This is a genomic window from Phaeospirillum tilakii (assembly GCF_042683125.1).
In the GTDB taxonomy this organism is placed as follows: domain Bacteria; phylum Pseudomonadota; class Alphaproteobacteria; order Rhodospirillales; family Magnetospirillaceae; genus Phaeospirillum; species Phaeospirillum tilakii.
In genome coordinates, this window is record NZ_JBHUIY010000012.1 from 57,672 (window position 1) to 105,786 (window position 48,115).

The 48,115-nt window shown below is 70.4% G+C and carries 46 protein-coding genes and 1 riboswitch (1 of these 47 running past the window's edge); of the genes, 18 read left to right on the forward strand and 28 right to left on the reverse strand.

Annotated elements, in window-relative coordinates; all coding sequences use genetic code 11:
• Nucleotides 1–33, reverse strand: the start of a protein-coding gene (locus ACFSNB_RS07875) for a hypothetical protein (RefSeq protein WP_377315591.1). It extends 162 nt beyond the left edge of the window; the window shows 33 of its 195 coding nt (coding positions 1–33); it begins with the start codon at nt 31–33; the stop codon falls past the left edge of the window.
• A gap of 60 nt (nt 34–93) precedes the next feature.
• Here ACFSNB_RS07875 and ACFSNB_RS07880 point away from each other — a divergent pair, with 60 nt between their 5' ends.
• The 7 genes from ACFSNB_RS07880 (at nt 94) to ACFSNB_RS07910 (ending at nt 5,248) form a co-directional block, all read left to right on the forward strand.
• Nucleotides 94–1,680: a peptide chain release factor 3 gene (locus ACFSNB_RS07880; protein ID WP_377315592.1), complete on the forward strand. Its 1,587-nt coding sequence runs from the start codon at nt 94–96 to the stop codon at nt 1,678–1,680.
• A 99-nt stretch (nt 1,681–1,779) separates the two neighbouring features.
• Entirely contained in the window at nt 1,780–2,484 is a 705-nt protein-coding gene (locus ACFSNB_RS07885) for a DUF2076 domain-containing protein (protein WP_377315594.1), read from the forward strand.
• Nucleotides 2,485–2,713: 229 nt separating this feature from the next.
• Nucleotides 2,714–3,067 (forward strand): AtpZ/AtpI family protein, encoded by a 354-nt coding sequence (locus tag ACFSNB_RS07890; RefSeq protein ID WP_377315596.1) that lies wholly within the window; start codon nt 2,714–2,716, stop codon nt 3,065–3,067.
• Between the two features lie 12 nt (nt 3,068–3,079).
• Nucleotides 3,080–3,823, forward strand: coding sequence for a F0F1 ATP synthase subunit A (locus ACFSNB_RS07895; RefSeq protein ID WP_377315598.1), 744 nt, complete (start codon nt 3,080–3,082; stop codon nt 3,821–3,823).
• A gap of 55 nt (nt 3,824–3,878) precedes the next feature.
• Nucleotides 3,879–4,103, forward strand: coding sequence for an ATP synthase subunit C (locus ACFSNB_RS07900; protein WP_002730311.1), 225 nt, complete (start codon nt 3,879–3,881; stop codon nt 4,101–4,103).
• 120 nt (nt 4,104–4,223) lie between these two features.
• Nucleotides 4,224–4,718 (forward strand): F0F1 ATP synthase subunit B family protein, encoded by a 495-nt coding sequence (locus ACFSNB_RS07905; protein WP_377315599.1) that lies wholly within the window; start codon nt 4,224–4,226, stop codon nt 4,716–4,718.
• Nucleotides 4,715–5,248: a F0F1 ATP synthase subunit B family protein gene (locus ACFSNB_RS07910; protein ID WP_377315601.1), complete on the forward strand. Its 534-nt coding sequence runs from the start codon at nt 4,715–4,717 to the stop codon at nt 5,246–5,248. The genes ACFSNB_RS07905 and ACFSNB_RS07910 overlap by 4 nt, the downstream gene beginning before the upstream one ends.
• A 285-nt stretch (nt 5,249–5,533) precedes the next feature.
• On the opposite strand, the gene ACFSNB_RS07915 is transcribed toward ACFSNB_RS07910, so the two are convergent.
• The 4 genes from ACFSNB_RS07915 to ACFSNB_RS07930 are packed head-to-tail and all read right to left on the reverse strand — an operon-like array spanning nt 5,534 to nt 7,966.
• Nucleotides 5,534–6,322: an energy-coupling factor ABC transporter ATP-binding protein gene (locus ACFSNB_RS07915; RefSeq protein ID WP_377315602.1), complete on the reverse strand. Its 789-nt coding sequence runs from the start codon at nt 6,320–6,322 to the stop codon at nt 5,534–5,536.
• The gene (cbiQ, locus tag ACFSNB_RS07920; RefSeq protein WP_377315604.1) at nt 6,310–7,044 is read right to left on the reverse strand and encodes a cobalt ECF transporter T component CbiQ; all 735 of its coding nucleotides are present in this window, start codon (nt 7,042–7,044) and stop codon (nt 6,310–6,312) included. The genes ACFSNB_RS07915 and cbiQ overlap by 13 nt, the downstream gene beginning before the upstream one ends.
• Complete coding sequence (locus tag ACFSNB_RS07925; protein ID WP_377315605.1) at nt 7,041–7,316, reverse strand: energy-coupling factor ABC transporter substrate-binding protein; 276 nt, start codon at nt 7,314–7,316, stop codon at nt 7,041–7,043. Before ACFSNB_RS07925 ends, cbiQ begins: the two co-directional genes overlap by 4 nt.
• A complete protein-coding gene (locus ACFSNB_RS07930) occupies nt 7,313–7,966 on the reverse strand; it encodes an energy-coupling factor ABC transporter permease (protein ID WP_377315607.1) in 654 nt (217 codons plus the stop codon). Before ACFSNB_RS07930 ends, ACFSNB_RS07925 begins: the two co-directional genes overlap by 4 nt.
• Nucleotides 7,967–8,056: 90 nt before the next feature.
• Nucleotides 8,057–8,279: riboswitch (cobalamin riboswitch) on the reverse strand.
• 76 nt (nt 8,280–8,355) lie between these two features.
• Between ACFSNB_RS07930 and ACFSNB_RS07935 the strand changes: the two genes are divergently transcribed.
• Together ACFSNB_RS07935 and ACFSNB_RS07940 are read left to right on the forward strand one after the other, a co-directional pair.
• Nucleotides 8,356–9,054 (forward strand): response regulator transcription factor, encoded by a 699-nt coding sequence (locus ACFSNB_RS07935; protein ID WP_377315609.1) that lies wholly within the window; start codon nt 8,356–8,358, stop codon nt 9,052–9,054.
• A 3-nt stretch (nt 9,055–9,057) separates the two neighbouring features.
• On the forward strand, nt 9,058–10,698 hold the full coding sequence (locus tag ACFSNB_RS07940) for a stimulus-sensing domain-containing protein (RefSeq protein ID WP_377315611.1): 1,641 nt from the start codon (nt 9,058–9,060) through the stop codon (nt 10,696–10,698).
• A gap of 225 nt (nt 10,699–10,923) precedes the next feature.
• Here the strand turns inward: ACFSNB_RS07940 and ACFSNB_RS07945 are convergent, their stop codons facing one another.
• The 14 genes from ACFSNB_RS07945 to ACFSNB_RS08010 form a co-directional block, all read right to left on the reverse strand.
• Complete coding sequence (locus ACFSNB_RS07945; protein WP_377315613.1) at nt 10,924–12,438, reverse strand: YifB family Mg chelatase-like AAA ATPase; 1,515 nt, start codon at nt 12,436–12,438, stop codon at nt 10,924–10,926.
• Nucleotides 12,439–12,562: 124 nt separating this feature from the next.
• Nucleotides 12,563–13,198 (reverse strand): HAD hydrolase-like protein, encoded by a 636-nt coding sequence (locus ACFSNB_RS07950; RefSeq protein ID WP_377315615.1) that lies wholly within the window; start codon nt 13,196–13,198, stop codon nt 12,563–12,565.
• Between the two features lie 3 nt (nt 13,199–13,201).
• Nucleotides 13,202–13,633: a DUF2267 domain-containing protein gene (locus tag ACFSNB_RS07955; protein WP_377315616.1), complete on the reverse strand. Its 432-nt coding sequence runs from the start codon at nt 13,631–13,633 to the stop codon at nt 13,202–13,204.
• A 2-nt stretch (nt 13,634–13,635) separates the two neighbouring features.
• Nucleotides 13,636–14,289 (reverse strand): FMN-binding negative transcriptional regulator, encoded by a 654-nt coding sequence (locus ACFSNB_RS07960; protein ID WP_377315618.1) that lies wholly within the window; start codon nt 14,287–14,289, stop codon nt 13,636–13,638.
• A gap of 39 nt (nt 14,290–14,328) precedes the next feature.
• Entirely contained in the window at nt 14,329–15,279 is a 951-nt protein-coding gene (gene gshB / locus ACFSNB_RS07965; protein WP_377315620.1) for a glutathione synthase, read from the reverse strand.
• Between the two features lie 23 nt (nt 15,280–15,302).
• Complete coding sequence (locus tag ACFSNB_RS07970; protein ID WP_377315622.1) at nt 15,303–16,118, reverse strand: transglutaminase family protein; 816 nt, start codon at nt 16,116–16,118, stop codon at nt 15,303–15,305.
• 16 nt (nt 16,119–16,134) lie between these two features.
• Nucleotides 16,135–16,746: a BON domain-containing protein gene (locus ACFSNB_RS07975; protein WP_377315623.1), complete on the reverse strand. Its 612-nt coding sequence runs from the start codon at nt 16,744–16,746 to the stop codon at nt 16,135–16,137.
• 148 nt (nt 16,747–16,894) lie between these two features.
• The gene (locus ACFSNB_RS07980; RefSeq protein WP_377315625.1) at nt 16,895–17,539 is read right to left on the reverse strand and encodes a hypothetical protein; all 645 of its coding nucleotides are present in this window, start codon (nt 17,537–17,539) and stop codon (nt 16,895–16,897) included.
• 145 nt (nt 17,540–17,684) lie between these two features.
• A complete protein-coding gene (locus ACFSNB_RS07985; protein WP_377315626.1) occupies nt 17,685–18,299 on the reverse strand; it encodes a histidine phosphatase family protein in 615 nt (204 codons plus the stop codon).
• Entirely contained in the window at nt 18,296–20,692 is a 2,397-nt protein-coding gene (pheT, locus tag ACFSNB_RS07990; RefSeq protein ID WP_377315628.1) for a phenylalanine--tRNA ligase subunit beta, read from the reverse strand. Before pheT ends, ACFSNB_RS07985 begins: the two co-directional genes overlap by 4 nt.
• Nucleotides 20,689–21,765 carry a phenylalanine--tRNA ligase subunit alpha gene (gene pheS, locus ACFSNB_RS07995; protein ID WP_377315630.1) on the reverse strand — a complete coding sequence of 359 codons (1,077 nt, stop codon included), beginning with the start codon at nt 21,763–21,765 and terminating at the stop codon, nt 20,689–20,691. Before pheS ends, pheT begins: the two co-directional genes overlap by 4 nt.
• Nucleotides 21,766–21,918: 153 nt before the next feature.
• A complete protein-coding gene (gene rplT / locus ACFSNB_RS08000; protein ID WP_377315632.1) occupies nt 21,919–22,275 on the reverse strand; it encodes a 50S ribosomal protein L20 in 357 nt (118 codons plus the stop codon).
• A 3-nt stretch (nt 22,276–22,278) separates the two neighbouring features.
• A complete protein-coding gene (gene rpmI / locus ACFSNB_RS08005) occupies nt 22,279–22,482 on the reverse strand; it encodes a 50S ribosomal protein L35 (protein WP_377315633.1) in 204 nt (67 codons plus the stop codon).
• A 196-nt stretch (nt 22,483–22,678) separates the two neighbouring features.
• Nucleotides 22,679–23,164, reverse strand: coding sequence for a MarR family winged helix-turn-helix transcriptional regulator (locus tag ACFSNB_RS08010; protein WP_377315634.1), 486 nt, complete (start codon nt 23,162–23,164; stop codon nt 22,679–22,681).
• Nucleotides 23,165–23,330: 166 nt separating this feature from the next.
• Between ACFSNB_RS08010 and ACFSNB_RS08015 the strand changes: the two genes are divergently transcribed.
• Nucleotides 23,331–24,218 carry an EamA family transporter gene (locus tag ACFSNB_RS08015; RefSeq protein WP_377315635.1) on the forward strand — a complete coding sequence of 296 codons (888 nt, stop codon included), beginning with the start codon at nt 23,331–23,333 and terminating at the stop codon, nt 24,216–24,218.
• Between the two features lie 251 nt (nt 24,219–24,469).
• Here ACFSNB_RS08015 and ACFSNB_RS08020 read toward each other — a convergent pair whose 3' ends face one another.
• Entirely contained in the window at nt 24,470–27,949 is a 3,480-nt protein-coding gene (locus tag ACFSNB_RS08020) for a pyruvate carboxylase (RefSeq protein ID WP_377315636.1), read from the reverse strand.
• Between the two features lie 148 nt (nt 27,950–28,097).
• Here ACFSNB_RS08020 and ACFSNB_RS08025 point away from each other — a divergent pair, with 148 nt between their 5' ends.
• Together ACFSNB_RS08025 and ACFSNB_RS08030 are read left to right on the forward strand one after the other, a co-directional pair.
• On the forward strand, nt 28,098–28,856 hold the full coding sequence (locus ACFSNB_RS08025) for an FCD domain-containing protein (RefSeq protein WP_377315637.1): 759 nt from the start codon (nt 28,098–28,100) through the stop codon (nt 28,854–28,856).
• A 78-nt stretch (nt 28,857–28,934) separates the two neighbouring features.
• Complete coding sequence (locus tag ACFSNB_RS08030) at nt 28,935–29,549, forward strand: glutathione S-transferase family protein (protein ID WP_377315638.1); 615 nt, start codon at nt 28,935–28,937, stop codon at nt 29,547–29,549.
• An 11-nt stretch (nt 29,550–29,560) separates the two neighbouring features.
• Here ACFSNB_RS08030 and ACFSNB_RS08035 read toward each other — a convergent pair whose 3' ends face one another.
• Both ACFSNB_RS08035 and metH read right to left on the reverse strand, forming a co-directional pair.
• Nucleotides 29,561–30,469, reverse strand: coding sequence for a SphA family protein (locus ACFSNB_RS08035; RefSeq protein WP_377315639.1), 909 nt, complete (start codon nt 30,467–30,469; stop codon nt 29,561–29,563).
• 182 nt (nt 30,470–30,651) lie between these two features.
• On the reverse strand, nt 30,652–34,167 hold the full coding sequence (gene metH / locus ACFSNB_RS08040; protein WP_377315640.1) for a methionine synthase: 3,516 nt from the start codon (nt 34,165–34,167) through the stop codon (nt 30,652–30,654).
• Nucleotides 34,168–34,382: 215 nt separating this feature from the next.
• Here metH and ACFSNB_RS08045 point away from each other — a divergent pair, with 215 nt between their 5' ends.
• Nucleotides 34,383–35,552, forward strand: coding sequence for a hypothetical protein (locus ACFSNB_RS08045; protein WP_377315641.1), 1,170 nt, complete (start codon nt 34,383–34,385; stop codon nt 35,550–35,552).
• A gap of 300 nt (nt 35,553–35,852) precedes the next feature.
• Here the strand turns inward: ACFSNB_RS08045 and ACFSNB_RS08050 are convergent, their stop codons facing one another.
• Both ACFSNB_RS08050 and ACFSNB_RS08055 read right to left on the reverse strand, forming a co-directional pair.
• The gene (locus tag ACFSNB_RS08050) at nt 35,853–35,990 is read right to left on the reverse strand and encodes a hypothetical protein (RefSeq protein ID WP_377315642.1); all 138 of its coding nucleotides are present in this window, start codon (nt 35,988–35,990) and stop codon (nt 35,853–35,855) included.
• A gap of 171 nt (nt 35,991–36,161) precedes the next feature.
• Nucleotides 36,162–36,326, reverse strand: coding sequence for a hypothetical protein (locus ACFSNB_RS08055; RefSeq protein ID WP_377315643.1), 165 nt, complete (start codon nt 36,324–36,326; stop codon nt 36,162–36,164).
• A 152-nt stretch (nt 36,327–36,478) separates the two neighbouring features.
• On the opposite strand from ACFSNB_RS08055, the gene ACFSNB_RS08060 reads away from it, so the two are divergent.
• Nucleotides 36,479–36,715 (forward strand): TraR/DksA C4-type zinc finger protein, encoded by a 237-nt coding sequence (locus tag ACFSNB_RS08060; protein WP_377315644.1) that lies wholly within the window; start codon nt 36,479–36,481, stop codon nt 36,713–36,715.
• Between the two features lie 110 nt (nt 36,716–36,825).
• Here the strand turns inward: ACFSNB_RS08060 and ACFSNB_RS08065 are convergent, their stop codons facing one another.
• Both ACFSNB_RS08065 and ACFSNB_RS08070 read right to left on the reverse strand, forming a co-directional pair.
• Nucleotides 36,826–38,532, reverse strand: coding sequence for a methyl-accepting chemotaxis protein (locus tag ACFSNB_RS08065; protein WP_377315645.1), 1,707 nt, complete (start codon nt 38,530–38,532; stop codon nt 36,826–36,828).
• Nucleotides 38,533–38,688: 156 nt separating this feature from the next.
• On the reverse strand, nt 38,689–39,561 hold the full coding sequence (locus tag ACFSNB_RS08070) for a branched-chain amino acid aminotransferase (RefSeq protein WP_377315646.1): 873 nt from the start codon (nt 39,559–39,561) through the stop codon (nt 38,689–38,691).
• 96 nt (nt 39,562–39,657) lie between these two features.
• Here ACFSNB_RS08070 and ACFSNB_RS08075 point away from each other — a divergent pair, with 96 nt between their 5' ends.
• The 4 genes from ACFSNB_RS08075 to ACFSNB_RS08090 all read left to right on the forward strand — a co-directional run bounded on the left by ACFSNB_RS08075 (nt 39,658) and on the right by ACFSNB_RS08090 (nt 42,642).
• A complete protein-coding gene (locus tag ACFSNB_RS08075) occupies nt 39,658–40,155 on the forward strand; it encodes a MarR family winged helix-turn-helix transcriptional regulator (protein WP_377315647.1) in 498 nt (165 codons plus the stop codon).
• A 5-nt stretch (nt 40,156–40,160) separates the two neighbouring features.
• Nucleotides 40,161–40,847 carry a response regulator gene (locus tag ACFSNB_RS08080; RefSeq protein ID WP_377315652.1) on the forward strand — a complete coding sequence of 229 codons (687 nt, stop codon included), beginning with the start codon at nt 40,161–40,163 and terminating at the stop codon, nt 40,845–40,847.
• A 23-nt stretch (nt 40,848–40,870) separates the two neighbouring features.
• Nucleotides 40,871–42,199: an ATP-binding protein gene (locus tag ACFSNB_RS08085; protein WP_377315648.1), complete on the forward strand. Its 1,329-nt coding sequence runs from the start codon at nt 40,871–40,873 to the stop codon at nt 42,197–42,199.
• Nucleotides 42,200–42,267: 68 nt separating this feature from the next.
• A complete protein-coding gene (locus ACFSNB_RS08090) occupies nt 42,268–42,642 on the forward strand; it encodes a DUF4870 family protein (protein ID WP_377315649.1) in 375 nt (124 codons plus the stop codon).
• 20 nt (nt 42,643–42,662) lie between these two features.
• On the opposite strand, the gene ACFSNB_RS08095 is transcribed toward ACFSNB_RS08090, so the two are convergent.
• Together ACFSNB_RS08095 and ACFSNB_RS08100 are read right to left on the reverse strand one after the other, a co-directional pair.
• A complete protein-coding gene (locus tag ACFSNB_RS08095; protein WP_377315650.1) occupies nt 42,663–46,112 on the reverse strand; it encodes a PAS domain S-box protein in 3,450 nt (1,149 codons plus the stop codon).
• 139 nt (nt 46,113–46,251) lie between these two features.
• Nucleotides 46,252–47,634 carry a peptidoglycan DD-metalloendopeptidase family protein gene (locus tag ACFSNB_RS08100; protein WP_377315651.1) on the reverse strand — a complete coding sequence of 461 codons (1,383 nt, stop codon included), beginning with the start codon at nt 47,632–47,634 and terminating at the stop codon, nt 46,252–46,254.
• Nucleotides 47,635–48,115: the final 481 nt, after the last annotated feature.

The window sequence follows — 48,115 nt, forward strand, 5'->3', positions numbered from 1 at the left end:
GAACGCGAGGTCGGGATCGAGTTCGAGTCGCATGGCGGGCCTCCGTGCTATTTGGCTTGATTCTCGCATCCAATCCGACGAAAACCCAGCCCCATGAGCACGCTCTCGGACCAGATCGCGCTGCGGCGCACCTTCGCCATCATTTCCCACCCGGACGCCGGCAAGACGACGCTGACCGAGAAGCTGCTGCTGTTCGGCGGAGCGATCCAGATGGCCGGGGCGGTGCGCGCGCGCGGCGAGCAGCGGCGGACCCGGTCCGACTGGATGTCGATCGAGAAGGAGCGCGGCATCTCGGTGTCGGCCTCGGTGATGACGTTCGAGCATGAGGGGCTGACCTTCAACCTGCTCGACACGCCCGGCCACGAGGACTTTTCCGAGGACACCTACCGCACCCTGACCGCGGTCGATTCGGCGGTGATGGTGCTCGACGCCGCCAAGGGCATCGAGACCCAGACGCTGAAGCTGTTCGAGGTCTGCCGCCTGCGCGACATGCCGATCGTCACCTTCATCAACAAAGTCGATCGCGAGGGGCGCGATCCGTTCGATCTGCTCGACGAGGTCGAAAAGACCCTGGCGCTCGACGTCGCGCCGCTGACCTGGCCGATCGGGATGGGGCGCGACCTCAAGGGGGTCTACGACCTGACGCGCGACCGGGTGATCCTGTTCGATCCCGGCCGGGGCGACCACATCGCCGAGATCGGGCTCGACGCCAGCCTCGATTCGCCCGCGCTCGACGAGGCGGTCGGCGCGGCGGCGGCGGCCAAGCTGCGCGAGGAGGTCGAGCTGGTCCGGGCCGGCTTCCCCGAATTCGACGTCGAGGCGTTCCGCGCCGGCCATCTCACCCCGGTGTTCTTCGGCAGCGCGCTCAAGACCTTCGGCGTCGCCGAGCTGCTGCGCGGGGTCGGCCGGCTGGCCCCGCCGCCGCTGGCGCGCGCCACCCATGCCCGCCGGGTCGAGCCCGAGGAAGGCAAGGTCACCGGCTTCGTGTTCAAGGTCCAGGCCAACATGGACCCCAACCACCGCGACCGCATCGCCTTCTTCCGCATCTGCTCGGGGCGGTTCCAGCGCGGGATGAAGCTGCGCCATGTCCGCACCGGCAAGGTGATGGCGCTGGTCAATCCGGTGTTCTTCCTCGCCCGCGACCGGGAACTGGCCGAGGAAGCCTTCCCCGGCGACATCATGGGCATTCCCAACCACGGCCAGCTCCGCATCGGCGACACCCTGTCCGAGGCGGAGGATCTGCGCTTCCTCGGCATCCCGACCTTCGCCCCCGAGGTGCTGCGCCGGGTCCGGCTCGACGACCCGATGAAGGCCAAGCAGCTCAAGAAGGCGCTGGAGGACCTCGCCGAGGAGGGGGTCAGCCAGGTGTTCAAGCCGATCGACGGCTCGACCTGGATCGTCGGCGTGGTCGGTCCGCTCCAGTTCGACGTGCTGACCACCCGGATCGAGAGCGAATATTCGATCAAGGCCGGGTTCGAGGAGGCGCCGTTCGTCACCGCCCGCTGGGTCGCCGCCGACGACGAGGCGGAGATCAAGCGGTTCGGCGACGCCAACAAGTCGAACATGGCCGAGGACCGCGACGGCGGGCTGGTCTATCTCGCCCGCAATTCCTGGCAGCTCAACCGCGCCCAGCAGGACTTCCCCAAGGTCCGCTTCACCGCGACGCGCGAACAATCGTAACGGGAAGGCGGCGGCCGTCACCGGGGTGACACTGGACAAATCGGCTGCCGCCCCCAGATTATTCGACGTTTGTCACAACACTCGCGGAAGGTCACGACCATGACCCCCCAGGAACGGTCCCTGATTCAGAGCGTGTTCGACCGGCTGGCCCGCCTCGCCGGCGCGCCGAAGGATCCCGAGGCCGATGCGCTGATCCAGGCCTCGATGCGCCAGAACCCCGATGCCGGCTACCAGCTGGTCGAGGCGGTGGTGGTGCAGGAACAGGCGCTCAACGACGCCCAGGCCCGCATCGCCGACCTCGAACGCCAGATCGCGGCGCTCCAGGCCGCCCGTCAGCCGCAGGCCCCGGCCCCCTCGGGCGGGCTGTTCTCCGGCCTCAATCCGTTCGGCCGTTCGCGCGTGCCGCAGAGCCCGCCGCCGGCCTATCCCCAGCAGCAGGCCTATCCCCAGCAGCCGGGCTATCCGCCCCAGCCGGGCTACCCGGCCCAGCCGGGCTACGGCCAGCCGAGCCCGTGGGGCGCGCCCTCGGCCGGGGGCAGCTTCCTGCGTACCGCCGCCGGCACCGCCGTCGGCGTGGCGGGCGGCGTGCTGCTGGCCGAAGGGATCTCCAACATGTTCGGCGGCCATGCCGCCAACGCCGCCAACGTCGCCTCGGCGGCGGGGGCCGAACATCTCGGCGCCCCGGTGTCCTACGACACCCAGGTCGCCGATCAGGGCGGTTATGACCCGTCGGGCGATTTCGGCGTCGATGCCGGCGGCGACGTCGGTTATGATGACGGCGGTTTCGACGACAGCTCGTTCTGAGCCCGGCCCCGGCGGGCGGGGATGTGCCGGCCACCCCTTAGGGTTGGCCGGCCGTTGCCACCCCACCCGCCGCATGGCGGTCCGGTCACCGAAACGAAACCTTTTTCTCCTTTGAAAACAGCACGTTAGTCGGCGCGGTTTCCGCCCTTGACACGGGTGGGCCTACCCCTTATGGTGCCCGCGCTTTTGGCACCGTCGGGCCAGTGGGGGCTTTTCGAGGGCGCGCGACATGGCTGATCCCGATTCCACCCCGCCGCTGGACGATTTCGAAGCCCGTCTGCAACAGGCGCGTCAGCGCGAGGACAAGGCATCGGGTCGGGAGGCGGAGCGCAAGGGTGGCCCCACCAGCATGGGGCTGGGCTTTCGCATCGGCATCGAACTGATCGCCGGTCTGGTGTTGGGGGCGGGGCTTGGCTGGGTGTTGGACGCCTGGCTGGGGACGTCCCCCTGGTTGCTGGTGCCGTGCCTCTTTCTCGGAGGGGCGGCCGGTGTCATGAATGTGCTCCGCGTCATGCGCGGCCTGGATCAGACGGTCGGTTACGGCCAGGCGCAGCGGCGCGCCGGACAGGCGCAGGACCATTGAAAGAGGCGTGCTGTGAGTAATCCCATCGAACAGTTCCAGATCCTGCCGTTGATCCCGCTCAAGGTTGCCGGGGTGGACATCTCGTTCACCAATTCCTCGGCGATGATGGTGCTGGCGGTCGCGCTGTCCACCCTGTTCCTGACCCTGTCGGTCCGTTCGCGGGCGCTGGTGCCGGGCCGCTGGCAGTCGCTGGCGGAAATCTTCTACGAATTCATCGCCGGCATGTTGCGCAGCAACGTCGGCAGCGAGGGGCGGCGCTACTTCCCCTTCATCTTCACCCTGTTCATGTTCGTGCTGTTCGGCAACGTGCTCGGCCTGATGCCGATCCCGGCGATCGGCTTCACCTACACCAGCCACATCATCGTCACCTTCGCCCTGGCGGCGGTGGTGTTCGTCGGCGTGACGGTGATCGGGTTCTGGCGCCACGGGTTCCACTTCCTGCGGATGTTCTTCCCCGAGGGGGCGCCGCTGGCGACCGCCGTGGTGTTGGTGCCGATCGAGGTGATCTCGTACCTGTCGCGGCCGATCAGCCTGTCGGTCCGACTGTTCGCCAACATGACCGCCGGGCACATCATCCTGAAGATTCTGGGCGGGTTCGTCGTCACCCTCGGGTCGATGTACGTGCTGCCGGGGGTCTTCCCCTTCGCCTTCCTGTCGGCGGTGACGGTGCTGGAAATCGGTATCGCCCTGTTGCAGGCCTATGTCTTCACCGTGCTGACCTGCATTTATCTGCACGACGCCATCCACATGCATTGAGCCGGCGGCAGGGTCCCTTGGCTTGATTTTCTGTCCCTGAAGGAGCTTGAGGAACATGGATTACGAATCTGCGAAAGTCATCGGTGCCGGTCTGGCTGCCATCGGCGTGATTGGCTCGGGCGTCGGCGTCGGCTCGGTGTGGTCGTCGCTGATCGCCACCGTCGGCCGCAACCCGTCGGCCAAGTCGAACGTCGAGCTGTACGCCTGGATCGGCTTCGCGGTGACCGAGGCGATCGCGCTGTTCGCCCTGGTTATTTCGCTGATGATCCTCTTCAAGTAAGTCGACGGTTCTCCTCGGAGGACGGGACCGGCGCCGCGCGGGACCTCCCGGTCGCGGCCCACCCCGTCTTCGGGGGGAGGATTTTCCTTCGCCGTCCCTCACTGTCCAGGAGCTTCCGGGATGCCTCAGTTCGACCCGGCCTTGTTCACGCCGCAGCTGTTCTGGCTGCTGCTCACCTTCATCGCGCTGTACGCGCTGATGGCCCTGGTGGCCCTGCCCCGGATCGCCGCCGTTCTCGACGAACGCCAGCGCAAGATCGACGACAATCTCGAGAAGGCGGCGCAGCTCAAGGCCGAGGCCGACGCCGCCATCGCCGCCTATGAGAAGGCCCTGGCCGATTCCCGTGCCCAGGCCCAGAAAGTGATTCGCGAAGCCGCCGAACGGCTGGCCCGCGAGGCCGACGAGCGCAACCGCGCCCAGGCCGCCCGTCTGGCCGATCTGATCAAGACCGGCGAGGCCCGCATCGCCGCCGCCAAGACCGAGGCGCTCGCCAACGTCCGCACCGTGGCGGCCGAGGTCGCCGGCGCGGTGGTCGAACGCCTGATCGGCAAGCCGGCCCCGGCCGCCCGCCTTGAAGCTTCGGTCGCCGCCGCCTTCCAGGAGCAGGCCCGATGATCTCCTCCGCTTATGCCGCCACCGAGGCGGCCGCCCATGCCGGCCCGTTCTACACCGAAGCCCATTTCTGGGTGAATGTCGCCTTCCTGCTGGTGATCGGTCTGGCGTGGCGCCCGGTGGCCCGCGCCATCGCCGCCGCCCTCGACGCCCGCTCCGCCAAGATCAAGGCGCGGATCGACGAGGCGCTGCGCCTGCGCGAGGAGGCCCAGGAACTGCTGGCGACCTACCAGCGCAAGCAGCGCGACGCGATGCGCGAGGCCGAGGAAATCATCGCCCACGCCAAGGCCGAGGCCGAGCGCCTGTCCCGTCAGGCCGCTCAGGATCTCGAACAGCAGATGAAGCGGCGTGAGCAGATGGCGCTCGACCGCATCGCCCAGGCCGAGGCCCAGGCGCTGCGCGAGGTCCAGAACGCCGCCGTCGATGTCGCGATCGGCGCCGCCACCCGGGTGATCGGCGATACGCTGACCCCGGCCCAGCGCGGCAAGCTGGTCGATGAATCGATCAAGGTCCTGCCCGGCAAGCTGAACTGATTGCCGACGCTGCGATCGAACGATCAACGGCCCGTCCGCCAGGACGGGCCGTTTTCGTTTGCGGCGGCGTTACGCGGGCTCCCGCCCGCGCGCTTCGCGCGCATACCGTAACGTTACGCGGGCTCCCGCCCGCGCGCTTTGCGCGCATACCGTAACGTTACGCGGGCTCTCGCCCGCGGGCCCGGCCGGGGCGATGCCCCGGACCCCCTTTGTTTTCATCGATGAAAAAGGGAGGGGGTCGGGGAGCTCTGCTCCCCGAGCGGGGTGGTGGGGCGGCAGCCCCGCCTATTTCCCCCGTTGGGCCAGTGCCTCCTCGCGGCTGGCGAAGCCGAGTTCCAGCAGCAATGGCGGCTCCAGCCCGGCCTCGGCCAGCAACGGCCGGTCGGCCAGGATTTCCGCCGCCGCTCCCTGGCGCAGGGTCCGGCCCTTGACGAACAGCGCCACCTCGTCGGCCAGCATCCAGGCCAGATCGACGTCGTGGGTGGTCAGCACCAGGGTGGTGCCGGCGGCGGCCAGTCCGGCCAGCAGCCGGCGCAGGCGGGTGCCGCCGCCCGGATCGAGTCCGGCCAGCGGTTCGTCGAGCAGCAGCACTTCGGGCCGCATCGCCACCGCTCCGGCGATCGCCACCCGCTTCTTCTGCCCGAACGACAGGTGATGGGGGGGACGATCGGCCAGATCGGGGATGCCGAGCGCGGCCAACGCCTCGTCCACCCGTTCCGCCGCCGCCGCCGGGGGCAGGCCGAGATTGAGCGGACCGAACGAGACGTCCTCGGCAACGGTGGCGGCGAACAACTGGTCGTCGGGATCCTGTAACACCAGCCCGACCCGCCGCCGCCACCCCGCCAGCGCGGCGCGGTGATAACCGGCCGGGGCGCCGCCGAGGCGGACCTCGCCCGCCGCCGGCCGCAGGGTGCCGTTGAGATGCAGCAGCAGGGTGCTCTTGCCGGCGCCGTTGGGACCGAGGATCGCCAGGGTGCGGCCGCGCGCCACCCGGAGGTCGAGCCCGTCGAGGGCGCGGCCGCCGCCGGGCCAGCCGAACACCAGCCCGCGCGCCTCCAGGGTCAGTTCCACCATAGCCCGATTCCGGCGATGCCGGCCTCCAGCGTCAGGGTGGCGGCGATGAAGCCCCAGGACAGCGCCGCCGCCGGCCGCAGCACCGGCAGGCTGCCATCGAAGCCGCGCGCGGCGAGGCCGACCTCCAGCCGCCGCGCCCGTTCCATCGCCCGGGGCAGCAACAACGCGATCAGCAGGCCGAGCGAGCGCAGCGACCGGCGCCAGCCCTGCCAGCCCAGCCGGGCGGCCTGGGCGGTGCGGATCGCGGCGGCGGAGTCGAGCAGCAGCAGCAGGAAGCGCCAGATCAGCAGGGCGATCTCGACGATTTCGGCCGGCACGCCGAGCCGGCGCAGGCCGCGCACCAGATCGGGCGCCGGGCAGGTCACCGCCAGCAGCAGCAGGCAGGACAGCGCCGCGCTTGCCCGCAGCAAGGCGAGCAGGGCGGCGCGCCCGCCATCGGCGGCGAGGGCGATGCCGTTGGGGCCGATCTGCACCGCCAGCGCGGCGGTGGCGGTGAGGGCGAAGCCGAACGGCGCCGCCACCAGCCGCAGCCACGCCCCGGGCGGCACCCGGGCGCCAGCCAGCGCCGCCGTCCAGGCGATCGCCAGCACCAGCCCCGCCGCCGGCCAGGGCGGCAGGGCCAGCGTCAGCGCGAGCAGGCCGAGGGCGAGCAGACTCTTCTCCCCCAGCCCACGCTGGCGCCACCGGCTGGCGCTCGCCAGCCGGTCGATCGTCAGACTCACTTCGCGCGGCTTCCCTGGCGGCGGCCGATGGCATAGCCGACCAGCCCCGCGCCGATTGCCGCCTGCACGGCGAACAGCAGGCTTTCCATCTCCTTGCCCGGCGGCTCCCACAGCGGCTCGGCCCACGGGGTATAGGACGGGGCGACGGTGGCCACCGCGTCACGGGCGGCATCGTCGGTGCCGCTGTATTCGGTGCCGGGATGCAGCACCAGCGGGGCGGCGACGATCAGGGCGGCGAGGCCCAGCAGCAACAGATTGAGGCGCGCGCTCATGCCTTGTCTCCCACACCCGGCACCAGGCCGCGACCGGCCAGGGCATTGATCACCACCACCGTCACCAGCCCCTCGGCCACCGCCAGCGGCACCTGGGTCAGGGCGAAGATGCCGGCGAACTTGAGGTAGGCCCCGGCAAAGCCCGATACCGGGTCGGGGAAGGCCAGCGCCAACTGGGCCGAGGTGACCAGATAGGTGGCGAGGTCGCCCAGCGCGGCGGCCAGGGCGATCCCCACCGCCGCCGGCAGGCCGAGGGCGTTCGAGCCCTTCCACACCGCGAAGGCCACCCACGGCCCGGCCACCGCCATCGACATGATGTTGGCGCCGAGCGTGGTCAGGCCGCCATGGGCCAGCAGCAGGGCCTGGAACAGCAGGACGATGCCGCCCAGCACCGCCATCACCGACGGGCCGAACAGCACGGTGCCGAGCCCGGTGCCGGTCGGATGCGAGCAGGAGCCGGTGACGCTCGGCAGCTTCAGCGCCGACAGCACGAAGGCGAAGCCCCCGGCGGCGGCGAGTTGCAGCCGCGCCTCGGGGTGGTCGGTGACGATCCGCTTGAGCTTCCAGGCGCCGGCGGCGACGAAGGGCGCGGCGGCGGCGCTCCAGGCCAGCGCGTGCGGCGCCGGCAAAAAACCTTCCATGATATGCATTCGGGACGGACTCCGTTCGTCGAGAGGGCAAAATGCCGCCGCGAAACGGAATTCTGTTCGACCTCCCGGCACACCCCGTCCGGCAGGCTCACGGCGACTCTCGCGATGGCAGGTCTCCTGACTTGCGGGTCGTCGGCACCGGTCCGGCCTTCCCAGCCCCCCGCGCGGGGGCCAGTGGCTTGAGGGGGACCCGTGCCTCTCCGCCTACAGTTGCGGGGGCAGTCGCGGATTTGGCCCAGGCCGGGCCGCACCGCGTTCCCATTTTCACCCCGTCGGCGGCGGCCGGCGGGGAACCATCGTCCCCCAACTATAATTTCGCCACGATCCCGATGCAAACCTCGACCATCCTGCTATCCTGCCCGGCACGGCAGTGACGGAGTTTTCCCCCCTTGACCCATACCATCGCGATGGTCGATGACGACCGCAACATCCTGACCTCGGTGTCGATGGCGCTGGAAGCCGAGGGCTTCAAGGTGCGCACCTACACCGACGGGGCCGAGGCGTTGCGCGGGCTGACCGCCCAGCCGCCCGATCTCGCTTTGCTCGACATCAAGATGCCGCGGATGGATGGGATGGAGCTGTTGCAGCGGCTGCGCCGCCAATCGTCGCTGCCGGTGATCTTCCTCACTTCCAAGGACGACGAGATCGACGAACTGCTCGGCCTCAGGATGGGGGCCGACGATTACATCAAGAAGCCGTTCTCGCAAAAGCTGCTGATCGAACGGATCCGCGCCCTGATCCGCCGGATCGAGGCCAACGCCGCCGGCGGGGCCGAGGCGGTGAGCGAGGTGATCACCCGGGGGCCGCTGCTGCTCGATTCCGCCCGCCATGCCTGCACCTGGAACGGTCACGGCGTCGATCTGACCGTCACCGAGTTCCTGTTGCTGAAGGCGCTGGCGATCCGCCCCGGCCACGTCAAGAGCCGCGACCAGCTGATCGATGCCGCCTATGGCGAATCGATCTATGTCGACGACCGCACCATCGACAGCCACGTCAAACGGCTGCGCAAGAAGTTCCGCGAGGTCGACGAGTCGTTCGCCCAGATCGAAACCCTGTATGGGGTCGGCTATCGCTACCGCGAGGAATAGGGCGTGAAGACCGCGCCGGCCGTCGCCGGTCCGGCCGAGGGGCCGCCCCGCCGCCGCTGGCCGCGCTGGCGGCTGCTGGCCTCGCCGCTGACCCGCCGCATCCTCGCCGTCAACCTGCTGGCCCCGGTGGTGCTGGTGGGCGGACTGCTCTATCTCGACCGCTACAAGCAGGGGCTGATCCGCTCCGAACTCGACGGCCTCGCCACCCAGGCGCAGATGGTCGCCGCCGCCGTCGGCGAGGGCGCGCTGATCGAGGGCGAGGGCGAGGGCCTCGAATTCAATGCCGAGACCGCGCGGCAGATGGTGCGCCGGCTGGCCGAGCCGGCCCGGCTGCGGGTGCGGCTGTTCGGCGCCGGCGGCGAGCTGGTGGCGGATTCGCGCTTCCGCTTCGGCGCGGTCGGGCTGGTCCATGTCGAGCTGCTGCCGCCGCCGCATGATCCGCATTGGTTCGACACCCTGCGCATCGGCTGGGAACGGCTGGCCCACTGGATGCGGTTCGACCGCGCCTTGCCGCTCTATCTTGATCCGCCCCGGGCGCGGGCCAGCGATTTCATCGAGGTGGCGACCGCGCTGGAGGGCCGCAGCGGCGCCCAGGTCCGCACCCGCAAGGGCGGCGGGCTGGTGCTGTCGGTGGCGGTGCCGGTCCAACGCTACAAGCAGGTGCGCGGCGCGGTGCTGATCAGCGCCGAGGGCAACGGCATCGCCCGCTCGCTGTTCCAGATCCGCCTCGCCATCTTCCAGGCCTTCCTGCTGTCGCTGGCGCTGACGGTCGGGCTGTCGCTCTATCTCGCCGGCACCATCGCCCGCCCGGTGCGCCGCCTCGCCTTGGCGGCGGAGCGGGTGCGCCATGGCCAGGGCCGCGCCGCGCTGATCCCCGATCTGTCCCGGCGCGGCGACGAGATCGGCGAGCTGTCGGTGGCGCTGAAGGAGATGACCGAGGCGCTGTGGCGGCGGATGGACGCGATCGAGGCCTTCGCCGCCGATGTCGCCCACGAGATCAAGAATCCGCTGACCTCGCTGCGCTCGGCGGTCGAGACGGCGGCGCGGATCGAGGATCCCGACCGCCGCCGCCGGCTGATGGCGATCATCCAGGACGATGTCGGCCGGCTCGACCGGCTGATCAGCGACATTTCCGACGCCTCGCGCATCGACGCCGAGATGTCGCGCGCCGAGGCCGGCGCGGTGGCGGTGGCGGCGATGCTCGACACCCTGTTCGAGGTCTACCGCGTCACCGGGGCCGAATCCGGCCCGACCTTCACCCTCGACCGCCCGGCCAACGATCCGCTGGCGGTGTGGGGGATCGAATCCCGGCTGGTCCAGGTGCTGCGCAACCTGATCACCAACGCGATGTCGTTCAGCCCGCCCGGCGGGGTGATCCGGCTGGTCGCCGTCCGGGGCGGCGGCTGGGTGCGGGTGACGGTCGAGGATCAGGGGCCGGGGATCCCCCCCAACAAGCTCGATGCGATCTTCGACCGCTTTTATACCGAACGGCCGGAAGGCGAGAAGTTCGGTACCCATTCCGGCCTCGGCCTGTCGATCTCGCGCCAGATCGTCGAGGCCCATGGCGGCCGGATCCGCGCCGAAAACCGCGATGAAGGCGGCGCCCGCTTCATCGTCGAACTGCCGGATCGCGCCGGGGGGTAACACGTTACGCGGGCTCTGCCCGCCCCCGCCAAGGGCCGCAAGGCCCTTGGAACCCTTTCCTTGTCCTTCGCGCGGCAAACATCCGCGCCCAAGCTGACAGGCCGTTCCGCGCCCGACCCCCAATGGGATCCAAGGGCCTTGCGGCCCTTGGCGGGCGTGGGCGGAGCCCACATCCCCCCGAAAGCCGAGATGAGCCGGGGGCGGTTTGGAGGCGGCAGCCCCGTATCAGCGCCCCCGGCCCGGCATCATCCGGCGATAGGACAAGGCCTCGGCGATCTGGAGGCGGCCGATTCGCTCGGTGCCGGACAGGTCGGCCAAAGTGCGGGCGACGCGCAGGACGCGGTGCCAGCCGCGTGCCGACAGGTGCATCCGCTCCGCCGCCTCGGTCAGCAGGCGGCGGCCGGCCTCGTCGGGGGCGGCGACCCGTTCCAGCAGGTCGCCATCGGCCTCGGCGTTGGTGCGGATCGGCAGGCCGCGATAGCGTTCGGCCTGGATCGCGCGGGCGGCGGCGACCCGGGCGGCGATTTCGGCCGAGCCCTCGGCCGGCGGCGGCAAGGCCAGGTCGGCCGGGCTGACCCCCGGCACCTCGACATGCAGGTCGATGCGGTCGAACAGCGGGCCGGAAATGCGCGACTGGTAGTCCTGGGCGCATTTCGGCGCCTTGGCGCAGGCCAGGGCCGGATCGCCGAGATGGCCGCAGCGGCAGGGATTCATCGCCGCCACCAACTGGATCCGGGCGGGATAGGCGACATGGGCGTTGGCGCGGGCGATCACGGCGCGGCCGGTTTCCAGCGGCTGGCGCAGGGCTTCGAGCGCGGCGCGCTGGAATTCCGGCAATTCGTCGAGGAACAGCACGCCGAGATGGGCCAGCGACACCTCGCCCGGCTTGGCGCGCTGGCCGCCGCCGATCAGCGCCGGTACCGAGGCGGAATGGTGCGGGTTGCGGAACGGCCGCCGCCGCAGCAGCCGGCCCTCGGCCAACTGGCCGGCGACCGAGTGGATCATGCTGACCTCTAGCGCCTCGGCCGGTTCGAGGTCGGGCAGCAGGCCGGGCAGCCGGGCCGCCAGCATCGACTTGCCCGAGCCGGGCGGGCCGATCATCAGCAGGTTGTGGCCGCCGGCGGCGGCGATCTCCAGCGCCCGCTTGGCGGTCTCCTGGCCCTTGACGTCGCGCAAATCGGGGGCGGCGCCGTCATCGTCGGCGATGCGCGGCTCGGGCGGGCTCAACACCTGGGTGCCCTTGAAATGATTGATCAGCGCCAGCAGCGAGGCGGGGGCCAGCACCTCGATCCCGCCGGCCCAGGCCGCCTCGCCCCCCTGCGGCCCCGGGCAGATCAGGCCGCGCTCGGCGGCGCGGGCGGCGATCGCCGCCGGCAGCACTCCGGCCACCGGCGCCAGCCGCCCGTCGAGCCCCAGTTCGCCGAGCGAGACATAGCCGCCGATCTCGTCCTGGGGGATCACCTCCATCGCCGACAGCAGGCCGAGGGCGATCGGCAGGTCGAAGTGACTGCCCTCCTTCAGCAGGTCGGCCGGGGCGAGGTTGACGGTGATCCGCTTTGGCGGCAAGGCGAGGCCGAGGGAATTGAAGGCGGCGCGCACCCGCTCGCGGCTTTCCCCCACCGCCTTGTCGGGCAGCCCGACCACGGTGAAGGCGGGCAGCCCGGCGGCGATCTGAACCTGAACGTCGATCTCCAGGCACTCGATCCCGGCAAAGGCGACGGTGGCGGCGTGGGCGGTCATTGCAACTCGGCGGGTGATGCGAGCGGACTCGCTTGGGGCGGGCGGCCATTATGCCGCCTCGCCCCTCGGTCGCAAAGGGTTCCAAGGGCCCCTGGCCCTTGGCGGGTGTGGGCGGCGCCCACGCTCAGCCGGCGCAGCCGGCTAGAATCCCCCGCAATTCGCCGAGATTGCGGGCCAGATGCTCCGGCCGCCGCGCCGCCAGTGCTTCAACGTCGGTGTACCCCCACCCCACCGCGACCGATACCAGCCCGGCGGCGTGGGCGGCCTCAATGTCGCGGATTTCGTCGCCGACCGCCGCGATCTGGTGCTTCGGCAGCCCGGCGCGGGTGGCGACCCGGCGCAGACGGGCGGCCTTGCCGAACAGGCCGGCGCCACATTCGACCTGCTCGAACCGCCCGAACAGCTCGGGCCCGAGGATGCGGCGAACGTTGGCCTCCTGGTTCGAGCTGACCAAGGCGAGGCGCAACCCGCCGTCGGCGAGCTCCTCAAGTAGAGCGGGCAGCCCGGCGAACGGCTGGATGTCGGCGCGGGCCTGGAGGGCGCGCATATGGGCGGCGATCAGCGGCACCTTCCAGCCCGGCACGGCGAGGTGGGCGAGGATCTGGCGGGCATCGAGCCGCCGCAGGGTCGCGACCTCGCCGTCCGCCACCGGACGGAAGCGGTAGCGGGCGGCGACCTGATTGAGCACTCCGGTGAACCAGGGAAAGGAATCCGCCAGGGTGCCGTCGAAATCGAAGATGGCGAGGTGGAAGCGCCGCATCGCTCAGGCCGCCGGTTCATCGCGCCAGAACGCCGCCGCCCCGGGCGGCAGGGGCGCCAGCACCCGGGCGAAGGCGGCCGGGTCCACCTGTTGGCGCAGGGCGCGGGCGACGTCGCCGATCGCGCTGTCGGGAGAAAAATTGTGATCCCGGCGCCAGGACTGGACCTCGCGGGTCAGGCTGGCGCGGTCGGTCCAGGGGCGGGGCGGCTGGTCGGGATCCCAGTCGGCGACGAAGATCGCCCGCAGCACCGGCGGCAGCACCGCCGCGAAACGGATCGCCTCGGCCAGCGACAGGCGGTGGCGGAACACCAGCAGCACCGCCTGGGTCATGGTGTAGGTCTGGTTGCGGGTGGTCAGGCCGGACAGGTCGCGCGCGGCGGCAAGGAAGCGTTCGAACTCCTCCGAGGCGTGGGACAGCTCCATCGGGATCGGCATCGTTACGGTCCCCCGGTTCCATCGGCCTGCGGCGCGCTCATCCGGGCGGCGATGGCGGCGGCCAGCGGGTCGGGCTCCTGGCCCAGACCGTCGATCACCCCCTGGCGGTCGGCGGCGGAGCGGTTCTGGCTCAGTTTCCACTTGCCTTCGAGCCGGGTGATTTCCAGCCGGAAACCGACGATGCCGGCCAATTGCCCCGCCAGATAATCGGCGGGCGCGTCGGCGAGCGACCAGGGTCGGGGGCGGCCGGTCTCGTGCCGGTCGGTCAGCCGGGTCAGCAGGGCGCGCAGCCGGTCCGGATCGGCGAAGAATTCCACCGTCCCGCTGGCGTGGACCGCGACATAGTTCCAGGTCGGCACGACGCGGCCGGTTTCCGCCTTCGACGGATACCAGGAGGGGGTGACATAAGCGTCCGGGCCGGGACAGATCATCAGCCCGGTCCCCACCCGCCCCAGCCGCCGCCCCTGCGGATTGGCGCGGGCGAGATGGCCGTACAGCGTGCCCTGTTCTCCCTCGGACGGGTCGAGCCAGACCGGGACGTGGCTGGCCTCCAGTTCGCCCTGGTCCTGGGTCACCAGGATCGACAGCCGCGCCTGACGGATGGCCTCCTGCAGAACCGGCAGCCGGGTTTCCCTGAATTTGGGGGGCGTGTACATCGGACAACCTTCCGGGCGGGGGTGGGCCCGCGCCGCCGCTCAGCCGGCGGCGCGGCGGGCCTCGATCGCGTCCCACACCAGCCCGGCGAGGTTGACCCCGTCGAAGCGGTCGATCTGGCGGATGCCGGTGGGGGAGGTGACGTTGATCTCGGTCAGGTGATCGCCGATCACGTCGATGCCGACGAACAGCAGGCCGCGTTGGCGCAGGGTCGGGCCGATCGCGGCGCAGATCTCGCGTTCGCGCGCGGTCAGGGTGGTGGGGCGCGCCGCGCCGCCGACATGGAGATTGGAGCGGGCCTCGCCCTCGGCCGGGACCCGGTTGACCGCGCCGACCGGCTCGCCCTCGACCAGGATGATCCGCTTGTCGCCCTGGCGCACCGCCGGCAGGTAACGCTGGACCATCAGCGGCTCGCGCGGGGCGATCTGGCGGAACAGGTCGAGCAGGGAATTGAGGTTCTCGTCGCCGGGGGCGAGGTGGAATACCCCGGCGCCGCCATTGCCGAACAGCGGCTTGACGATGATGTCGCCGTGCTCGGCGCGGAAGGCGGCGATCGCCTGGGGATCGGCGCTGATCAGGGTCGGCGGCATCAATTCGGGGAACAGCGTCACCAGCAGCTTTTCCGGGGCGTTGCGCACCTCGGCCGGGTCGTTGACCACCAGGGTGCGGGGGTGGATCCGCTCCAGCAGGTGGGTGGCGGTGATGTAGCCGAGGTCGAACGGCGGATCCTGGCGCATCAGCACCACGTCGGTGGTGGCGAGATCGATCCGCTCGGCGGTGCCGAGGGTGAAATGGTCGCCGCGCACGGCGCGGACCTCGAGCGGGCGGACCACCGCCTCGACCGTGCCGTCGCGCCAGGACAGGGCGCCCGGCAGGTAATGCAGCAGGCGGTGGCCGCGCCGCTGCGCCTCAAGGGCGAGGGCGAGGGTCGAATCGCCCTCGAAATCGATTGAATCGATCGGGTCCATCTGGAAGGCGACGAGAAGGGACATCGGCAGGCTCCGTCGGGGGGACATCAGAATGGCCGGGCGCGCAGGTCGGCCATCAGCGACAGGGTGCGGGCGCGGGCGCGGGCGTCGCCGGTGCGCTGGACGAATTGCTGCAACGCGGCCAGGGCGTCGCCGCGATGGCCCCGGCGCAGATGCATCAGTCCGGCCTCGCGCCACAGCCCGGTCTGGTCGGGCGCCACCCGCAGCAGATCCTCGACCAGGGCCAGCGCGTCGTCGAGCCGGCCCTGGCGCAGCAGCTCGGCCCGGACCGCCTGCTGCTGCCGCGCCAGCACGGCGCGGTTGCCGAGCGGGTGGAAATGGTCGGGCTGCAATTCGCGGTCGAGGCCGCAGCCGGCCTTCAGCAACGCGCGCAGGTCGCAGGCGGTCAGCGGCCGGGCCGGATCGGCCGGGTCGAGGATGCGGCGCTGGCCGTCGGCGCCGTCGATCCGCAGCAGCAGGCGAGCGGGAAAGGCCAGCGGGTGGAGATCGACGCCGCCGCGCCGGCCGACCGCGAGCAGCAGCAGGGCCAGCGCCTCGGGCGGGCCGTGGCGGCGTTCGACCGCCGCGCCGAAATCACCGGCCTCGCTCTCGTCGGCGGCGGCGGGGTCGAGCAGGGCGGCGAAGGCGGCGGCCGGCACCGCCGGATCGGCGCGGCCGCCGACGGCGCGGCGCAGTTCGGCCGCCAGCGAGTCAAGCCGGGCCAGCCGGCGGGGCAAGGCGGCGCGGTCGGCCGGGCGCGACAGCCCGGCCAGCGCCAGCGCCGCCTCGGCCGGGGGGAAGGCGGCGTCGTCGAGACGGCCGAGCGCGGCGAGGCGGTCGGCCAGCGCCGCCCCCGCGCTCATTCGGGTCCCTTTGTGCTCATCGCCCGACCCGGCGCGGATCGTTCTTGAGGATGATGTGGTGCACCACCCGCCGCACCCCGCTGATGTCGCGGGCCTGATCGACGACGCGGTTCAGCTCGGCCTGATTCTGGGCGATGCCGATCAGGTAGATCACCGCGTCGGTGACGTCGACCTCGTAATTGATGCTGGTGATCTCGCTGTCGCCCAGCAGCCGGGCCTTCATCTTCTGGCGGATCCAGGCATCGTTGGCCATGCTGCTGTTGCCCTCCTGCTCGGGGGGGCGGACGATGATGTGGTTGTAGACCTCGCGCACCCCGGCGACCTGCCAGGTGATCTTGACCGCGTCGTCGCGCATCTGCGCGGTGGGCATCACCCCGGTCAGCATCACCCGGCCCTCGCTGATGTTGAGGGTGGCCTTGTTGAACATGTCGGCGTTCTTGTCGAACCACAGCCGGCTGATCTCGGTGCGGATCTTGAAATCATCGACCGAACCGCTGAGGCCGCGTTCCTCGGCGGCGGCGACGCCGACATTGGCGCCGGCGCTGAGAACGGTGGGGACACAGCCCGACAGCAGGGCTCCGACCGCGGTCGCGATCGCCAGGGCGGTCAGGGGGCGCGCAGCAGACAAGACGCAATCCTCCGAAGGCGGCAGAGAGCCGGCAGTGTACCGGGATCGTTCGGGAGCCGGAAGGCACCTTTCGCCAGGGGGCGCCGGGGCATCCGGCCCGACGGGGCGGGAGCGGCGATCGGGGCCGGTCGCCGCTCCCGCCGGGGGATCAGTCCTTCCCGCCGCCGACCGCGTCCATCAGGCTGTCCTGGTTCGAGCGTTCGACCTGGGCGACCAGACCGGCCGGCAGCCCCTGGGCGGCGCTCATCGTCGAGACGGCGGCCTGGGCCACCTCGACCGCGCGCGAGGTCAGGGTGCCGTCGGACAGGGTCAGCTCGTTGCCGGCGGCCTCGACCGCGCGGAACGGCCCCTGATAGCGTTGCCACACCGAGGCGCGGGCGGCGTCGTTGCCGGCGGCCTGATAGTCCCTGGCGTAGGGCTGGTAGACGGTGCCGAGCGCACGCAGCGTCTCGGTACTGGCGACCTTGCGGTATTCGTTGGCCAGCACCGGATCGGCGGCGAACACCGCGTCGATCTTGTCCTTGTCGGTGGTGCCGTCCTTGGCGATCACCGCGCCGGTGCTGTCGGTGGTCAGCGCGATCGGTTTCGAGGTGTCGATCCCCGCCGCCTGCAATCGCTTGGTCAGGTTGGCGGCGAAATCGCGTTCCTCCTCGGCGGAGGCGAACAGGGCGGAGGTCGCCGATTCGAGCGAGGCGGCGAAGGTGCCGTCGCCCTGCTTGCCGGTATCGGTGGCGGCGGTGCGGGAATAGGACGTGGCGTCCCGGGTCGAATCGACTTGAAAATTGATGCTCATGGTCGCGGTCCATCTCTTGGCGACCCGGCAGATTCTGCCATTCGGGCAGAGTTTGCCGGCCATGGTCGGGTGGTGACGGTTGCGGGACTTCGCCCGCCGCCATGACGACCAATGGCCTTGCAAGCCGCATGCCGGATGGTCCGGCTCAGGGCAAATAGGGGATCCGCTCGACCGTGCCGCCCGCCAGCCGGAACAGCGCCTCCTGCGGGGATTCGGCCCGCATCGCCGCGTCCGGGTCCTGGCCGAGATAGAGGCCGCGCAGCACCCGCCCGGCGATGCCGTGGCTGACCGCCACCACCCGGTCGTCGGGGGCCAGCGTGCCCAGCCAGTCGGTCAGCCGGGCCGACAGGGCGGCATGGCTTTCGCCGCCCGGGGCCTTGAACGCCCAATGGTCGAGCCCGCCGCCGCGCATCAGGTCGGGGTGGGCCTGCTCCAGGTCGGCCTTGGTCTGGCCCGAGAACGGGCCGGTGTCGATCTCGGCCAGCCGGGGATCGAACCCCACCCGGCGGAAATCGAGCCCGGCGATCTCGCACAGGATCCCGGTGGTGCAGGCGCAGCGGCCGAGCGGGCTCGACACCACCCGCCACCCGGCGCCGCCGCCGGTCAGGGCGGCGACGGTGCGGCCGGCGCGGCGGGCCTGGGCGATGCCGGCCGGGGTCAGCGGCGAATCGGCGTGGCCCTGGACCCGCTTTTCCAGGTTGGAGACCGTCTCGCCGTGGCGCAGCAGCAGGATGACCGGGCCGGAGGCCGCCCCGCTCATCCGCGCAGCTCGCCGCCGCTGGCCTTGATCACCGCCTGCACCACCTTGGCCGAGACCGCCTCGATGTCCTCGTCGGTCAGGGTGCGGTCGGTCGGCTGGAGGGTGACGTTGATCGCCAGCGACTTCTTGCCGGCGGGCAGATGGCTGCCCTCGTAGAGGTCGAACACGGTGACGTCGCCGATCAGCGCCTTGTCGGCGTTGCGGGCGGCGCGCAGCACCTGCTCGGCCGGCACCGTGCTGTCGAGCACGAAGGCGAAGTCGCGCTCAAGCGGCTGGAAGGCCGAGGCCTTCAGCAGCGGCCGGGCCCGGCTCGGCTTGGCCTTCAGCGGCGGCAGGGCGGACAGGAACAGTTCGAACCCGACCAGCGGCCCCTTGATCCCCAGTTCGGCCAGCACGCCGGGATGCAGCTCGCCGAAATGGGCCACCGGCTTGTTGCCGAGCCGCAGGGTGCCGGCGCGGCCGGGATGGTACCAGGACGGCGCCTCGGCGACGGTGACAAGGCCGTCGGGCGACAGGCCGGCGGCGGCGATCGCCACCAGCAGGTCGGCCTTGGCGTCGAAGGCATCGACCGGACGCGGCGCGCCGCTCCAGTGCCGCCCGGCCGCCCGGCCGGCGCGCAGGCCGGCGGCGACCAGCCGCTGCTGGCCCGGCTCGGGGCCGTCGAACTGCGGCCCGATCTCGAACAGGCCGAAATCGCGCAGGCCGCGATCGGCGTTGCGGCCGGCGGCGGTGGCGAGATTGGGCAGCAGCGACGGCCGCATCGCGTCGAGATCGGCCGAGATCGGGTTGGCCAGCCGCAAAGCGGGGTCGCCGCCGCCGAAGCGGGCGGCCAGCGCCTGGGGCAGGAACGACCAGGTGACGCTTTCGACCAGCCCGCGCGCGGCGAGCTGGCGCCGCACCCAGCCGACCCGGCGCTGGGCCGGGGTCAGCACCGGGCGGGGCATCGACGGGCGCGGCAGCGGGGTGGCCGGGATCGAATCGTAGCCGACGATGCGGACGATTTCCTCGATCAGGTCATGCTCGCCCGAGATGTCGCCGCGCCAGGACGGCGGGTTGACCAGCAGCCCGTCGCCATGTTCGGCCACCGCGCAGCCGAGCGCGTGCAGGATCGCCTCCTGCCGCTCCGGCGCCACCGCGATCCCGCCGAGGGCGGCGACGCGGCCGGGGCGCAGCACGATCGATTTCTGCCAGTCGGGCTCGGTGCCGGCGATCACCGGCTCCGACGCCTCGCCGCCGCACAGGTCGAGGATCATCCGCGTCGCCAGTTCCAGCGCCGGCACGACGAAGGCCGGATCGACCCCGCGCTCGAAGCGGAAGCGGGCGTCGGACAGCAGATCGAGGCGGCGGCCGGTGCCGGCGGTGCGGGCCGGGTCGAAATAAGCGGCCTCGAGGAACACCGCGCTGGTGGTCTCGGTGCAGCCCGAGGATTCGCCACCCATCACCCCGCCGAGGGCGAGCGGGCCGGTGGAATCGGCGATCACCGTCATCTCGCCGTCAAGCGCGTAGGTCTTGCCGTTGAGCGCGGCCAGGGTCTCGCCCGGGCGGGCGAGGCGGGCGACGATGTCGCCCTCGACCCGGCCGGCGTCGAACACATGCAGCGGCCGGTTGAGGTCGAAGGTGAAGAAGTTGGTGATGTCGACCAGCGCCGAGATCGGGCGCAGGCCGATCGCGCTCAGCCGGTCCTTCAGCCATTGCGGGCTTTCGCCGTTGCTGAGGCCGCGGATCAGGCGGCCGGCGAACAGCGGGCAGGCAGTGGCGGTCTCGGGGGTGAAGTCGAGCTTGACCCCGATCGGGCTGGCGAAGCCGCCCGGCACCGGCTCGACCGTCAGCGGCCGGAGCGTACCGAGGCCGGCGGCGGCGAGATCGCGGGCGATGCCGCGCACGCCGAGGCAGTCGGCGCGGTTGGGCGTCACCGAGATGTCGATCATCGGGTCGAACGGCACCACCTCGGTCAGCGCGGCGCCGACCGGGGTCGCCGGGTCCAGCTCGGCGATGCCGTGATGGTCCTCGCCCAGCGCCAGTTCGCGCCAGGAGCACATCATTCCCTGGCTTTCGACCCCGCGCACCGCGCCCTTCTTCAGCGCCTCGCCGGTGACCGGGATCACCACCCCGGGCTGGGCCAGGATCACCTTGAGGCCGGCCCGCGCGTTGGGGGCGCCGCACACCACCTGGAGGGTGGTGGTGCCGGTGGCGACCATGCAGACCTGGAGCCGGTCGGCGTTGGGATGGCGGTCGGCCGACAGGATGTGGCCGACGATGAAGCCGCCCAGCCGGCTGGCCGGGTCCTCGACCGCTTCGACCTCAAGGCCGACCCGGGTCAAAGCGGCGACGATCTCGTCCAGCGTCGCAGTGGTGTCGAGATGGGCCTTGAGCCAGGACAGGGTGAATTTCATCGGGTAAGCCCCCCCGCGATGGTGGGAACGTCGAGCGCGGCGAAGCCGTAATGGCGCAGCCAGCGCAGATCGGACTCGAAGAAGGTGCGCAGATCGGGAATGCCGTATTTCAGCATCGCCAGCCGCTCGACGCCCATGCCGAAGGCGAAGCCCTGATACTCGTCGGGATCGATCCCGCAATTGCGCAGCACGTTGGGATGGACCATGCCGCTGCCCAGCACCTCGAGCCAGCCGGCGCCGGGGCCGATCCGCAGCTCGCCGCCCTGGCGCGAGCAGCCGATATCGACCTCGGCCGAGGGTTCGGTGAAGGGGAAGAAGCTGGGGCGGAACCGCACCGGCACGTCATCGACCTCGAAGAAGGCGCGGACGAACTCGATCAGGCAGCCCTTGAGGTGGCCCATGTGGGTGGCCTTGTCGATCACCAGCCCCTCGACCTGATGGAACATCGGGGTGTGGGTCATGTCGGAATCGCAGCGATAGGTGCGGCCCGGCACGATCACCCGGATCGGCGGCTTCTGGGCGAGCATGGTGCGGATCTGCACCGGCGAGGTGTGGGTGCGCAGCAGGTGGCGGCCGCCATCCTCGCGCTCGCCGAAATAGAAGGTGTCGTGCATCTGCCGGGCGGGATGCTCCGGCGGGATGTTGAGGGCGGTGAAATTGTGGAAATCGTCCTCGATGTCCGGCCCCTCGGCGACGGCGAAGCCCATCTGGGCGAAGATCTCGACGATCTCCTCGATGGTCTGGCTGATCGGATGGATCCGCCCCTGGCTTTCCGGCCGCGCCGGCAGGGTGACGTCGATCCGCTCGCGCTCCAGCCGTTCGGCCAGCGCCTGGGCTTCCAGCGCGGCGCGGGCGGAATCGAGGGCGGCGGCGATCTCGTCGCGGGCGAGGTTGAGCCGGGCGCCGGCCTCCTTGCGCTCCTCGGGCGACATCCCGCCCAGCCCCTTCATCAGGCCGGAAATGGTGCCCTTCTTGCCGAGCGCGGCGACGCGGGCGGCTTCCACCTGCTCAAGGCTGGTCGCCTGGGCGATGGCGGCCAGCGCTTCGGCGCGCAGTCGATCCAGATCTTGCATCGGTCGCTTCCTTCAACGCTTGTCGGGCGCGCCGGCCGCCCGCCCCCGGGGGCTGGCGCGCTGTCTGTCGGGCCGGAACGCCGGCCGCGGATGCGAACAGGGGCCGCACCCAACGGGCCGGCCCCTGTCCCACATCATTCCCGTGCGGGAAACCTACCGCAGGGCGGCCTGGGCCTTTTCGACCAGGGCGCGGAAGGCGTCCGGCTCGCGGATCGCGATGTCCGACAGCACCTTGCGGTCGAGGGCGATGCCGGCCTTCTTCAGCCCGTCCATGAAACGGGAGTAGGGCAGGCCGTGGGCGCGGGCGCCGGCGTTGATGCGCTGGATCCACAAAGCGCGGAAATTGCGCTTCTTGGCCCGGCGGTCACGGTAGGCGTACCGCAGCGCCTTTTCGACCTTCTCGATCGCGACGCGGAAGCAGGTGCTGGCGCGGCCACGATAGCCCTTGGCGAGCTTGAGAATCTTGCGGTGACGGGCGTGGGTGGTCACGCCTCTCTTGACGTGCGCCATGGGTTAGACTCCGTTCGGCAGGTAGAACTTCTTGATGTTGTCCCCGTCCGTCTTGAACAGGACGAAGGTGCCGCGGGCCTGCCGCTTCATCTTCTGGCTCTTGGCCGACAGGCAGTGGCGCTTGAAGGCCACGTTGCCTTTGACCTTGCCGCTGCCGGTGAGGCTGAACCGCTTCTTGGCGGCGCTCTTGGTCTTCATCTTGGGCATTTGCGCTTTCCTTGAGTGAAGCGTTTGATTGAAGTCACGCCGCAGGCAGCCCGAACGGCCCGGCCGGCGCGGAGAAGGCGACGCTTATAGCGCGGGGACCTCGCGAATGCAAGGTTTGCGCGGGCTCTGCCCGCACCCGCCAAGGGCCGGGGGCCCTTGGATCCCGTTCCCTGGTTCTTCGCGCGGCGAGTGCCGATCAGGGGGCGGAATCCAGCAATTTGCCGAGCAGGGCCGACAGCTGCGCGCGCTCATCCGGGCTCAGGTGTCGCACGATCGCCTGCTGGTTGGCGACGTGGGCCTCGACCGCGCGGTCGATCAGCGTCCGGCCGGCGGCGGTGAGTCCGACCAGGGTGCCGCGTCGATCGGCCGGGTTGGGGCGCCGTTCGACCCAGCCCGCCGTCTCCAGCCGGTCGATCCGGTTGGTCATCCCGCCCGAGGAGATCATCGCCGCCTCGTATAGCGCGGTCGGGGTCAGCGCGTAAGGCGGGCCGCTCCGCCGCAGCGTCGCCAGCACGTCGAATTCCCCCGGCTGCAACCCGAAGCGGGCGAACAGCGGGTTGAGGCGGTCGCGCAGGATCACCTGCGCCGCCTCGCCCAGCCGTCCCAGCAACACCATCGGCCCGGTCTCGAGATCCGGCCGTTCCCGCGCCCATTGCGCGGCGGCCCTGGCGGCCCTATCCATCGATCCCCCCATTTATCTTGACGTTAAGATAAACTATCTTTATATCAAGATATCCGTGGAACGCCCCAGCGACAAGCGCCGCCCCTTTCCGAACAAGGGGGAGGTCCGGAGGCGCCAGCCTCCGGGCGGGGTGCGGGGCGGCCGCCCCGCCTGCAAGGACACCGCCATGACAGTCTTTTCCCCCCACCTTCGCCTTGGCGACCTGCTGCCGACCGCCCTGGCGCCGATGATCTGGGGCAGCACCTATCTGGTCAGCACCGAATGGCTGGCGGGCTTCCCGCCGCTGCTGGTCGCCCTGCTGCGGGCGCTGCCGGCCGGGCTGCTGCTGCTGCTGATCGTCCGCCGCCTGCCGAGCGGCCCCTGGCTGGGCCGGGTCCTGATCCTCGGCGCGCTCAATTTCTCGATCTTCTGGACCCTGCTGTTCGTTGCTGCCTATCGCCTGCCGGGCGGGGTGGCGGCGACGCTGGGGGCGCTCCAGCCGTTGCTGGTGATCCTGCTGGCCTCGGTCTGGCTGGGGCAGCGCATCCGGGCCCAGGCGGTCGTTGCCGCGCTGATCGGCCTGGGCGGGGTCGCCCTGCTGGTGCTGACCCCCGAGGCGGCGCTCGATCCGCTCGGCCTCGCCGCCGCCTTGGGCGGGGCGGTGTCGATGGCCTGCGGCACGGTGCTGACCCGGCGCTGGCAACCGCCGGTCTCGCTGCTGACCCTCACCGCCTGGCAATTGACCGCCGGTGGCCTGCTGCTGATCCCGCCCGCCTTGCTGTTCGCCCCGCTTCCGCCAACGCTCACGCCGACGAACCTGATTGGCCTGGGCTGGCTCGGGCTGGTGGGCGGGGCGCTGACCTACTGGCTGTGGTTCCGGGGCATCGCCCGGCTGGAGGCGGCGGTGGTGTCCTCGCTGGGCTTTCTCAGTCCGGTGACGGCGGTGCTGCTGGGCTGGATCGGGCTGGGCCAGTCGCTGACCCCGTTCCAGCTCGCCGGGGTGGTCCTGGTGATCGGCGGCATCTGGCTCGGCCAGCGCCCGCCCGCCCGGCCGTCATCGGATCGAGCGGCCTGAGGCCCGCGAAACAGGGTCATCAACGTTATTGGGCACTCGCCCAAACCCCCTTGATAAAAACAGGGGAGGTCTGGAGGCGCCAGCCTCCAGGCGGGGCCCGGGGCGGCAGCCCCGCAGGCGGCCTGAACCGCGAAAAAGCGCGCCTCCCCCCCCGGTCAAAGCCTCCCAAAACTTCCGGGGGGGGAGGGCCGGGGCATTTCCGGCCCCGGTCGGGGCGGGCCGCGTCGATGCGCCGCCCGCTCTGTTATCCGTTACGCGGTGGCCGCGCCCTCCAGCACCACCAGCAGGTCCTTGGCCTCGACCTGGGTGCCGGGGGTGACCGCGACCTGGGCGACGATGCCGGCTCGTTCGGCCCGCACCGCCGTCTCCATCTTCATCGCCTCGATCGCCACCAGCAGGTCGCCCTTCTCGACCGGCTGGCCGGGATGGACCGCGACGCTGACCACCAGACCGGGCATCGGCGCGCCGATCTGGGCCGGGTTGCCCGGCTCGGCCTTGGGGCGCGCCACCCGGGCCGGGGCGACGGTGCGATCACTGATCCGCACCACCCGGGGCTGGCCGTTCAGCTCGAAGAACACCTTGCGCTCGCCGTCGGCGTCGGCCTCGCCGATGGCGAGGAAGCGGATGATCAGGCTCTTGCCGCGCTCGATCTCGACGCTGATCTCCTGGCCCGGCTGCATGCCGTAGAAGAACACGTCGGTCGGCAGGCCGGAGACGTCGCCGAAGCTGCGCTGATGGGCGGCGAAATCGGTGAACACCTTGGGATACATCAGGTAGGAGGCCAGCTCGGCCTCGCTGACCGTCCGCCCGGCCTTGGTCTCGGCGGCGGCGCGCTCGGCGGCGAGGTCGGCCGGCGGCAGCACCGCGCCGGGACGGACCCGGATCGGCTCGGCCCCGGCCAGCACCTTCTTCTGCAACGCCGCGGGGAAGCCGCCGACCGGCTGGCCGAGGTCGCCCTTGAAGAACGACACCACCGATTCGGGGAAGGCGATCTCCTTGTGCGGATCGAGCACGTCCTCGGGGGTCAGGTTGCTGGTGACCATCATCAGCGCCATGTCGCCGACCACCTTGCTGGTGGGGGTCACCTTGACCACGTCGCCGAACAGGCGGTTGACGTCGGCATAGGCCTGGGCGACCCAGTCCCAATGCTGCTCGACCCCGAGCGAGCGGGCCTGGGCGCGCAGGTTGGTGTACTGGCCGCCCGGCATTTCGTGGCGATAGACGTCGGCGGTGCCGGAACGGATGTCGGCCTCGAACGGGGCATAGAGCGCCCGCACCCCTTCCCAGTAGCGCGACAGATCGTTGAGGGCGGTGTGATCGAGCCCGGGATCGCGCTCGTGCTGGGCCAGCGCGGCGCAGATCGAGCCGAGCGGCGGCTGCGAGGTCAGCCCGCTCATCGCATCCATCGCCGCGTCGATCGCATCGACCCCGGCCTCGACCGCCGCCAGCACGCTGGCCGCCGACAGGCCCGAGGTGTCGTGGGTATGGAAATGGATCGGCAGGCCGACTTCCTGCTTGAGGGTCCGCACCAGCCGGGCGATCGCCTTCGGCTTGGCCAGTCCGGCCATGTCCTTGATGCCGAGGATGTGGGCGCCGGCCGCCTCCAGCTCCTTGGCCATCGTCACGTAATATTTGAGGTCGTATTTCGGCCGCGCCGGGTCGTCGAGGTCGCCGGTGTAGCAGATGGTGCCCTCGCACAGCCGGCCGGTCTCGCGCACCGCGTCGATCGCCACCCGCATGTTGTCGACCCAGTTGAGCGAGTCGAACACCCGGAACAGGTCCACCCCGTTCTCCGCCGCCTGGGCGACGAAATGGCGCACCACATTGTCGGGGTAGTTGGTGTAGCCGACCGCGTTGGCCGAGCGCAGCAGCATTTGCAGCAGCAGGTTGGGCATCGCCCGGCGGAAGCCGTGCAGCCGCTCCCACGGATCCTCCTTGAGGAAGCGCATCGCCACGTCGAAGGTGGCGCCGCCCCAGCATTCGACCGAGAACAGGCCGGGCAGGCGGCGGGCATAGGCCGGGGCCGCCGCCATCAGGTCGGCGGTGCGCATCCGGGTCGCGATCAGCGATTGGTGGGCGTCGCGGAAGGTGGTGTCGGTGATCAGCACCCGCTTCTGCTCCAGCATCCAGCGGGCCAGCCCCTCGGCGCCGAGCCGGTCGAGCAATTGCTTGCTGCCGTCGGGCGGCGGCGCGCCATGGTCCCAGGCCGGGGCCTCGGGCACGCTGACGCTCTTGGGCTGGGGCAGGCCGGCGACCTCGGGGTTGCCGTTGACCATCACCTCGCCGATGAAGTTCAGCAGCCGGCTGGCGCGGTCGCGCCGCTCGGAGCGGGTGAACAGCTCGGGGGTCTCGTCGATGAAGCGGGTGGTGTACTCGCAGGCGACGAAGCGGGGATGGCAGATCACCGCCTCGAGGAAGGTCAGGTTGGTGGCGACGCCGCGAATGCGGAATTCGCGCAGCGCCCGTTCCATCCGCAGGATCGCCTCGTCCGGGGTCGGCGCCCAGGCGGTGACCTTCTCCAGCAGCGAATCGTAATGGCGGGTGATCAGCGCCCCCGAGAAGGCGGTGCCGCCGTCGAGGCGGATGCCGAAGCCGGCGGCGCCGCGATAGGCGGTGATCCGGCCGTAATCGGGGATGAAGGCGTTGGAGGGATCCTCGGTGGTGATGCGGCACTGGATGGCGTGGCCGTTGAGGCGAACCTCGTGCTGGTGCGGCAGCTCGGCGCCGGGCTGGCCGATCCGGGCACCGGCGGCGATGCGGATCTGCGCCTTGACGATGTCGATCCCGGTGACGACCTCGGTGACGGTGTGCTCGACCTGGACGCGGGGATTGACCTCGATGAAATAGAACGCGCCGCTGTCGACATCCATCAGGAACTCGACCGTGCCGGCGTTCTGGTAGCCGGCGGCGCGGGCCAGCGTCAGCGCGGCGGCGCACAGCGCCTCGCGCCCGGCCGGGTCGAGATAGGGGGCGGGGGCGCGCTCGACCACCTTCTGATTGCGCCGCTGCACCGAGCAGTCGCGCTCGAACAGATGGAGCAGCTCGCCGCCGGCATCGCCCAGGATCTGCACCTCGACATGGCGGGCGCGGCGGACCAGCTTCTCCAGATAGACCTCGTCATTGCCGAACGCCGCCTTGGCCTCGCGCCGGGCCACCGCGACCAGCTCGGCCAGCTCGTCGGCGTTTTCGACCACGCGCATGCCGCGCCCGCCGCCGCCCCAGCTCGCCTTCAGCATCAGCGGATAGCCGATCGCGCCCGCCAGCCGGCGGCATTCCTCGGCATCGGCCGGCAGCGGCCCGGTCGCCGGCATCACCGGCACCCCGGCCGACACCGCGAGGTTGCGCGCCGCCACCTTGTTGCCGAGCAGCCGCATCACGTCGGAGGAGGGGCCGACGAACACCAGCCCGGCGGCGCGCACCGCGTCGGCGAAATCGGGATTCTCGGCCAGGAAGCCATAGCCGGGATGGACCGCGTCGCAGCCGGTCTCCTTCGCCACCTGGACGATCTCGTCGATCGACAGATAGGCCTCGATCGGACCCTTGCCCTTGCCGATCAGGTAGGATTCGTCGGCCTTGAACCGGTGCAGCGCGAAGCGGTCCTCGGTCGAATAGATCGCGACGGTGGACATGCCAAGCTCGGTGGCGGCGCGGCAGATCCGAATGGCGATCTCGCCCCGGTTGGCGACGAGCAGCTTGCGCAGGGGCAGGTGACAGGGCAAGGCGGCGGTCATGGTTCATCCTTTTGTGCGGCGCAGGGCTATCGGATAAAACTCTTTACCGCTCTTGTAAACAGGGTTCTTGCTCTTGCCGACCGATGGGGTTTGGGCGTAGCTAATCGTTTCGGCCCAGTTCGGTCCGAAGCCAACCCTTGAGATGGGCATGACGGAACGAATCAGACCCCCCAAACTGGCCGACAGCATCGCCCACCATCTCGAACGGCTGATTCTCGAGGGCAGTCTGCGACCGGGAGAACGTCTGCTGCCGGAACGCGAACTGGCGGCGCGGTTCGACGTGTCGCGCCCGTCGCTGCGCGAGGCGCTCGACAAGCTGGAGGGGCGCGGGCTGCTGTCGTCGGAACGCGGCGGCGCGACCGAGGTGGCGCCGCTGCTGGGCGAGGGATTCTGCGGTCCGATCCGCGAGGTGCTGACCGGCCATCCCGAGGCGGTGCTCGATTACCTCGAATTCCGCCGGCTGGTCGAAAGCACCGCGACCGCCCTCGCCGCGCAGCGCGCCACCGACATCGACCGCGCCAGCCTGACCCGCCGCTTTGCCGCGATCGAGGCGGCCAATCAGGCCGGCGACCGTTCGTTGGAGGCCGAGGCCGGCACCCAGTTCCATCTCGCCATCTACGAGGCCTCGCACAGTCTGGTGATGATGCATGTGATGCGGGCGCTGATGGGGCTGCTCGGGCATGACGAGCTGTACAGCCGGGCGATGCTGTACCGGCGGCAGGCGGTGCGCGACCTGCTGTTCAATCAGCACCGCGCCATCCTCGACGCGGTGCTGGCCGGCGATCCCGGCGCCGCCCAGGCGGCGGCCGAGGCGCATATCGATTTCACTCGCGATGCGTTGCGCGAGATCGCCGAGGCCGATGCCCGTCTCGACGCCTCATTGTCGCGGATCGGCGGGCGGCAATAATCTCAAGCGGGGCGCTGCCCCGCCCCCGCCAGGGGCCGCCGGCCCCTGGACCCCGTTCCGTTACGAAGGAGGGTCGAGATGCGTCTGATCGGAATGCTGGATTCGCCCTATGTCCGCCGTACCGCGATCGCCCTCGATCTGCTGGGGGTGGGGTTCGAGCATCAATCCCTGTCGGTGTTTGCCGATTTCGACCGTTTCGCCGCGATCAATCCGGTGGTCAAGGCGCCGACCCTGGTGACCGATGACGGGACGGTGCTGCTCGAGTCGACCCTGATCCTCGCTTATGCCGAGACGCTGGCGGTGGCGGAACGGCGGCTGACCCCGACCGATCCGGCCGGGCTGCTGCGGGCGACCCGGTTGCTGGGGCTGGCGCTGGCGGCGTGCGAGAAGACGGTGCAGATCGTCTACGAGACCCGGCTGCGGCCGATCGACAAGCAGCATCAGCCCTGGCTCGACCGGGTGTGGCAGCAGCTCGATGCCGCCTATCGTCTGCTCGAAGCCGAGATCGGCGCGGGCGAGGGGTGGGTGGTGGCGGAGCGGCCGCTGCTGGCCGATGTCACCATCGCGGTGACGTGGCGGTTCAGCCGCGACCTGCTGGGCGAGCGGATCGACCCGGCCGCCCTTCCCCGTCTGGCCCGTTTGTCGGCCCAGGCGGAGGAAACGGCGGCGTTCCGCCGTTTCCCTCCGGCCTGAAGCCCGACGGGTCAGAACACCGGCACGACCAGACGGACGTTGAGGACGTCGTCGCCGACGTCGTTATGGACCAGCAGATAGTGGTTGTAGGTGCCCTGGAGGCTGAACCGGCCGAAATCATAGCCGAGGATCGGCCCCAGGCCGTAGGACTGCGACACGGTGCCGGACAGCTTGGTGCCGTTGCGGCTGTCCTGTTCGATCTGGTTGAGCTGGAACGCGCCGAGGCCGACGGTCCAGCCGCCGATGGTCTTGGTCGCGGTGTAATCGACCGCGATCTGGTCGCCGGACTGGTAGCGGGTGCGGTCGTTGCGGGTGCTGGTGTCGTAATAGATCTGGGCGCTGAGGTTCCAGCCGTCATGCAGCCAGCTGATGCCGAGCGCCGGCTCGAAGGTGGTGAAGCCGTTGCCCGAGCCGACGCCGCCGCGTGACGGGCTGCGACCGGGGGCCGAGCTGGCATCGTCGAGCCACACCCCGAAGCTGCCCTTGACGTGGAAATCGTAGGGCAGGGCCCAGGACAGGATCACCGGGGCGAGGTAGGTGTTGAAATTGCCCCAATGGCCGGTGTTGGTCAGGGTCGGCGCATTGGGCACGCCGATCTCGGTGTAATCCAGCGGCTGGGCTACCGCGACGGCGTACTGCGCCCCCAGCACCTCAAGCCCGGTGTTCCACAGCAGCACCGGCGCCTCGACCACCGCGTTGAGCGACATCCCGGTCTTGCGGTCGGCCGGACCGTATTGCTTGAAGCTGGCGAAATAATTGTTCAGCGCGAAATAGAGCCCTTCCGGCGGCAGCGCCCCGGCCGGCAGGCCGCTATCGACGCCGCGCAGATGCTGGTCCCACAATTCGGTCGCCCCGGCCGGTGCGGACAGCAGGGCGAGCCCCAGCGCGAGCGCGAGTCCGCGCCCGAGTTTGTGCAACATCGGTGTTTCCCCCTCTGACGTTACGACCGCGTTGCCGCGGTCTCCCTCTCCCGACCCGGCCCCCCCTCCCCAGGGTTGGCCCGGCCGGACTCCCTTCGACGTCGCCGCCCCCCGTTCCCTTCCAAAAAAGAAGGGGGTCCGGGGCATCGCCCCGGGCCGGGTGCGGGGCGGCAGCCCCGCCGTTACAACACGAAGTAGCGCGCCTGCGGATGCAGACTGACGATGGCCGAGGTCGATTGCTCGGGTTCCAGCTGGAACTCGTCCGAAAGCCCGACCCCGATCCGCTCCGCTCCCAGCAGAGCGAGGATCTGCGCCTGATCCTCCAGCCGGGGGCAGGCGGGATAGCCGAACGAGAAGCGCGAGCCGCGATAGCCCTGGCGCAGCAGCTGGGCCGGTTCGGCGGCGTCCTCGGCGGCGAAGCCAAGCTCGGCGCGGATCCGCTTGTGGACATATTCGGCCAGCGCCTCGGCGACCTCGACCGACAGCCCGTGCAGATAGAGATAATCCTGATACTTGTCGGCCTCGAACCAGTGCCGCGCCGTCTCGGTCGCCTCGCGCCCGACCGTGACCACCTGCAACCCGATCACGTCGCGCGCCGGGTCGCCGACCGGGCGGAAGAAATCGGCGATCGAGATGCCGCCCTCGCGGGCCTGACGCGGGAAGGCGAAGCGGGCGACCTCGCGGGCCGGGTCGGCCGGGTCGAACAGCACCACGCTGTCGCCTTCGCTCGCCGCCGGCCAGTAGCCGTAGACCGCCTGCGGCCGCAGGATCTTCTCGTCGGCGCAGCGTTTGAGCAGGGCCAGCGCCTGCGGCCGCAGTTCGCGGTGGGCCCAGGCGCGGAATTCCTCGATCGTCCGCCCCTGTTTGCGGTAGCCCCAATGGAACTGGTAGAGGGTGGTCTCGTTGAGGAACGGCACCAGATTCTGGAGCGGCACCGCCTCGACCAGACGTGGCCCCCAGAACGGCGGAGTCGGCGGGGTCAGCTCGCGGTGCAGCTCGGCCCGGCGCAGATCGACCGCTTCCCAGTCGATCGGGCGGGTGGCGGCGCGCCAGTCGCCCGGACGCGGCGCCGAGGGCGCTGCCACCGGCACGGCCGCGTCGTCGTTGGCGGCGGTCGGGGCGGCCGGCGCGGCGGTGGCGGGACGGGCGTGGCTGTGGGCGTCGAAGCTGCCCTCGACCACCTTGCCCATCAGGGTCAGCCCGTCGAAGGCGTCGCGGGCATAGGCAACCCGGCCGCAGGCATAGGCGGCGTGGCAATCCTGCTCGACATAGCCGCGCGTCAGCGCGGCGCCACCCAGCAGCACCGGCAGATCGAGCCCCTCGCGGCTCATCTCCTCGAGGTTCTCGCGCATGATCACGGTCGATTTGACCAGCAGGCCGGACATCCCCACCGCGTCGGCGTTGTGGGCGCGGGCGGCCTTGATGATCTCGCCCACCGGCTGCTTGATGCCGATGTTGATCACCCGGTAGCCGTTGTTGGTCAGGATGATGTCGACCAGATTCTTGCCGATGTCGTGGACGTCGCCCTTGACGGTGGCCAGCACGATGGTCGCCTTGTGCTGCTGCGCGTCGCCCTTTTCCATCCGGGGTTCGAGATAGGCGACGGCGGCCTTCATCGTCTCGGCCGATTGCAGCACGAACGGCAGCTGCATCTTGCCCGAGCCGAACAGCTCGCCGACCGTCTTCATCCCGTCGAGCAGCAACTGGTTGATGATGTCGAGCGGGCTCCAGCCGGCCGCCAGCGCGGCGGCGAGGTCGTCGTCGAGCCCGGTGCGGTCGCCATCGACGATGCGTTGCTTGAGGCGCTCCTCGGGGGTGGCAGGGCGGGCCTTCTTGACCTCGGCCACGCCCCGGTCGCCGAACAGGGCGATGAAGCGGGCCAGCGCGCCCTCGTCGCGGTCGAGCAGCAGGTCCTCGGCGGCGGCGACCTCCTCGGCCGGCAGGGTGTGCAGCGGCAGGATCTTCGAGACGTGGACGATCGCCCCGGTCATGCCCCGGCGGCGGGCCAGATCGACGAACACCGAATTCAGCACCTGCCGCGCCGCCGGCTTCAGCCCGAACGAGATGTTCGACAGGCCGAGGATGATGCCGCATTCCGGCATCTCGGCGGCGATCCGCTCGATCGCGTCGAGGGTCTCGATGCCGAGGCGGCGGTCCTCGACATTGCCGGTGCAGACGGTGAAGGTCAGCGGGTCGAACAGCAGGTCCGACGCCGGCAGGCCGTGGCGGTTGACCGCGAAATCATACAGGCGGTGGGCGATGCGCAGCTTGGCCTCGGCCTCCTTGGCCATCCCCTGCTCGTCGATGGTCAGCGCCACCACCGCCGCGCCGTATTTGCGCGCCAGCGCCAGCCGCGCCGCCGCGTCTTCCTCGCCGTTCTCGAAATTGATCGAATTGAGGATCGCCTTGCCGCCATACAGCTTGAGCCCGGCCTCCAGCACCGGCAGCTCGGTCGAATCGATCACCAGCGGCGCGGTGACGGCGCCGCGCAGGCGCGACACCACCTCGGTCATGTCGCGCACCTCGTCGCGGCCGACATAGGCGGTGCAGACGTCGAGGGTGTGGCTGCCTTCCTTGACCTGATCGCGGGCGATGGCGACGATGCCGTCCCAATCCTCGGCCGCCTGGAGGTCGCGCACCTTCTTCGAGCCATTGGCGTTGCAACGCTCGCCGATCGACAGGAAGGCGTTTTCCTGCTTGAGCGGCACCTGGCTGTAGAGCGAGGCCACCGCCGGTACCCAATGCACGCTGCGCCTGACCGCCGCCGGCCGGCTGCCGGCGCCGATCCGCCGCAGCATCGCGTCGGTGGCGGCGATGTGGTCGGGGGTGGTGCCGCAGCAGCCGCCGACCAGATTGGCCCCCATCGCCACGAAGCGTTCGTGCCACACCGCCAGCTCGTCGGGCAGCAGCGGGTAGCGGGTCTTGCCCTCGACCAGTTCGGGCAGGCCGGCATTGGGCTGGATCGACAGCAGGCCGGGCCAGTTCTGCGCCAGCCAGGTGAAATGCTCGGCCATCTCCTGCGGTCCGGCGGCGCAGTTCATCCCGAGCAGCGGCACGCCGAGCGAGTGGACCACGGTGGCGGCGGCGGCGATGTCGGCGCCGACCAGCATCGTGCCGGTGGTCTCGACCGTGACCTGGACGAACATCGGCACATCGGCGTTGGCCTCGGCCACCGCCAGCTTGCAGCCATTGACCGCCGCCTTGATCTGGAGCGGGTCCTGGCAGGTTTCGATCAGGAAGGCGTCGGCGCCGCCGGCGATCAGCCCGGCGGCCTGGATCCGGTAGGCCGCCTCCAGCCGGTCGTAATCGATGTGGCCGAGCGAGGGCAGCTTGGTGCCCGGCCCGATCGCCCCCAGCACATAGCGCCGGCGCCCGTCGGCGAACAGCTCGGCCGCCTCGCGCGCCAGTTCGGCGGCGCGGCGGTTGAGGTCGAAGGCGCGGTCGGCGATGCCGAACTCGGCCAGGGTCAGCGGGCTGGCGCCGAAGCTGTCGGCCTCGACCATGTCGGCCCCGGCGGCGAAATAACGCTCGTGGATGCCGCGAATCACGTCGGGGCGGGATTCGACCAGGATCTCGGTACAGTTTTCGAGTCCGAGGAAATCCTTTTCGACCGACAGCGCCATCCCCTGGATCAGGGCGCCGGTGCCGCCGTCGCACAACAGAACGGATTGGGACAGGTGGTCGAGAAGGCTGCTCATCGCCGTAAGATCCTCGCGGGTGCGGAGTCAGTCTTACTAGACTGGATTCATCGCGCTGTCACGATTGCCGCGTCGGGGCGCCGCGTCCGGCCTGTGTGAAACGTCTCATTCTCTGCGGCAAGGGAAGGTTGTATCCTGGTCCCCAACGCAAGACGAGGGGGCGCGGGGGCCCGCTTCGTCCGGTTGAAGCGATGGTGCGCGAGATGACTCAGAAAATGGAAGCCGGCGCTGGCGCCGACCTGGGCCGGTCGTCCGATCCGGCGGTGGTGGCGGTGCGGTCGGCGCTGGAAGGCCCGGTGATCGAGGTGTTGCGGCGGGAGATCCCCAATCTGCAAACCCTGCCGCGCGGGGCCGCCTATGACGTGGTGATGAACGATCCCCGCCTGCTGGCCGAATGTTTCCACCTGTTCCGCAGCCGTCCCGAACTGTTCCGCGAGGTGGTGGTCGATGGCGAGCGCCGTCCGGTCACCCGCGACGAATCGCTGCTGGCCTGCGGCCGTACCCTGGGCGACGCGGTGGCGCTGGTGGTGCGGGCGGCGGCGCGGCGCCATTTCCGCCGCCGGCTCGACGATGGCCCGGCGCGGCTGGCCGCGCCGGTGATGCCGGAGGTGCCGGTGCTGAAGCGATGGGCGATCTCGCTCGGGCTGGCCGAGCCGCCGCGCCGGCCACGGCGTTCCACCGCGCCGTCGCGCGCCGACGAGCTGTATCGGGCGATCCGGGCCCATCTGTGCTTCGACTGGCAGGTGCCGTTGATCCCCCATTATGTGCCGATGACCCCGGCGCTGGTGACCAGTCTCGGCCCCCGGCTGCTCGACGTGCGCGAGGCGGCCGAATTGCGGGCCCTGGCCGCGCCCGGCGGCGCGCCGGCCGATGGGCGGGCGCCGCTGCTGCTTGACGGGGCGCGGCGGCTGATGGTGTCCGGCCATGACCGGATCGATGCCGAGGTGCTGTGGCGGGTGGTGCAGCAGATGGATCTCGGCCGGCTGTTCCCCCACGGCGAGACCGAGCGGATCCGCCGCGCGGTGGCCCAGGTGTCGGCGGTGCAGGGCGAGGTGATCCGGGCGCTGCTGCCGGTGCTGGGCGACGACATCCGCCGCTTCACCGTGTTCCTGATGGTGGCCTTCGTCGTGCTGGGCGAGCCGCGCTTCAAGCAGGATTTCTGCCACGAGGGCCGCGCCCACGCCGTGCGCCGGCTGGCCGAGCGGCTGGCGCCGCTGCCGGTGCCGCCGCCCAGCCTCGACGAGATGAACCGGTTCTATCAGGCGGTGCTGGGGACCGCCTATGCCGGCGGGGCCGAGCCCAATGGCGAGGCGCTGCTGATGACCCATCCCGATCTGGTCCGCGCCCTCGACGCGCTGGGGCCGGTGCCGGCGCCGCTGGGATAGGGCGGCCGGAAACGGTTCCGCCCGGGTGGGGGCCCGGGCGGATCGTGGGGTGGGAGAGAGAGCGGGCTCAGTGCCTCGGGGGACGGGGCGGCAGCGGCGGCGCGAGACGGCGCGGCCCGGAAAAGAGGCCCCGAACCGGCGGGAGCGGGGGAAAGCGCGCCGGTCCGGGGCGGCGGCGTGGCGGCAGGAACGGCACCACCGAGGACCAGGGAAGGGGGGAAATCCCTGGAGAAACGCCCGGGGGGACGGGCGAGGGGTGATGGGGGCCGTGGGGGCGGCTGCCGGCCGCGCCGGTCATGGTCAGAAACTCGCCTGGGCGAAGCCGGTGACTCGGCGGCGCAGTTCGGCGGCGGCGAGGTCGAGTTCGCCGAGAGACGCGGCGACCTGGGCGATGCGGCGGGTGAATTCGGCGCGGAATTGGGCAATGTCGAAGGTCATGTCCGTCGTCCTGTTCTCGGCGAAGCGGCGCTGTACCATACCAGCGTCTAGGGGGAGTATATGGAATTCGGTTAAACGGACTTGCGGCCCGATATAAACCGGGGGTGAATGGTGCAGATTTTTTTGGGGATTCTGCGGTTGGGGGCGCCGGCGGGAAACGGCCGGTGGCGGTCAGGACCGGGCGGAGCCCTCGTCGGCGCCGTCCGCCTCGATCCGGGCGTGAAAGCAGCGCAGGCACCACAGCACCGGGGCCAGCACCCGTTCGCGGACCACCCGGTGGCGGGTTGGCTGCCCGCATTGGGGGCAGAGGTGAATCTCGTCCTGGGCCTCGGCCACGTCCGGCGGTCTCTTAGTCGTCGTTCCCGTGCCGCCGAATGTGGCGGAAACAAAAATTCTGCCGGTGAAATCGACCGCAATCAACTCTTCATTTTATCGTGAGATCGGAACCTGCCAACGTCTTCCCACCACCGTGACGAGGAGGGTCAGTCTTGGACGACATCGATTGCGCCACCGAACGGTCTGAGGTTTTTACCGGAGCCGCTCTGCACGCCGTGCTGAGCCGCGTGACCGCCGGACCGCTGTCCAACGGGGTTTGCCAGTCCTGCCAGGATGCCATCGAGCCGGAACGGTTGCGGGCCAATCCCCGCGCCCGGCTGTGCGCCGGTTGCGCGGCGGAAGAGGAAGCCCACCGCCTGCGCCGCCGCCGCTGCGGTCCGCACGACTGAGATTTCCGTCAAACGCTGGGCGGGGCTGCCGCCCCGCCGCCCCGCTCGGGGAGCAAAGCTCCCCGAACCCCTCTTCTGTTTATCGATGAAAACCAGGGGGCCGGGGCGCCTCACACCTCGGTGATCGAGGCGAGGAAGCGATCGACCTCCTCGCGCAGCACCGTCGATTGGCGTTGCAGCGCCTCGACCGCGTCGAGCACGTCCTTGGCGGCGCGGTCGGTTTCCTGGATGGTCTGCGACACCGAGCCGATGGTCTCCGACACGAAATCGGTGCCGGTGGCGGCGTGATCGATGTTGCGGGCGATTTCCTGGGTGGCGGCGCCCTGCTGTTCGATCGCGGCGGCGATGGTGGTGGTGATGCCGTCCATCGAGGAGATGGTGGTGGTGATGCCGCGAATGGCGCGGACGGTCTTGTCGGTTTCCTGCTGGATGGTGGAGATCTGCGACGAGATGTCGTCGGTGGCGCCGACGGTCTGGCGGGCGAGGTTCTTGACCTCCGAGGCGACCACGGCAAAGCCCTTGCCGGCCTCGCCGGCCCGCGCCGCCTCGACGGTGGCGTTCAGCGCCAGCAGGTTGGTCTGCTCGGCGATGCCGGTGATCATCTCGATGATCTCGCCGATCTTCTCGGCCGCGCCGGCCAGCCCCTGGACCCGGCCGTTGACGGTGTCGGCCTCGCGGGTGGCGGTGGCGGCGACCCGGTTGGACATGCCGACCTGCTCGGCGATCTCGCGGATCGAGGCCGACAGTTCCTCGGCGGCCGAGGCGACCATGCGGACGTTCTGATTGGCGTCGACCGCCTGGGTGGCGGCGGCGTTGGCGCTGGTCAGGGCGCGGTCGGCCGAGGCGACCATCCCCCGGGCCGACGCGGTCATCCGCTGCGCCGCCTCGGACACCGAATCGAGCACCGCGGTCACCGCCTTGTCGAAGGCGGCGATCAGGCCTTCAAGCCGCTTCATCCGTTCCTCGCGGTGGCGGGCGAGGGCGGCGGCGTCGGCCTCCATTTGCTGCTTGGCGATGGCGTTGTCCTTGAACACCTGGACGGCGCGGGCGATGTCGCCGACCTCGTCGCTGCGGTCGAGCGCGGGCACCTCGACCGCGACGTCGCCGCCGGCCAGCGCGTTCATCCGCCGGGTCATGTCCCCGATCGGGTTGGCGATGATGCGGTTGAGGCTCCAGCGCACGCCCAGCACCGCCAGTAGGGTGGCGATCACCCCGCCGATCGCCAGCCACAGCACGATCTGCTTGAGGCGGGCATCGGATTCGGCGGTGGACAGCGAGGAGGACAGCACCGCGATCACCTCGCCGTCGCCGATCCCCATCCCGCCGTGACAGGTGTGACAGACCGGCTGGTCGGCGCCCTCGGTGACGCCGAGCACGATCGGGAAGGAATAGCGGTAATAGCCGTCGACGAAGCGGCCGACCGGCTTCTTGGTCTCGAACGCCTCGCGATCGACCGCGTCGCGCGGCAGCTTGGGCGGCCGGTTGGGCTCGGCCTCCTTCATGTAGGCGGTGACCTTGGGGCCCCAGGCGCTCCACACCTTGCCGGGATAATGGACGTTGCGGCTGTCGAACCAGTTGTTGAAGACGGTGATGCCGATATTGTCGCCGTCGTCCGGGCGCTTGGCCATCACGTTGACGATCAGCGCGTGCAGCGAGGTCATCTCGTTGGCGGACAGGCGTTGCAGCTGTTTTTCGGTCTCGGCGGATTCGAAGCGGGCGATGGTGATCACCACCCCCAGAATCAACAGGGCGACGCCACAGCCGACGATCGCCATGAAGCGGCTCGACAGCCGCAGGTTAGCCCAAACTTTGGCCACGAACAGCGTACTCCTTCTCCGCCGGCAACAGGACCGACCCTGAGTCCAGAGTGTAAAAAAACATCCACAAGTTTAATCCCCTCGGGTGAAAAAGGAAAGGACGGCCGCGATCGCGACCGTCCCTTCCCTTGCAGCCGATAAGGATCAATACGCGCGTCAGGCGCGGACGCAGGAATCGTATTCGGCGATCATGGTCTTGGTCACCTCACCGGGGGTGAAGCGATAGGGGCCGATCTCGCTCACCGGGGTGATTTCGGCGGCGGTGCCGGTGATGAAGCATTCGCTGGCCTTGGCCATCTCCTCGGGCAGGATCGCCCGCTCGACCACGGTGAAGCCCTTGGCCCGGGCCAGCGCGATCACGGTCTGGCGGGTGATGCCGTTGAGGAAACAGTCGGGCAGCGGGGTGTGGATCTCGTTGCCGATGACGAAGAACACGTTGGCCCCGGTCGCCTCGGCCACCTGGCCGCGCCAGTCGAGCATCAGGGCGTCGTCATAGCCCTCGGCCTCGGCCTTGTGCTTGCTCATGGTGCAGATCATGTAGAGGCCGGCGGCCTTGGCCTGGGTCGGGGCGGTTTCCGGATGCGGGCGCTTCCAGGCGGCGAAGCCGAGACGGATGCCGCGCATCCGCGCCTCGGGGGTGAAGTAGCTCGGCCAGGTCCAGGTGGCGATGGCGACGCGGGTGCGGGTGTTGTGGGCGGCAACGCCCATCATCTCGCTGCCGCGCCACACCACCGGGCGGACATAGCCGTTGGTGATGCCGTTGGCGGCCAGGGTCTCCATCGTCGCCGCGTCGAGCTGTTCGACGCTGAACGGGATCTCCATCCCGAGCACGCTGGCCGAGTCGATCAGGCGCTGGGAATGTTCGCGCAGCTTGAACACCTTGCCGTCATAGACCCGCTCGCCCTCGAACACGCAGGATCCATAATGCAGGCCATGGGTCAGAACGTGGATCTTGGCCTCGCGCCAGGGGGTCAGCTTGCCGTCGAGCCAGATGAAGCCATCACGATCGTCGAAGGGAAGAGCAGCCATGACAATGTCCGTTCGGAAAGGGTATGGGGAGGGTTTGTGATCGAAAATTACCGATCTTGCTTGCATCTTGTAACACCGTTAGGCAAATATGTCAACATGACTGACCGAAAAACCCCGGCCCCCCCGCTGACCGCCGAAGAGGTGGCGCTGCGCCAGAGCATTGAGCTGCTGTTCTTCGCCTATCGCGACTTCACCGGCGAGGCCGACGCGATCCTGGCGGAGTACGGCTTCGGCCGCGCCCATCACCGGGTGATCTACTTCGTCGGCCGCCATGCCGGCACCAGCGTCAGCGAGCTGCTCGACACGCTGCGCATCACCAAGCAGAGTCTGGCCCGGGTGCTGGGGCAATTGGTCGCCGAGGGCTTCATCCACCAGCGGCCCGGTCCGCATGACCGGCGCCAGCGTCTGCTGACCCTGACCGAGCGCGGCCGGGCGCTGGAGGCGCGGGTCACCGCGCGTCAGGCGGCGCGGATCGCCCGCGCCTGTGCCGCCGCCGGTCCCGGCGCGGCCGAGGGCTTCCAGCGGGTGCTGCTCGGGCTGATCGAGGAGAGCGACCGCGGCCGCTTCGCGCTGCCGCCGCGCGACGGGGAATGACGACGATGGAAGGCGGGCATGTCCTGGTGGTCGATGACGACCGCCGTTTGCGCGATCTGCTGGCGAAGTACCTGACCGAGAACGGCTATCTGGTGGTCACCGCCGCCGAGGCCGGCGAGGCCCGCCGCCACCTCGCCGCGCTGGCCTTCGACGTGATGGTGCTCGACGTGATGATGCCGGGCGAGGACGGCATCGCCCTGACCCGGGCGCTGCGCGCCGAGGGCAACCGCCTGCCGATCCTGCTGCTGACCGCGCGCGGCGAGGTCAATGACCGCATTCGCGGCCTGGAGGCCGGGGCCGACGATTATCTGTCGAAGCCGTTCGAGCCGCGCGAGCTGCTGCTGCGGCTGGCCTCGATCCTGCGCCGCGCCCCGCGCGACCAGGGCGAGGCGGCGCCCTCCACCCTGCGCCTCGGCGCCTTCACCTGGGATCTGGCCCGGGCCGAATTGCGGCGGGGCGACCAGCCGGTCCACCTCACCCAGGCCGAGCGCGACCTGCTGGCGGTGCTGGCCGAGGCCGCCGGCCAGGGGGTGTCGCGCGACGAGCTGGCCGCCCGCACCGGCAGCGCCGCCAACCCCCGCGCGGTCGATGTCCAGGTGACCCGCCTGCGCAAGAAGATCGAGGACGATCCCCGCCTGCCGCGCTATCTCCAGACCGTGCGCGGCACCGGGTACATGTTGCGGCCGGACTGACGGCGGCGGGCGAGGAGGTGGGGATGACGCGACCGGAAGTCTGGCTGAAGCGGGCGCTGCCGCACGGTTTGCTGGGGCGGTCGCTGCTGATCATCGTCATGCCGCTGGTGGTGCTGCAACTGGTCTCGACCTACGTGTTCTACGCCAGCCACTGGGAGACGGTGTCGCGCCGGCTGGCCAAGGGGCTGGCCGGCGACATCGCCACGGTGATCGAGGCGACCCGCGCCTTCCCCGACGCCGAATCCCGCCGCACCATCCTGTCGATCGCCGCCGCCAAGATGGAACTGGATGCCCGCTTCATCCCCGGCGGCATCCTCGCCAACCAGCCGCCGCCGCCGCTGTCCGGGGTGCTCGACCGGGCGATGGAGGACGCGATGGCCGAGCAGGTGCAGCGCCCCTACCGGATGGATGCCGAATCGCTCGAACGCGAGGTGGTGATCCGGGTCCAGTTGTCCGACGGGCTGCTTGAGATCTACGCCCCGAAGAAGCGGCTGTTCTCCTCCACCACCTACGTCTTCATCCTATGGATGCTGGGCACGGCGATGCTGCTGTTCGGCATCGCCACCGTGTTCATGCGCAATCAGGTCCGCAGCGTGCGCAAGCTGGCGGTGGCGGCCGACCGCTTCGGCAAGGGGCTCGACGTGCTGGCGTTCAAGCCGGAGGGGGCGACCGAGGTGCGCCAGGCCGCCCAGGCCTTCAACCTGATGCGCGAGCGGATCCAGCGCCAGATCCAGCAGCGCACCGAGATGCTGGCCGGGGTGTCGCACGATCTGCGCACGCCGCTGACCCGGATGAAGCTGCAACTGGCGATGCTGGGCGCGGTCGAGGGGCGGGCCGAGCTGGAAGAGGACGTCGCCGAGATGGAGCGGATGATCGAGGGCTACCTCGCCTTCGCCCGCGGCGAGGGGACCGAGACCCCGGTCGAGACCGATCTGCCCGGGCTGGTCGAGGACGTGGTCGGCCGTTTCCGCCGCCAGGGCGCGGCGATCGACCTGCACAGCGAGGGCGAGCTGACCATGCCGCTGCGCCCGGTGGCGATCAGCCGGGTGCTGGCCAACCTGCTCGGCAACGCGGTGCGGCACGGCCGCGCCCCCGAGGGCCATGTCTGGGTCCGGGTCGGGCGGCGCCAGAACGCCGCCGAGCTGCTGATCGACGATGACGGCCCCGGCATCCCCCCGGTGCGGCGCGACGAGGTGTTCCGTCCGTTCACCCGGCTCGATTCCGCCGCCGCCGGCGGGGTCGGGCTCGGCCTGACCATCGCCCGCGACATCGTCCGCGCCCATGGCGGCGAGATCAAGCTGGAGGATTCGCCGCTCGGCGGGCTGCGGGTGCGGCTGCGCCTGCCGCTGTGATCCGGCGAAGGGGCTTAAACCGGCGCCCCTTTCGACGTATGCTCGAGTCTCCGCAGCGGGAGGGGATGATGACCGACAATCTGCTCGCCCAACAGAACGCCAACACCATGGCGCTGATCGCCTACATCTGCATGCTGACCGGGCTGCTGTTCCCGGTGACGATGGTCGCGGCGGTGGTGATCGCCTACGTCTATCGCGGCACCGACACGGTGCTCGACACCCATTTCGGCAACGTGATCCGGGTGTTCTGGTGGGGCCTCGGGATCGGGATCTTCGGGCTGCTGACCAGCTTCATCGTCGTCGGCTGGGTCGTCCTGTTCGGCCTGTATGTCTGGATCCTGATCCGGATGATCCGTGGCCTGTCGGCGCTGAAGCGTGGCGTCCCCTTTGGCGCGCCGCCGGTGCTGGCCCCGGTGCCGCCGGACAGCGAGGCCGAGGCCTGATCTGATCCCCGGCCGCCGGCTCAGGCCGGCGGGGCCGGGGCGTCGAGCAGGCTGCGCACGGTCTCGACCAGCAGCGGGATGTCGATCGGCTTGGTCAGATAGGCGTTGAAGCCGGCGGCGAGGCCGCGTTCGATGTCGCGCGCCATCGCCAGCGCGGTGACGGCGGCCACCGGGATCGCCTCGGTCTGCGGATCGGCGCGCAGCCGCCCCAGCATCTCGCAGCCATCCATCCCCGGCAGATTGATGTCGAGCAGGATCAGGTCGGGCCGGCGCAGCCGGGCGAGGTCGAGCCCCAGCCCCGGGGTCGGCGCGGTGACCAGCCGCAATTGCGGCATGGTGGCGAACACCTGTTCCAGCAGCTTCAGATTGACCGGATCGTCATCGACATAGAGCACCGTCGCGGTGACCGGGCGGTCGTCGGCCAACGGAGCGGCGGCGGGCAGGGCGGCGACGCGGCTGGGGTCGGGCGGCTCGGCCCGCAATTCGATCGAAAAGGCGCTGCCCTGGCCGGGATGGCTCTCGACCGAGATCCGCCCGGCCATCGCCTCGACGATGCGGCGCGACAGCGCGAGGCCGATGCCGGTGCCCTCGGTGTCGGTGTATTCGGCCCCCAGCCGGTTGAACGGGATGAACAGCTCCTGGAGCCGGTCGGGGGCGATGCCGCGCCCGGTGTCGGCCACGGTCAGGCGCAGGGTCTCGGGGCCGGTGCGGCGGGTCAGGATCCGCACCGTGCCGTTGGGGCGGTTGTACTTGATCGCGTTCGACAGGAGGTTGACCAGCACCTGCTTGAGGCGCAGCCGGTCGGCGCGGGCGGCCAGTCCCGGCTCGGCGGCGCGCCGGATCAGGGCGATGCCGCGCTCCTGGGCCAGCGGCGCGATCAGGTCGAGGCATTCGGTCAGCACCGGTTCGACCGGCACCGATTCGATCGACAGGTCGATCCGCCCGGCCTCGATCCGGGCGAGGTCGAGGATCTCGTTGATCAGGTCGAGCAGGTGGCGGCCGGCCTGATAGATCGTCAGCACGCTGTCGCGCTGGGACGCGGTCAGGGTCGCATCCATTTCGAGGAACTGCGAGAAGCCGAGAATCGCGTTCATCGGCGTGCGCAGTTCGTGGCTCATGTTGGCGAGGAAGGCCGATTTGGCCTGGCTGGCCGCCTCGGCGGCGTCGCGGGCGTCGCTCAGTTCGCGCTGGCGTTCGATCTCGGGCGAATAATCGCTGAAGATGCTGAACAGGAACTGGGCCCGGCCGCGCTGGTCGAGCGCCACCCCGACATTGCACAGGGCGGTGAAGCTGGTGCCGTCGGCGCGGGCGACCTCGAGCAGTCCGGTCCAGTTGCGGCGTTCGGCATAGGCGGCGGCCACCGCCAGCGCCGCCGGCGAGGCCGGGTCGCCCAGGAACTCGGTGTAGGGATGCCGCTCGATCTGGTCGCGGCGGTAGCCGGTCAGGGTCAGATAGGCCTGGTTGACGAACAGGATCCGGCCGTCGGGCTCGGCGATGCGGATCGCCTGCCCGGCATCGTCGACCAGCCGGCGGAACAGGTCGCGGTTGGCGTTGGCCTTCTCGCGCTCGGTGACGTCGAGCAGGGTGCCGACCATCCGCGTCGGCTGGTCCGGGCTGTCGCAGCCGAGATGGGTGCGGGCCTGGAGGTGGCGCAGGCTGCCGTCGGGGCGGCGGATCCGCACCAGCACGTCCTCGGGCACGTCCTCGGGCGCGCCCTCGCCCTCGCCCAGCCGGCGCAGGGTCTCGTCGAAGGCGGCGCGGTCGTCGGGATGGATCGCGCCGAGGAAGGCCGCAAAGGTCGGCACGAACGGCTCCTGGTCGCGGCCGAACAGGGCGTAGGTGGTCTCCGACCACACCATCGCCCCGGTGGCGGGGACGTATTCCCAACTGCCGAGACCGGCGAGGCGCTGGGCCTCGGCCAGACGGCGGCGGCTGTCGCTGGCTTCGAGCTCGGCCGCCTTGCGGGCGCCGACATCCTCCGACAGGCAGAGAAAATGGCTGATCCGCCCGTCCGGGTCCCGGATCGGGGTGATGGAGGCGGCGACCCACAGCGGGCTGCCGTCCTTGCGCTGGTTGCGCAATTCGCCCCGCCAGGACTGGCCGGCATGGATCTGCTGCCGCATCGCCCGGAACAGGGCGCCGTCCGCCTGCTCGCCGTGGAACAGGTTCGGGGTCCGGCCCAATACCTCGTCGAGCCGGTAGCCGTAATGGCGCAGCAGGGTCGGGTTGGCATATTCGATCGTGTCGTCGGGCGCGGTGATCAGCACCCCGACCGGGCTCTGCTCGACCGCGACCGACAGCTTGCGCAGGCTGGCCTCGGCGGTCTTGCGGCGGTGGATGTCCTGGGTGATCCCCAGCACCCGCGCCGGCCGGCCCTCGCGGTCGCACACCACCGCGCCGCGCTCGTGCAGCCAACGCTCGGACCCGTCGGGCAGGCAGACCCGGTGCTCGACCTCGTAGGGGCGGCGCTCGTGGATGGCCCGCCCGAACGCCCGGCGCACCGTGGCGCGGTCCTCGGGATGCAGCACCCGGACGAAGGTGTCGTAGCCGATCCGCCCCACCGTGTCCTCCACCCCGAGCAGCGCCGGCAGCCGCTCGGAATGGTGCAGGGTGCGGGTGGCGATGTCGAATTCCCACGAGGCGATGTTGGCGAAGCTCTGGGCCAGCCGCAGCCGGCGCAGGGTGAGCGACAGCCGGCCGAGCTTGCCTTCGAGGATGGCGACGCGGGCCTCGCCCTTGTGGCCGCTCTCGTCGAGGGCGCGGGCATGGTGTTCGTCCCGTTCGCGCACCGCCTCGGCCAGCCGGTTGACCGCGGCGGCGAGGCGGCCGAGATCGTCGTCGCCCTCGGGCAGCGGCGGGGCGTCGGTGCGGCCGGAGGCCAGGGTCTGGCTGGCCTCGGTCAGATCGTCGAGCCGGCGGGCGGCGCGCAGGCCGAAGCCCCCCAGCAGCAGCACCGACAGGCCGAGGCCGATCGTCGCCAGCGCCAGATCCTCGATCAGCATCTCCCGCCGGGCCTCGATCACCTGGGTCAGGTCGAGGCCGAAATGCACCCGCCCCAGCACCCGCCCGGCGAAGGCGACGCTGCGGGCGGCGTCATAGCGGCGGTCGCGGCCGAGATCGAGCCGGGTCGGCGGCGGGCCGGGCGGCGGCAGCGGGGTGGCCTCGGGCCAGCCGCTGAAGGCCAGTGGTTCGCCGCGCGGGCCGAGCACGGCGAGATAGACCAGCCCGCGCGCGGCCCGGCTTTCGTCGAGCACGGCGTGAACGGTGGCGGTGTCCTGCTGCGACAGCGGCGCGACCAGGGCGGCGGCCAGCACCGGCCCCAGCATCACCGCCTCGTCCTCGATCTGCCGCAGCAGCTTGTCCTCGGTGCGGCGCAGGTCGTTGCCGATCACCAGCGACAGGCCGAGGATCTCCACCCCCAGCGCCACCAGCAGCAGCCGGCCGCCCATCGTCCGCCACAGCCGCCTCATCGCGTCGCTCCGGCCGGGCCGGCGCGGCGGGGCGGGGCCGGCGGGAAGGGGAAGGGCAATCGATGCATCGGGGCCGGCCTTTGTCCTGTTCGCCTCGTGACGTCAGGATAGACCGGGCGGGCCGCCGCGAAAAATAGGGTTACCCCCCGAGGCGGCCGAGCCGGGCGTTGCCGGCTCCGACATGGGTCCCCGACGGGATCGCCGCCATCATCTGGTCGATCTGGCGGCGGTGGGCCAGATAGCGGTCGAGGTCGCGCCCGGCCAGCTTGATCCCGGTCGGCACCTTGATGCTCATCGGATTGATCTGGGTGGTGCCGACCAGCACCTCGTAATGCAGGTGCGGCCCGGTGGCGCGGCCGGTGGCGCCGACATAGCCGATGATCTGGCCCTGGCTGACATGGCGGCCGGTATGGATGCCGGGGGCGATCCGGCTCATGTGGGCATAGGCGGTGCCGTAGCCGTTGCCGTGGCGCAGGCGGACATAATTGCCGTAGGCGCCGAACGGCCCGGCCATCTCGACGGTGCCGTCGCCGGCGGCCTGGATCGGGGTGCCGGGGGGGACGCCGAAATCGACTCCCTTGTGCATCTTGCTGTAGCCGAGGATCGGATGGTTGCGCATGCCGAAGCCCGAGGTGATGCGGGCGCCGTCGACCGGGGTCTTCAGCAGCGCCTTGCGCACGCTCTCGCCGGTGGCGGTGAAGTACTCGCCGCGGCCGTCGGTGCTTTCATAGCGATAAAGGCCGAGGGCGGTGCCGGACAGATCGAGCCCGACCCGGATCAGGTCGCCGGCGCGGACCAGCTTGCCCTTGGTGTCGTACCACGCCTCGAACAGCACGTCGAAGCGGTCGCCCGGCTGGAGGTCGCGCTGGAAATCGACGTCGTAGCTGAGCGCCTTGATCATCTCCAGCACCACCGGCACCGGCACGCCGGCGTCGGTCGCGCTGTCATACAGGCTGAATTTGATGCTGCCCTGGAAATGGGCGATCTGGCGGCTGAGCTGCCGCTTGGTCTCGACCGCCTCGAATCCCTTGTCGCCGCGCCGGGCGACGATGTCGCGCATCGCGTCGGGGGCGAGGCTGACCTGGCGGAACGGCCCGCGCCCGAAGCCGTAGGGCGAGGGGGCGAAGGTCACCGTCACCTTCTGCCCGGCCTTCAGGGTGCGCGGGTCGATCAGATGATAAAGCGCCTCGGCGGCGGCGGCGGCCTCGCCGGCGGCGACCCCGGCCCGGCCGATCAGTTCGGGCATGGTGTCGCCCGAGCCGAGCGTCAGCACCGATTCGAACGGGCGGCGGGCGATGTCCTCGATCTCGCTGTCGGCGGTGTCGGGCTGGGGCTGGGCGTCGCCCTCGGCCTCCAGATCAAGATAAAGAGGCGGACGGGGCTCGAGCGGCCCCTCGCCACCGCCGAACGGGGGGAAGGGGACGAAGGGCCGGGCCAGCAGCACCGCGATCGCGCCGACCAGCAGAACCACGGCGATCGCTTTGAGGCTGCGCTTCAGTTTGGCTGTGACATGGCCGGCCAAGGGACGGGTTCGCTGCTGTCATGTGGATAAAGTCAGGCGGGTTATCGCAGCCCGGCCGCCCCCAAGGCAACCCCAAATGCCCGTATTTTTCGCTTGACTGTGCCTTGGGGGCACCCGAAGCGGCGCGGACGGTTTCTCGGGGAAAAACCTGAAAAAAGGAGTTGACCCGGCGTCGGATGAGGCCTAGAAAGCGCCCCTCGCCGCGACGGACCGAGTGGTTCCGAAGCGACGGGGGCCTCGAAGAAGGCCGCTGCCACCGGGTCGCACCGGCGGCGTAAAAAAGCGGTTGACACGGGGGCCGGCGCTGAAGTAGAAACGGCGCCCTTGCCGCTCCGGACCTTCCGGCGGCGGCGAAAAAAAAGAGATTGACACGGCCGGCCGGGCCGAGTAGAAACCGGCCTCCCGCTGCGGCGGGCCTCGCCTCCGAGCGGGACGGAAGACGGAAACGTCCTCCTGCTGTTTGACAAGTGAAGAGACAGGA

Excerpts from the sequence above, each read along its gene's own strand:
- ACFSNB_RS08015 (WP_377315635.1), top strand. The coding sequence starts at position 23,331 with ATGACAGTCTTTTCCCCCCACCTTCGCCTTGGCGACCTGCTGCCGACC.
- ACFSNB_RS07890 (WP_377315596.1), top strand. The coding sequence starts at position 2,714 with ATGGCTGATCCCGATTCCACCCCGCCGCTGGACGATTTCGAAGCCCGT.
- ACFSNB_RS07885 (WP_377315594.1), top strand. The coding sequence starts at position 1,780 with ATGACCCCCCAGGAACGGTCCCTGATTCAGAGCGTGTTCGACCGGCTG.
- ACFSNB_RS07925 (WP_377315605.1), bottom strand. The coding sequence starts at position 7,316 with ATGAGCGCGCGCCTCAATCTGTTGCTGCTGGGCCTCGCCGCCCTGATC.
- ACFSNB_RS07955 (WP_377315616.1), bottom strand. The coding sequence starts at position 13,633 with ATGCCGATCCCGATGGAGCTGTCCCACGCCTCGGAGGAGTTCGAACGC.
- ACFSNB_RS08030 (WP_377315638.1), top strand. The coding sequence starts at position 28,935 with ATGCGTCTGATCGGAATGCTGGATTCGCCCTATGTCCGCCGTACCGCG.
- ACFSNB_RS08095 (WP_377315650.1), bottom strand. The coding sequence starts at position 46,112 with ATGAGGCGGCTGTGGCGGACGATGGGCGGCCGGCTGCTGCTGGTGGCG.
- ACFSNB_RS07915 (WP_377315602.1), bottom strand. The coding sequence starts at position 6,322 with ATGGTGGAACTGACCCTGGAGGCGCGCGGGCTGGTGTTCGGCTGGCCC.
- ACFSNB_RS08085 (WP_377315648.1), top strand. The coding sequence starts at position 40,871 with ATGACGCGACCGGAAGTCTGGCTGAAGCGGGCGCTGCCGCACGGTTTG.
- ACFSNB_RS07960 (WP_377315618.1), bottom strand. The coding sequence starts at position 14,289 with ATGTACACGCCCCCCAAATTCAGGGAAACCCGGCTGCCGGTTCTGCAG.
- ACFSNB_RS08010 (WP_377315634.1), bottom strand. The coding sequence starts at position 23,164 with ATGGATAGGGCCGCCAGGGCCGCCGCGCAATGGGCGCGGGAACGGCCG.
- ACFSNB_RS07905 (WP_377315599.1), top strand. The coding sequence starts at position 4,224 with ATGCCTCAGTTCGACCCGGCCTTGTTCACGCCGCAGCTGTTCTGGCTG.
- metH (WP_377315640.1), bottom strand. The coding sequence starts at position 34,167 with ATGAGCAGCCTTCTCGACCACCTGTCCCAATCCGTTCTGTTGTGCGAC.
- ACFSNB_RS07945 (WP_377315613.1), bottom strand. The coding sequence starts at position 12,438 with ATGACCGCCCACGCCGCCACCGTCGCCTTTGCCGGGATCGAGTGCCTG.
- ACFSNB_RS07985 (WP_377315626.1), bottom strand. The coding sequence starts at position 18,299 with ATGAGCGGGGCGGCCTCCGGCCCGGTCATCCTGCTGCTGCGCCACGGC.
- gshB (WP_377315620.1), bottom strand. The coding sequence starts at position 15,279 with ATGTCCCTTCTCGTCGCCTTCCAGATGGACCCGATCGATTCAATCGAT.
- ACFSNB_RS07900 (WP_002730311.1), top strand. The coding sequence starts at position 3,879 with ATGGATTACGAATCTGCGAAAGTCATCGGTGCCGGTCTGGCTGCCATC.
- pheS (WP_377315630.1), bottom strand. The coding sequence starts at position 21,765 with ATGCAAGATCTGGATCGACTGCGCGCCGAAGCGCTGGCCGCCATCGCC.
- ACFSNB_RS08070 (WP_377315646.1), bottom strand. The coding sequence starts at position 39,561 with ATGGCTGCTCTTCCCTTCGACGATCGTGATGGCTTCATCTGGCTCGAC.
- ACFSNB_RS08025 (WP_377315637.1), top strand. The coding sequence starts at position 28,098 with ATGACGGAACGAATCAGACCCCCCAAACTGGCCGACAGCATCGCCCAC.
- ACFSNB_RS08080 (WP_377315652.1), top strand. The coding sequence starts at position 40,161 with ATGGAAGGCGGGCATGTCCTGGTGGTCGATGACGACCGCCGTTTGCGC.
- ACFSNB_RS08045 (WP_377315641.1), top strand. The coding sequence starts at position 34,383 with ATGGAAGCCGGCGCTGGCGCCGACCTGGGCCGGTCGTCCGATCCGGCG.
- rplT (WP_377315632.1), bottom strand. The coding sequence starts at position 22,275 with ATGGCGCACGTCAAGAGAGGCGTGACCACCCACGCCCGTCACCGCAAG.
- ACFSNB_RS08075 (WP_377315647.1), top strand. The coding sequence starts at position 39,658 with ATGACTGACCGAAAAACCCCGGCCCCCCCGCTGACCGCCGAAGAGGTG.
- pheT (WP_377315628.1), bottom strand. The coding sequence starts at position 20,692 with ATGAAATTCACCCTGTCCTGGCTCAAGGCCCATCTCGACACCACTGCG.
- ACFSNB_RS07910 (WP_377315601.1), top strand. The coding sequence starts at position 4,715 with ATGATCTCCTCCGCTTATGCCGCCACCGAGGCGGCCGCCCATGCCGGC.
- ACFSNB_RS07880 (WP_377315592.1), top strand. The coding sequence starts at position 94 with ATGAGCACGCTCTCGGACCAGATCGCGCTGCGGCGCACCTTCGCCATC.
- ACFSNB_RS07970 (WP_377315622.1), bottom strand. The coding sequence starts at position 16,118 with ATGAGCGCGGGGGCGGCGCTGGCCGACCGCCTCGCCGCGCTCGGCCGT.
- ACFSNB_RS08050 (WP_377315642.1), bottom strand. The coding sequence starts at position 35,990 with ATGACCTTCGACATTGCCCAATTCCGCGCCGAATTCACCCGCCGCATC.
- ACFSNB_RS08020 (WP_377315636.1), bottom strand. The coding sequence starts at position 27,949 with ATGACCGCCGCCTTGCCCTGTCACCTGCCCCTGCGCAAGCTGCTCGTC.
- rpmI (WP_377315633.1), bottom strand. The coding sequence starts at position 22,482 with ATGCCCAAGATGAAGACCAAGAGCGCCGCCAAGAAGCGGTTCAGCCTC.
- ACFSNB_RS07980 (WP_377315625.1), bottom strand. The coding sequence starts at position 17,539 with ATGAGCATCAATTTTCAAGTCGATTCGACCCGGGACGCCACGTCCTAT.
- ACFSNB_RS07950 (WP_377315615.1), bottom strand. The coding sequence starts at position 13,198 with ATGCGGCGCTTCCACCTCGCCATCTTCGATTTCGACGGCACCCTGGCG.
- ACFSNB_RS07930 (WP_377315607.1), bottom strand. The coding sequence starts at position 7,966 with ATGCATATCATGGAAGGTTTTTTGCCGGCGCCGCACGCGCTGGCCTGG.
- ACFSNB_RS08090 (WP_377315649.1), top strand. The coding sequence starts at position 42,268 with ATGACCGACAATCTGCTCGCCCAACAGAACGCCAACACCATGGCGCTG.
- ACFSNB_RS08035 (WP_377315639.1), bottom strand. The coding sequence starts at position 30,469 with ATGTTGCACAAACTCGGGCGCGGACTCGCGCTCGCGCTGGGGCTCGCC.